General features: G+C 71.0%; 48 protein-coding genes, 1 tRNA gene, 2 pseudogenes and 1 riboswitch (2 of these 52 cut by a window edge). Of the genes and pseudogenes, 21 read left to right on the forward strand and 30 right to left on the reverse strand.

From position 1 onward, the window contains the following. On the forward strand, positions 1–2,484 hold the 3' end of the coding sequence (locus ACZ3II_RS03560; protein WP_465516030.1) for an Ig-like domain-containing protein. 2,688 nt of this gene lie to the left of the window's left edge; 2,484 of the gene's 5,172 nt are visible here — the last part of the coding sequence; its start codon lies beyond the left edge, outside the window; its stop codon occupies positions 2,482–2,484. Here the strand turns inward: ACZ3II_RS03560 and ACZ3II_RS03565 are convergent. Further along, entirely contained in the window at positions 2,432–3,325 is an 894-nt protein-coding gene (locus ACZ3II_RS03565) for a winged helix-turn-helix transcriptional regulator (RefSeq protein WP_465516031.1), read from the reverse strand. The genes ACZ3II_RS03560 and ACZ3II_RS03565 overlap by 53 nt on opposite strands. Position 3,326: 1 nt before the next feature. Between ACZ3II_RS03565 and ACZ3II_RS03570 the strand changes: the two genes are divergently transcribed. Continuing rightward, positions 3,327–4,565 (forward strand): MFS transporter, encoded by a 1,239-nt coding sequence (locus tag ACZ3II_RS03570; RefSeq protein ID WP_465516032.1) that lies wholly within the window; start codon positions 3,327–3,329, stop codon positions 4,563–4,565. 57 nt (positions 4,566–4,622) lie between these two features. On the opposite strand, the gene groL is transcribed toward ACZ3II_RS03570, so the two are convergent. Then, positions 4,623–6,245, reverse strand: a complete 1,623-nt coding sequence (gene groL / locus ACZ3II_RS03575) for a chaperonin GroEL (protein ID WP_465516033.1) — start codon at positions 6,243–6,245, stop codon at positions 4,623–4,625. A 373-nt stretch (positions 6,246–6,618) separates the two neighbouring features. Here groL and ACZ3II_RS03580 point away from each other — a divergent pair, with 373 nt between their 5' ends. Then, positions 6,619–7,122, forward strand: a complete 504-nt coding sequence (locus tag ACZ3II_RS03580) for a GNAT family N-acetyltransferase (RefSeq protein WP_465516034.1) — start codon at positions 6,619–6,621, stop codon at positions 7,120–7,122. A 44-nt stretch (positions 7,123–7,166) separates the two neighbouring features. Beyond that, the gene (locus ACZ3II_RS03585) at positions 7,167–7,601 is read left to right on the forward strand and encodes a hypothetical protein (protein ID WP_465516035.1); all 435 of its coding nucleotides are present in this window, start codon (positions 7,167–7,169) and stop codon (positions 7,599–7,601) included. A gap of 177 nt (positions 7,602–7,778) precedes the next feature. Here ACZ3II_RS03585 and thrC read toward each other — a convergent pair whose 3' ends face one another. The 3 genes from thrC to ACZ3II_RS03600 all read right to left on the reverse strand — a co-directional run bounded on the left by thrC (position 7,779) and on the right by ACZ3II_RS03600 (position 13,156). After that, on the reverse strand, positions 7,779–9,062 hold the full coding sequence (gene thrC / locus ACZ3II_RS03590) for a threonine synthase (protein ID WP_465516036.1): 1,284 nt from the start codon (positions 9,060–9,062) through the stop codon (positions 7,779–7,781). 9 nt (positions 9,063–9,071) lie between these two features. Next, positions 9,072–9,211, reverse strand: a riboswitch (SAM riboswitch). Positions 9,212–9,575: 364 nt separating this feature from the next. Beyond that, positions 9,576–10,445: an ABC transporter permease gene (locus tag ACZ3II_RS03595; protein WP_465516037.1), complete on the reverse strand. Its 870-nt coding sequence runs from the start codon at positions 10,443–10,445 to the stop codon at positions 9,576–9,578. Continuing rightward, positions 10,442–13,156, reverse strand: coding sequence for an alpha/beta fold hydrolase (locus tag ACZ3II_RS03600; RefSeq protein WP_465516038.1), 2,715 nt, complete (start codon positions 13,154–13,156; stop codon positions 10,442–10,444). The genes ACZ3II_RS03595 and ACZ3II_RS03600 overlap by 4 nt, the downstream gene beginning before the upstream one ends. Positions 13,157–13,240: 84 nt before the next feature. On the opposite strand from ACZ3II_RS03600, the gene ACZ3II_RS03605 reads away from it, so the two are divergent. Beyond that, positions 13,241–15,562: an AAA family ATPase gene (locus ACZ3II_RS03605; RefSeq protein WP_465516039.1), complete on the forward strand. Its 2,322-nt coding sequence runs from the start codon at positions 13,241–13,243 to the stop codon at positions 15,560–15,562. A 51-nt stretch (positions 15,563–15,613) separates the two neighbouring features. Here ACZ3II_RS03605 and ACZ3II_RS03610 read toward each other — a convergent pair whose 3' ends face one another. After that, positions 15,614–15,934 (reverse strand): DUF3263 domain-containing protein, encoded by a 321-nt coding sequence (locus tag ACZ3II_RS03610; RefSeq protein ID WP_465516040.1) that lies wholly within the window; start codon positions 15,932–15,934, stop codon positions 15,614–15,616. 119 nt (positions 15,935–16,053) lie between these two features. Then, the gene (locus ACZ3II_RS03615; RefSeq protein ID WP_465516041.1) at positions 16,054–16,839 is read right to left on the reverse strand and encodes a DeoR/GlpR family DNA-binding transcription regulator; all 786 of its coding nucleotides are present in this window, start codon (positions 16,837–16,839) and stop codon (positions 16,054–16,056) included. 190 nt (positions 16,840–17,029) lie between these two features. On the opposite strand from ACZ3II_RS03615, the gene ACZ3II_RS03620 reads away from it, so the two are divergent. Genes ACZ3II_RS03620 through nagA form a run of 3 tightly spaced genes read left to right on the forward strand, consistent with a single transcriptional unit; the run spans position 17,030 to position 19,970 of the window. Then, a complete protein-coding gene (locus ACZ3II_RS03620; protein ID WP_465516042.1) occupies positions 17,030–17,953 on the forward strand; it encodes an SIS domain-containing protein in 924 nt (307 codons plus the stop codon). After that, on the forward strand, positions 17,950–18,876 hold the full coding sequence (locus ACZ3II_RS03625; RefSeq protein WP_465516043.1) for an ROK family protein: 927 nt from the start codon (positions 17,950–17,952) through the stop codon (positions 18,874–18,876). The genes ACZ3II_RS03620 and ACZ3II_RS03625 overlap by 4 nt, the downstream gene beginning before the upstream one ends. Continuing rightward, on the forward strand, positions 18,873–19,970 hold the full coding sequence (nagA, locus tag ACZ3II_RS03630; protein WP_465516044.1) for an N-acetylglucosamine-6-phosphate deacetylase: 1,098 nt from the start codon (positions 18,873–18,875) through the stop codon (positions 19,968–19,970). Before ACZ3II_RS03625 ends, nagA begins: the two co-directional genes overlap by 4 nt. Positions 19,971–20,142: 172 nt before the next feature. On the opposite strand, the gene ACZ3II_RS03635 is transcribed toward nagA, so the two are convergent. Next, entirely contained in the window at positions 20,143–20,835 is a 693-nt protein-coding gene (locus ACZ3II_RS03635; protein ID WP_465516045.1) for a phosphatase PAP2 family protein, read from the reverse strand. A 10-nt stretch (positions 20,836–20,845) separates the two neighbouring features. Next, positions 20,846–22,252 carry a trypsin-like serine peptidase gene (locus ACZ3II_RS03640; protein WP_465516046.1) on the reverse strand — a complete coding sequence of 469 codons (1,407 nt, stop codon included), beginning with the start codon at positions 22,250–22,252 and terminating at the stop codon, positions 20,846–20,848. Positions 22,253–22,342: 90 nt separating this feature from the next. Between ACZ3II_RS03640 and ACZ3II_RS03645 the strand changes: the two genes are divergently transcribed. Continuing rightward, a complete protein-coding gene (locus tag ACZ3II_RS03645; protein WP_465516047.1) occupies positions 22,343–23,563 on the forward strand; it encodes a DUF4032 domain-containing protein in 1,221 nt (406 codons plus the stop codon). Here ACZ3II_RS03645 and ACZ3II_RS03650 read toward each other — a convergent pair. After that, positions 23,543–25,306 (reverse strand): NAD-binding protein, encoded by a 1,764-nt coding sequence (locus ACZ3II_RS03650; RefSeq protein WP_465516048.1) that lies wholly within the window; start codon positions 25,304–25,306, stop codon positions 23,543–23,545. The two genes, ACZ3II_RS03645 and ACZ3II_RS03650, sit on opposite strands and share 21 nt — an antisense overlap. A 123-nt stretch (positions 25,307–25,429) precedes the next feature. Between ACZ3II_RS03650 and ACZ3II_RS03655 the strand changes: the two genes are divergently transcribed. The 3 genes and pseudogenes from ACZ3II_RS03655 (at position 25,430) to ACZ3II_RS03665 (ending at position 27,568) form a co-directional block, all read left to right on the forward strand. Continuing rightward, on the forward strand, positions 25,430–26,518 hold the full coding sequence (locus ACZ3II_RS03655; protein WP_465516049.1) for a hypothetical protein: 1,089 nt from the start codon (positions 25,430–25,432) through the stop codon (positions 26,516–26,518). Positions 26,519–26,593: 75 nt separating this feature from the next. After that, positions 26,594–27,038, forward strand: a pseudogene (locus ACZ3II_RS03660) (DUF6985 domain-containing protein). Between the two features lie 44 nt (positions 27,039–27,082). Further along, positions 27,083–27,568, forward strand: coding sequence for an MSMEG_6728 family protein (locus tag ACZ3II_RS03665; RefSeq protein ID WP_465516050.1), 486 nt, complete (start codon positions 27,083–27,085; stop codon positions 27,566–27,568). Positions 27,569–27,616: 48 nt separating this feature from the next. Here the strand turns inward: ACZ3II_RS03665 and ACZ3II_RS03670 are convergent, their stop codons facing one another. Next, positions 27,617–28,027, reverse strand: a complete 411-nt coding sequence (locus tag ACZ3II_RS03670) for a GNAT family N-acetyltransferase (protein ID WP_465516051.1) — start codon at positions 28,025–28,027, stop codon at positions 27,617–27,619. 132 nt (positions 28,028–28,159) lie between these two features. On the opposite strand from ACZ3II_RS03670, the gene ACZ3II_RS03675 reads away from it, so the two are divergent. Beyond that, a complete protein-coding gene (locus tag ACZ3II_RS03675) occupies positions 28,160–29,719 on the forward strand; it encodes an outer membrane protein assembly factor BamB family protein (RefSeq protein WP_465516052.1) in 1,560 nt (519 codons plus the stop codon). A 57-nt stretch (positions 29,720–29,776) separates the two neighbouring features. Here the strand turns inward: ACZ3II_RS03675 and ACZ3II_RS03680 are convergent, their stop codons facing one another. Next, positions 29,777–30,865: an ABC transporter ATP-binding protein gene (locus tag ACZ3II_RS03680; RefSeq protein ID WP_465516053.1), complete on the reverse strand. Its 1,089-nt coding sequence runs from the start codon at positions 30,863–30,865 to the stop codon at positions 29,777–29,779. Between the two features lie 138 nt (positions 30,866–31,003). Here ACZ3II_RS03680 and ACZ3II_RS03685 point away from each other — a divergent pair. After that, a tRNA-Thr gene (locus ACZ3II_RS03685) sits at positions 31,004–31,080 on the forward strand. A gap of 477 nt (positions 31,081–31,557) precedes the next feature. Continuing rightward, on the forward strand, positions 31,558–32,673 hold the full coding sequence (locus tag ACZ3II_RS03690; protein WP_465516054.1) for a PQQ-binding-like beta-propeller repeat protein: 1,116 nt from the start codon (positions 31,558–31,560) through the stop codon (positions 32,671–32,673). A gap of 5 nt (positions 32,674–32,678) precedes the next feature. Here the strand turns inward: ACZ3II_RS03690 and rlmB are convergent, their stop codons facing one another. The 4 genes from rlmB to ACZ3II_RS03710 all read right to left on the reverse strand — a co-directional run bounded on the left by rlmB (position 32,679) and on the right by ACZ3II_RS03710 (position 38,457). Continuing rightward, positions 32,679–33,806 (reverse strand): 23S rRNA (guanosine(2251)-2'-O)-methyltransferase RlmB, encoded by a 1,128-nt coding sequence (gene rlmB, locus ACZ3II_RS03695; protein ID WP_465516055.1) that lies wholly within the window; start codon positions 33,804–33,806, stop codon positions 32,679–32,681. Further along, positions 33,806–35,221, reverse strand: a complete 1,416-nt coding sequence (gene cysS, locus ACZ3II_RS03700; protein WP_465516056.1) for a cysteine--tRNA ligase — start codon at positions 35,219–35,221, stop codon at positions 33,806–33,808. Before cysS ends, rlmB begins: the two co-directional genes overlap by 1 nt. Before the next feature lie 71 nt (positions 35,222–35,292). Then, a complete protein-coding gene (locus ACZ3II_RS03705) occupies positions 35,293–36,948 on the reverse strand; it encodes a S8 family serine peptidase (protein WP_465516057.1) in 1,656 nt (551 codons plus the stop codon). Positions 36,949–37,056: 108 nt separating this feature from the next. After that, positions 37,057–38,457, reverse strand: a complete 1,401-nt coding sequence (locus tag ACZ3II_RS03710; RefSeq protein ID WP_465516058.1) for a class II fumarate hydratase — start codon at positions 38,455–38,457, stop codon at positions 37,057–37,059. A 290-nt stretch (positions 38,458–38,747) separates the two neighbouring features. On the opposite strand from ACZ3II_RS03710, the gene ACZ3II_RS03715 reads away from it, so the two are divergent. After that, positions 38,748–39,356, forward strand: a complete 609-nt coding sequence (locus ACZ3II_RS03715) for a hypothetical protein (RefSeq protein WP_465516059.1) — start codon at positions 38,748–38,750, stop codon at positions 39,354–39,356. Here the strand turns inward: ACZ3II_RS03715 and ACZ3II_RS03720 are convergent. The 3 genes from ACZ3II_RS03720 to ACZ3II_RS03730 form a co-directional block, all read right to left on the reverse strand. Then, complete coding sequence (locus ACZ3II_RS03720; RefSeq protein WP_465516060.1) at positions 39,353–41,029, reverse strand: fumarate hydratase; 1,677 nt, start codon at positions 41,027–41,029, stop codon at positions 39,353–39,355. The two genes, ACZ3II_RS03715 and ACZ3II_RS03720, sit on opposite strands and share 4 nt — an antisense overlap. Before the next feature lie 61 nt (positions 41,030–41,090). Next, positions 41,091–42,386 carry an outer membrane protein assembly factor BamB family protein gene (locus ACZ3II_RS03725; RefSeq protein WP_465516061.1) on the reverse strand — a complete coding sequence of 432 codons (1,296 nt, stop codon included), beginning with the start codon at positions 42,384–42,386 and terminating at the stop codon, positions 41,091–41,093. A 63-nt stretch (positions 42,387–42,449) separates the two neighbouring features. Further along, entirely contained in the window at positions 42,450–42,935 is a 486-nt protein-coding gene (locus ACZ3II_RS03730) for an Lrp/AsnC family transcriptional regulator (protein ID WP_465516062.1), read from the reverse strand. A gap of 112 nt (positions 42,936–43,047) precedes the next feature. Here ACZ3II_RS03730 and ACZ3II_RS03735 point away from each other — a divergent pair, with 112 nt between their 5' ends. Both ACZ3II_RS03735 and hisC read left to right on the forward strand, forming a co-directional pair. After that, a complete protein-coding gene (locus tag ACZ3II_RS03735; protein WP_465516063.1) occupies positions 43,048–44,007 on the forward strand; it encodes an RDD family protein in 960 nt (319 codons plus the stop codon). Further along, complete coding sequence (hisC, locus tag ACZ3II_RS03740; RefSeq protein ID WP_465516064.1) at positions 44,004–45,056, forward strand: histidinol-phosphate transaminase; 1,053 nt, start codon at positions 44,004–44,006, stop codon at positions 45,054–45,056. The genes ACZ3II_RS03735 and hisC overlap by 4 nt, the downstream gene beginning before the upstream one ends. Before the next feature lie 77 nt (positions 45,057–45,133). Here the strand turns inward: hisC and ACZ3II_RS03745 are convergent, their stop codons facing one another. After that, the gene (locus ACZ3II_RS03745) at positions 45,134–46,345 is read right to left on the reverse strand and encodes an MFS transporter (RefSeq protein ID WP_465516065.1); all 1,212 of its coding nucleotides are present in this window, start codon (positions 46,343–46,345) and stop codon (positions 45,134–45,136) included. Positions 46,346–46,392: 47 nt separating this feature from the next. On the opposite strand from ACZ3II_RS03745, the gene ACZ3II_RS03750 reads away from it, so the two are divergent. Continuing rightward, on the forward strand, positions 46,393–47,703 hold the full coding sequence (locus ACZ3II_RS03750) for an ROK family transcriptional regulator (protein WP_465516066.1): 1,311 nt from the start codon (positions 46,393–46,395) through the stop codon (positions 47,701–47,703). A gap of 72 nt (positions 47,704–47,775) precedes the next feature. On the opposite strand, the gene ACZ3II_RS03755 is transcribed toward ACZ3II_RS03750, so the two are convergent. The 4 genes from ACZ3II_RS03755 to ispF form a co-directional block, all read right to left on the reverse strand. Beyond that, on the reverse strand, positions 47,776–48,618 hold the full coding sequence (locus ACZ3II_RS03755) for a hypothetical protein (RefSeq protein ID WP_465516067.1): 843 nt from the start codon (positions 48,616–48,618) through the stop codon (positions 47,776–47,778). A gap of 46 nt (positions 48,619–48,664) precedes the next feature. Continuing rightward, positions 48,665–49,756 carry a tetratricopeptide repeat protein gene (locus ACZ3II_RS03760; protein WP_465516068.1) on the reverse strand — a complete coding sequence of 364 codons (1,092 nt, stop codon included), beginning with the start codon at positions 49,754–49,756 and terminating at the stop codon, positions 48,665–48,667. Between the two features lie 19 nt (positions 49,757–49,775). After that, positions 49,776–50,162 (reverse strand): PPOX class F420-dependent oxidoreductase, encoded by a 387-nt coding sequence (locus tag ACZ3II_RS03765; protein ID WP_465516069.1) that lies wholly within the window; start codon positions 50,160–50,162, stop codon positions 49,776–49,778. A 219-nt stretch (positions 50,163–50,381) separates the two neighbouring features. Continuing rightward, positions 50,382–50,876, reverse strand: coding sequence for a 2-C-methyl-D-erythritol 2,4-cyclodiphosphate synthase (ispF, locus tag ACZ3II_RS03770; RefSeq protein ID WP_465516070.1), 495 nt, complete (start codon positions 50,874–50,876; stop codon positions 50,382–50,384). 804 nt (positions 50,877–51,680) lie between these two features. Here ispF and ACZ3II_RS03775 point away from each other — a divergent pair. After that, positions 51,681–51,818: pseudogene (locus ACZ3II_RS03775) on the forward strand (IS256 family transposase); the annotation flags it as partial. 164 nt (positions 51,819–51,982) lie between these two features. Here the strand turns inward: ACZ3II_RS03775 and ispD are convergent. Next, positions 51,983–52,672 carry a 2-C-methyl-D-erythritol 4-phosphate cytidylyltransferase gene (gene ispD, locus ACZ3II_RS03780; protein WP_465516599.1) on the reverse strand — a complete coding sequence of 230 codons (690 nt, stop codon included), beginning with the start codon at positions 52,670–52,672 and terminating at the stop codon, positions 51,983–51,985. A 287-nt stretch (positions 52,673–52,959) separates the two neighbouring features. Further along, positions 52,960–53,445: a CarD family transcriptional regulator gene (locus tag ACZ3II_RS03785; RefSeq protein WP_014447856.1), complete on the reverse strand. Its 486-nt coding sequence runs from the start codon at positions 53,443–53,445 to the stop codon at positions 52,960–52,962. A 350-nt stretch (positions 53,446–53,795) separates the two neighbouring features. On the opposite strand from ACZ3II_RS03785, the gene ACZ3II_RS03790 reads away from it, so the two are divergent. Next, on the forward strand, positions 53,796–54,572 hold the full coding sequence (locus ACZ3II_RS03790; RefSeq protein WP_465516071.1) for a hypothetical protein: 777 nt from the start codon (positions 53,796–53,798) through the stop codon (positions 54,570–54,572). A 301-nt stretch (positions 54,573–54,873) separates the two neighbouring features. Here ACZ3II_RS03790 and ACZ3II_RS03795 read toward each other — a convergent pair whose 3' ends face one another. The 4 genes in view from ACZ3II_RS03795 to ACZ3II_RS03810 are tightly spaced (at most 11 nt apart) and all read right to left on the reverse strand, a layout consistent with a single transcriptional unit that may run on beyond the window. Then, positions 54,874–55,326 carry a DUF6023 family protein gene (locus ACZ3II_RS03795; RefSeq protein WP_465516072.1) on the reverse strand — a complete coding sequence of 151 codons (453 nt, stop codon included), beginning with the start codon at positions 55,324–55,326 and terminating at the stop codon, positions 54,874–54,876. Beyond that, complete coding sequence (locus tag ACZ3II_RS03800; protein WP_465516600.1) at positions 55,323–56,381, reverse strand: type III polyketide synthase; 1,059 nt, start codon at positions 56,379–56,381, stop codon at positions 55,323–55,325. The genes ACZ3II_RS03795 and ACZ3II_RS03800 overlap by 4 nt, the downstream gene beginning before the upstream one ends. Positions 56,382–56,392: 11 nt before the next feature. Then, positions 56,393–57,547 carry an acyl-CoA dehydrogenase family protein gene (locus tag ACZ3II_RS03805; RefSeq protein WP_465516073.1) on the reverse strand — a complete coding sequence of 385 codons (1,155 nt, stop codon included), beginning with the start codon at positions 57,545–57,547 and terminating at the stop codon, positions 56,393–56,395. Then, on the reverse strand, positions 57,537–57,671 hold the 3' portion of the coding sequence (locus ACZ3II_RS03810) for a methyltransferase domain-containing protein (RefSeq protein ID WP_465516074.1). The gene runs 618 nt beyond the window's last position; the window shows 135 of its 753 coding nt (coding positions 619–753); its start codon lies beyond the right edge, outside the window; its stop codon occupies positions 57,537–57,539. Before ACZ3II_RS03810 ends, ACZ3II_RS03805 begins: the two co-directional genes overlap by 11 nt.

Genomic DNA, 57,671 nt, shown 5'->3' on the forward strand with positions numbered 1-57,671 from the left:
GGCAACGCCGCGCCGGTGGCCGGGGACGTCGCGAAGAGCACGGCGTACCGCACGCCGGTGGGGCTGAACGTTCCCGCCACCGACCCCAACGGCGACACGTTGCGGGTCAGCGGAACGACCGGGCCGGCGCACGGCGTGGTCGTCCTCAACACCGACGGGACGCTCACCTACACGCCGGACGTGGGCTGGTCCGGCGACGACACGTTCACCGTCACGATCGCCGACACCCGGGGCGGCACCGCCACCGCGACCGTCACGATCACCGTGCTGAACGCCGCGCCGACCGCCCGGGACGACGACGTGACGGTGCCGGCCGGGCCGCAGTCGCGGATCGAGGTGCTGGTCAACGACGACGACCCGAACGGCGACCCGCTCGCTGTCACGATCGACGCGGGGCCCGGGCACGGCAGCGCGACGGTCAGCGGCGGCGGGGTGGCGTACCAGCCGGCGGCCGCCTACGCCGGGACGGACACGCTGCGCTACACGATCAGCGACGGGCGGGGTGGCACGTCCGCGGCGGACGTGACGATCGAGGTGGTCAACGCCTTCCCGGTGGCCCGGGCGGACGCCGTCACCACCGACACCGGGGCGCCGGTCACCATCGACGTGACCGCGAACGACAGCGACCCGAACGGTGAGCCGCTGACCGTCGCCGGCTGGACCGCGGCGGCGCACGGGACGGTCACGGCCGGCGTGGGCGGGACGCTCATCTACGCCCCGGACCCGGGGTTCACCGGTGTCGACGGGTTCGGGTACACGATCCAGGACCCGCACCGGGCGAGTCACGCGGCCGTCGTGACGGTCACCGTGCGCAACGCTCCGCCGGTGGCGTTCGACGACGCGTACACCGTCCGGCAGCAGGGCGCCACCACGCTCGCGGTCCTCGCCAACGACACCGACGCGAACATCGGCCAGCCGCTGACCGTCGGCTCCGCCGGTCCCGCCGCCCTCGGCAGCGTCGTGGCCGGCGCGGAGAGCGTCGACTACACCCCCGGTCCGGGCGCCATCGGCACCGACACCTTCGACTACCTGGTCCGCGACGAAGTGGGCGGGAGCGACACCGGCACGGTACGGGTCACCATCGACGCCGCCCCGGCCGCCGCCGACGACAGCGCGGCGACCCCGTCGGGCACCCCGGTCGACGTACCCGCCCTCGCCAACGACACCGACCCGGAACAGCAGGCCCTCACGGTCACCGCCGCCGAGACCCCGGCGCACGGTCACGCCCTGATCGGGACCGGCGGGATCATCAGGTACGCGCCCCGCCGCGGCTTCACCGGGACGGACACGTTCGGTTACACGATCCGGGATCCGATCGGCAACACCGCCACCGCGCGCATCACGGTCCGGGTCGCCAACGCCGCGCCGGTGGCCCGCGGCGACACGGCAGCCGCACTGGCCGGGCACCCGGTCGAGATCGACGTGCTGGCCAACGACACCGACGAGAACCCCGGGCAGACCCTCGGCATCGCCACTGTCGGCACGCCCGGGCACGGGACCGCGACGCAGGCGGGGGACCTGGTCCGCTACGCGCCGCCGGCCGGCTGGGAGGGTCAGGACCTCTTCCGGTACGAGGTGAGCGACGGTCACGGCGGCACCGCGGAGGCGATCGTCGAGGTCACGGTGACACGGCGGGTCCCGTACGCGGTGGCGGACTCCCGGTTCACCCCGCACGGCCGTCAGGTGACCGTGCCGGTGCTGGCCAACGACCTCGACCCGAGCGGGACGCTGCGGGTCACCGCGGTGACCACGCCGGAGCACGGAACGGCCCGGATCGACGACGGGACCACCGTCACCTACACCCCGGAGGCGGGCTTCGCCGGGGACGCCGTGTTCGCCTACACCGCCGTGACAGCGGACGGCTCCGCGACCGGCGCGACCGTCACGGTGACCGTCGGGCCGCCGCCGTCCGCCCCGGACCGGGAGGCCGTCACCCCGCCCGGCAGTCCGGTCGGCATCTCCCTGCCGAGCACCGACGAGCAGGGCCGCCCGGCGACCGTGGGCCGGATCGGCCGGCCCGGGCACGGCACGGTGCGGCTGAACCCGGACGGGACTCTCACGTACACCCCGGATCCCGGCTTCACCGGCGTCGACCGTTTCAGCTACGAGATCATCGACGCGAACGGCAACGTCGCCTTCGGCACGATCATCGTGACCGTCCCGGCCCCCGCCGCCCCGTCGCCGTCATCGCCGTCATCGCCGGCTTCACCCGAGCCCGCCCCGCCGATCATCGTCGTCCCGATCACGCCGCCGGCCTCCCCCTCACCGGCGATCCCGCCGAGCCCGTCCGGCTCCCTCGCGCCGACGCGATCTCCCGCCCCGGGGCCGCCGGAGCACCCGGACCCGCCGGATCTGCCGGTGACCGGACCGGGCCTGATGTCGACCAGCTGCCTGATCACCCTGCTCGGGGTCCTGGTGTACGCGTTCTCCGCTATCCCGTTACCGCCGCCAGCATCGCGTCGACCGAGGCCGCCGGGTCGGTGATCGGGAACTGCACCTCCCGGATCGTGCCGGCGGGGTCGATCAGCAGGCTCAGCCGTTTCAGGCGGTCACCGCCGGCGACCCGGAAGGTGGGCAGGCGCAGCGCGGTGGCGAGGCGGCCGTCGGCGTCGGAGAGCAGGTCGTACGGCAGTCCGGCGTGCTCACGGAACGCGTCGAGCTGATCCGGCCATTGGGTGCTGATCCCACGGATCCGCGCCCCGGCCTCGGCGAACCGGCCGGCACGCGCGGCATAGGTGGTGGCCTCGAGGGTGCAGCCGACCGTGCCGGGGATCTCCGACCAGTGCGGCGGATAGCCCTTGGCGCCGGGGGCGAACGCGCCGGGGAAGCAGAACAGCACGGTCCACTCGTCCGGCCCGGCCGGCCGGATCCCGACGCCGTCGTGCCGGTGCAGGATGGTTTCCGGCAGCCGGCGTCCGCGCAGCCCGTGCACCCGGCGATGTTCGGCGGAGCCGGGCTCAGCGGTCGCGGAGAGGGTGCCGTCGCCGAGCACGAACCGGTCGCCCCAGTCCTGCAGCGCGAGCAGCACCGGAAGCAGCGCCTCACCCTTGGCGGTGAGCAAATAGTCGTGACGAGGCGGCCGGTCGGTGTATCGCCGCTGGTAGAGGACGCCCCGCTCGGTGAGCGCGGCGAGCCGTTCGGCGAGCGCGCGGCGGCTCATCCCGAGTTCCTTCTGCAGCCCGTCGAAGCGGGTCACACCGCCCGCCACGTCCCGGACGATCAGGAACGTCCACCAGTCGGTGAGCACTCCCAGCGCCTGGGTGACCCCACAGTCCACATCCGTCAGCTCGACCCGTCTCACGACCACCACTATAGTCAGTTCCATTATGAAACTGACTCCGTTCTGGCGATGGTGGACCGCGGGCGCGATCAGCAGGACCGGCTCCGCCGTGGGCACCGTCGCGCTGCCGCTGGTCGCGTTGACCGTGCTGCACGCCTCCGCCTTCGAGATGGGTCTGATCACCGCCGCGACCTACCTGGCCTACCTACTGATCAGCCTGCCCGCCGGGGTGATCGTGCACCGGCTGCCGCTGCGAGGCATCCAGGTCGGCGCCGACCTGGCCCGGGCGGCCGCGGCGCTCTCGATCCCGCTGGCCTGGTGGGCCGGCATGCTGACGATCGCGCAGGTGATCGTCGTCGCGCTGGTGATCAGCTTCGCGAGTGTGCTGTTCGACGTGTCCAACCAGACGTTCCTGACAGCGCTCGTCCCGAAGGAACAACTGCAGTCACGTAACAGCCTCACCTCCGGCACCCAGGCAGTCACCGACCTCGGCGGCCCGTCTCTCGGTGGTCTCGTGGTGCAATTGCTCGGTGCGGTCCCCACGCTGCTCGTGGACGTGGCGAGCTACCTGTTCTCCGCGACGCTGCTGCGCACCCTGCCGGAACGCCCTTCCGAGCCGGATCCACGACGGCCGCCGATGACCGTGATGATCCGCGAGGGCTGGAGTTACGTGATCCGTCATCCGATCATCAGGCCGGCCATGTGGGACGCGACCGCGACCAACCTGACCTGCGGCGCGATGCTCGCTCTCTACCCGTACTACCTGGTCCGTGAGCTGCACGCGTCGCCTGTGGAGGTCGGGCTGCTGCTCGCCACCGACGGCGTGGGCACCCTCATCGGGGCGGCGCTGACCACCCGGTTCACCGAGCGGGTCGGTACCGCACGCGCGCTGATCGCCTCGTCGATCGTCGGCGTGGCCGGGGCGCTGCTCATCCCCTTGGGCACCGGCGTCACCGCGTACCTGGCGTTCGCCGCCGGGAACATCATCTTCGCGATCTCGACGGTGATCCTCAGCGTGACCACCCGGACCTACCGGATGACGGCGAGCCCGCCCGAACTGCTCTCCCGGGTGATCGCCACGGTCAAGTTCGTGTCGTGGGGCGCCATTCCGATCGGCGGCCTGATCGCCGGGGCGCTGGCCGGCCCGCTCGGCGCCCGGACCACGCTGGTGATCTTCGGCGCGCTGACCGTGCTGTCCCCGATCATCTATCTGACGTCCCGGGTCCGTGGACTGCGCGACCTCACCGATCATGTGCCGGCCGAGCCCACCTCGCAGCCGGCCTGAAACGCCGGAAGGCGGCCCGCCGAAGCGGACCGCCTTCCGGTGTGGTGACTGATGGACTCAGAAGTCCATGTCGCCGCCGCCGGGGCCGGCGGGGGCGGCCGGGGTCTTCTCCGGCTTGTCGGCCACGACGGCCTCGGTGGTGAGGAACAGCGCGGCGATCGACGCGGCGTTCTGCAGCGCCGAGCGGGTGACCTTGGCCGGGTCGATGATGCCCGCGGCCAGGAGGTCCACGTACTCGCCGTTAGCGGCGTTCAGGCCCCAACCCGCTTCCAGGTTGCGCACCTTCTCCACCACGACGCCACCCTCGAGGCCGGCGTTGACGGCGATCTGGCGCAGCGGGGCGTCCAGAGCGACCTTCACGATGTTGGCACCGGTGGCCTCGTCGCCCGACAGGTCCAGCTTGTCGAACGCGAACTTGCCGGCCTGCACCAGCGCCACGCCACCACCGGGGACGATGCCCTCCTCGACGGCCGCCTTCGCGTTGCGAACGGCGTCCTCGATGCGGTGCTTGCGCTCCTTGAGCTCGACCTCGGTGGCCGCGCCGACCTTGATCACCGCGACGCCACCGGCCAGCTTGGCCAGGCGCTCCTGCAGCTTCTCACGGTCGTAGTCGGAGTCCGAGCGCTCGATCTCGGCGCGGATCTGGTTGACCCGGCCCTGGATCTGCTCGGCGTTGCCGGCACCGTCGACGATGGTGGTCTCGTCCTTGGTGATGACGACCTTGCGGGCCGAGCCCAGCAGGGACAGGTCGGCGGCGTCGAGCTTGAGGCCGACCTCTTCGCTGATGACGGCGCCACCGGTCAGGATGGCGATGTCCTCCAGCATGGCCTTGCGGCGGTCACCGAAGCCGGGGGCCTTGACGGCGACCGACTTGAAGGTGCCACGGACCTTGTTGACGACCAGGGTGGCCAGGGCCTCGCCCTCGACGTCCTCGGCGATGATGACGAGCGGCTTGCCGCCCTGCATGACCTTCTCGAGGACCGGGAGCAGGTCCTTGACCGCGGAGATCTTGCTGTTCGCGATGAGGATGTACGGGTCGTCGAAGACGGCCTCCATACGCTCCGCGTCGGTCATGAAGTAGGCCGAGATGAAGCCCTTGTCGAAGCGCATACCCTCGGTGAGCTCGAGCTCGAGGCCGAAGGTGTTGCTCTCCTCGACGGTGATGACGCCTTCCTTGCCGACCTTGTCCATCGCGTCGGCGACCTTCTCGCCGACGGTGGTGTCAGCGGCCGAGATGGAGGCGGTGGAGGCGATCTGCTCCTTGGTCTCCACCTCCTTGGCCAGCTTGCTGAGCTCCTCGGAGACGCTCGCGACGGCGGCCTCGATGCCCCGCTTCAGGGCCATCGGGTTGGCGCCGGCCGCGACGTTGCGCAGGCCCTCGCGGACCAGGGCCTGGGCCAGGACGGTCGCGGTCGTCGTGCCGTCACCGGCGACGTCGTCGGTCTTCTTGGCGACCTCCTTGACCAGCTCGGCGCCGATCTTCTCGAAGGTGTCCTCGAGCTCGATCTCCTTGGCGATGGATACACCATCGTTGGTGATCGTGGGGGCGCCCCACTTCTTCTCCAGGACGACGTTGCGACCCTTGGGGCCGAGCGTCACCTTGACGGCGTCAGCGAGCTGGTTCATGCCACGCTCGAGGCCCCGACGAGCCTCCTCGTCGAATGCGATGATCTTGGCCATACGGCGTTGTCCTCCCGGACATCCGCGGTGCCGGGCCTCGTCGGCCCCGCTCTCCGCACTTTGAGGAAGTCTGCGGACGCCACCACCTGGCGAAGGTGACGTCCTCAGGCCGAGCCGGATAGCCCGCGACGACCGGCTCCGTGCCCCGATGCCGATGGCAGCACCGCGACCGGAACCCCACCGTCCCGACCTGTTGGCACTCACAAGGCGCGAGTGCCAATCACTTGTTTAGCACTCTCGAATGGCGAGTGCAAGAAACCCCATCTTCCCGCGAAAGCTCTCCGACAGCCCCGGGTTTCGATAAGGATCTTGAAAGCCCAGCTCACGGCGTATCCCACTTGCCGGGAGGGGCCCGGAGCGGTAAGAGAACTGCATGGAGAACTGGACCGTACGCCGGGTCACACCGGACGACGCGGCACGGATGCGTGCCCTGCGCCTGGAGATGCTGGCGGACAGTCCCCTGGCCTTCCTGGAGACCCTGGAGCGGGCGGCGGCCCGGCCCCACGAGGGCTATCGGCAGCTGATCCGGGAGTCGTCGTCCGGGCCGGAGCGGGCCCAGTTCATCGCGGATCCGGGCGGTCCGCTGATCGGTCATGCCGGCGGGTGCGTGGTGCCCGGCGAGCCCGGCTGCACGGTGATCTTCGCGGTCTACCTGACGCCCGCGCACCGCGGCGGCAAGCTGCTGGGCCAGCTGGTCGAGGCGGTCGCCGACTGGTCCGCGGCGTGCGGGCGTGACGAGTTGATGCTCGAGGTGGTGTGCGGCAACGGGCGCGCCGTCCGGGCGTACGAGAAACTCGGTTTCGCCGACACCGGCGTGCGCCTGCGGCATCCGACCATCCCGGCCCTGGCCGAGCTCCAGATGCGCCGGAGAGTGTGATGGCCGGGCGCGGATGGCATCGGGCGCGGACCACGCTGACCGCGGTGAACGGGACCACTCTGGCCGGTCTGCTGCTGGCCAAGGCGACCGGTGCCCGGATCCGGCGGGGCCGGGACGGGGTCCTGATCGCCGAGAACTACCGGCTGCGGGTGCCGAAGGCGACGTGTTTCACGGTCGGGTCGGTGATCATCACGAAGCGGACCGCGGACTGGCTGCTGGCCGAGGAACGGACCCGGCTGTTCGCGCACGAGTCACGGCACGCCGGGCAGTACGCGGTGCTCGGGCCGTTGTTCTGGCCCGCCTACTGGCTGGCGTGCGGCTGGTCGATCGCGCTGACCAGGTCCTACGGCGTCCGGAACTGGTTCGAACGGAACGCGGGCCTGGAAGACGGGAATTACCCGTTGGAGATCCCGTTGCGGCCATGGGTGAACAAGGTTTTTGGTCGGGAGGACGGACGCACAGCGCCTCCGGGCACGTAGCCAGATGGGTCAGCGCTGGATCGTTGGGACCCTCGGAGATTGTCGCCAAGCTCAGGTGAGGGGCCTCGTACGGCGTCGCGTCCTCCCGCAGAGAGCATCCTGCCGATCCGGAGATCGGATCGCAAGTCCTCGGAGGAGGTAATTCTCGACAACCGGCTGATAACCGGTCACTGAGAGTTATCCGAGCAGGCCCGCCTCACGCGCGCCTTTCAGCGACGGCTTGATCGTGTGGGTGGGTCCAACCTGGCCGGCCACCGCGTCCAGAGTCTTCAGACCCTCGCCGGTGTTGTAGACGACGGTCTCCTTGCTCGGGTCCAGCCGGCCGCTCTCCACCAGCTTCTTCAGCACCGCGACGGTGGTCCCGCCGGCGGTCTCGGCGAAGATGCCGGTGGTTTCGGCGAGCAGCCGGATACCGGCCCGGATCTCGTCGTCGTTGGCGTAGTCCATCCAGCCACCGGTGCGGCGGACGGCCTCGATCGCGTACGGCCCGGCGGACGGGTCGCCGATGTTCAGCGACTTGGCGATGCCGGTCGGCTTCACCGGGGTGATCACGTCGGTGTCGGCGTGCAGCGCGACGGCGATCGGGTTGCAGCCCTCGGACTGGGCGCCGAAGACGGTCCAACCGCCCTCCGGGGCCTCGGCGAGACCGATCTCGACGAGTTCGCTGAACGCCTTGTCCACCTTGGTGAGCAGCTCACCGGAGGCCATCGGGATGACCACCTGAGCCGGGATGCGCCAGCCGAGCTGCTCGGCGACCTCGTACCCGAGGGTCTTGGAGCCCTCGGCGTAGAACGGCCGCACGTTCACGTTCACGAACGCGGTGTCCTCGAACTCGTCGGTCTCCACCAGCTCGCTGCACAGCCGGTTCACGTCGTCGTAGGAGCCCTCGATGGCGACCAGCTCACCGCCGTACACCGCGGTCGTGATGACCTTGCCCTGCTCCAGGTCGGCCGGGATGAACACGATGCTCGGCACGCCGGCGCGGGCCGCGTGGGCGGCGACCGAGTTGGCCAGGTTGCCGGTGGAGGCGCAGGAGAACCGGGTGAAGCCGAGCTCCTTGGCGGCGGTCAGGGCCACCGAGACGACCCGGTCCTTGAACGAGTGGGTCGGGTTCTGCGAGTCGTCCTTGACGTACAGCGGCGCCTGGATGTTCAGCGCGGCGGCCAGCGCCGGGGCGGCGACCAGCGGAGTCATGCCCGGGTCGACGGAAACGCGGGTCGCCGGGTCCTGGCCGGCGGGCAGCAGGGCCGCGTACCGCCAGATGTTCTGCGGGCCCGCCTCGATCTGGGCCCGGGTCACCCGCGCGAGCGCCGCCTCGTCGTAGGCGACCTCGAGCGGGCCGAAACATTCGTAACAGGCGTGCTGCGCGGCGAGCGGGTATTCAGCACTGCAGGCGCGACAGATCAGACCGCGGGCGGGCGACGTGGAGGTGGTGGAGGGTACGTCGACGACAGACGTCATTTGAGTTTCCTCTCATCTTTCCCCGCGGCGACCTGCCGAAACGGGGACGGAATTAGCACCTGCCACGCGCGGCCTCGTCATCGAGATGTCCTGCGCGGTGGTTGCCGGGGCTTCGTCGGGCCGTATCCCTCTGCCCCTCTGGATGAGGTATTCAGTTGTTTCCCACACCTTACGACGAGATTCCGTCAACGCCATACGGAGATCCCGAGGTGTGAGCGACTTCCTTCCAGATTCCTCCCAGAACCTCTCAAAACCCTCTTTTGGTACGCCGTAGCAGAGCACCGTGACTCGCGGCAGCCACTCCAGGCGTGACACCGGACCGTCCCCGGCCGGCGGGTCATGCATGTGGTTTGCCCGGCTGGTTGTCAGGGCTGTCTCAGCGCCGCTGAGACAGCCCTGACAACCAGCCGGGGAGCCCCACGCATGAGCGGGAGCCGGGGACGGTCCGTCAGAGCCGCCCACCGTTGCTGCCGCGAGTCACGGGACCGTGCGTGGCCCGTACCGGAAAAGGTCCTAAGAAGTGACGTCCTTGCGGGTGAAGCGGTAGAAAGCCAGCCCCCAGAAGATCGTCGCGTAGACGATCGCCGAGATCGTGCCCTGGGCCAGCTCGTCGGTCTGGATCGGGGTGGAGAGCAGGCCGCGCCAGGCGTCGTTGTAGTACGTCGGGAGGATCTTGCGCAGGTCGCCGAGCGCCTCGATCTCGTTCAGGATGTTGGACAGGATGCAGAGCATCACGGCGCCGCCGACCGCGCCCAGCGCCGCGTCCGTCAGCACCGACAGCAGGAACGCCAGACCGGCCACCACCAGCAGGGTCACCGCCAGGTAGGCGACGATGCCGAGCAGCCGCAGCAGGCCCTCGGCCGGTGGCAGCTCGGCGGCGATGGAACTGCCGAGCGGGCCCCAGCCGTAGCGCAGCGTGCCGATCAGCAGGCCGGTGCCGACCAGGGTGAGGAGGGCGAGCAGCGAGTACAGCCCGGCGACGGTCAGTTTCACGCCGAGCAGCCTGGCCCGGGGCACCGGGATCGCCAGCAGATAGCGCAGGCTGCCCCAGCTCGCCTCGCTCGCCACGGTGTCGCCGAAGAACAGCGCCACCACCACGACCAGCAGGAACCCGGCCGAGACGGCGAGGCAGAACAGCGCGAAGTTGAGCCCGCCGGAGGTGGCCAGGTCGGCGATGCTGCTGAACGCGCCACCGCCGTCGCCGTCGTCGTCACGGCCGCTGGTGTTGCCGAACTCGAACGCGCCCAGCACGATCAGCGGCAGCACCACCATGAACCCGAGCGCCAACTGGGTGCGCCGGCGGGACGCCTGCCGCTTCACCTCGGCCCAGATCGGCAGCGTGCGCGAGGGCTTGTAACCGGTTGCCGCTTCGAGACTGCTCATCGGTCTCCACTTCCTCGCGAGTTGTCGCCGACCAGGGACAGGAACGCGTCCTCCAGGCGGCGGCGCGGCACCAGCCGGTCCACCCCGATCCCGGCGCCGACCAGCGACGCGACGATCTCGGCGCGGGCCGTGCCGTTCATGTCGACGATGAGCCCGTTGGGGCCTTCCGGCTTGACCGAGCGCACGCCCAGCTCCTCGAGGATCCGCGTCGCGGCCGGCACGTCCGACACGTCGAGCTGCACCGACGGGGAGTCCCCGACGATGTCGCCGACCGGGCCGGACGCCACGATCCGGCCCTTGTTGACGACCACCGCGTGGGTGCAGGTCTGTTCCACCTCGGCGAGCAGGTGGCTGGAGACGAGCACGGCGCGGCCGTCGGTGGCGTACCGCTGCAGCACCCGGCGCATCTCGGCGATCTGCGGCGGGTCGAGGCCGTCCGTCGGCTCGTCGAGCACCAGCAGCTCGGGCAGGCCGAGCATGGCCTGGGCGATGGCGAGACGCTGCCGCATGCCGTGGCTGTACTTGCGGGTCTTGCGGTGCACCGAGTCGCCCAGACCGGCGATCTCCAGCGCCTCCTCGAACCGGGCGTCCGCCCACGGCCGGCCGGTGGCCTGCCAGTACGCCTTCAGGTTCTCGTAGCCGCTCAGGTGCGGCAGGAAGCCCGGCCCCTCGACCAGCGCGCCGACCCGGGACAGGATCGGGGCGCCCGGAACCAGCCGGTGCCCGAAGACGAAGATCTCGCCGGCGGTCGGCTGGGTCAGGCCCATCAGCACCCGCAGCGTGGTGGTCTTGCCCGCGCCGTTCGGCCCGAGCAGGCCGACGACCTGGCCGCGCTGCACCCGGAAACTGATCTCCTGGACCGCCACGAACCCGTCGCCGTACGCCTTGCGCAGCCCGTTGACCACCAGCGGCGTGTCCGCGTGCTCGGCGACCACGGTCACGTCGCGGCGGCGGTGCCGGATCCGGCGGACCAGCAGCAGGAGACCCAGCCCGAGCAGGATCACGCCGACCACCCCGGCCAGCGCCCACCACCAGAGCTGGCCCGGGTCGGCGATCGGGGTGCCGACGAGCGTCGGCAGGGTGAGCGCCGGCTCCACCGCGACGGTGTGGACGGCGGGCGTGGCCGGGCTGAGGTACGCCTGGTCGGTGGTCGCCACCGTGATGCGGATGGTGTGCCCGGCCTCGATCTGCCGGACGATGGCCGGCAGCGTCACGGTGACCGGCTGGGCCTGCGCGATGTCGGCCGGCAGCCCGGTGAGCCGGATCGGCGCGACCAGGCCGGCGCTGAGCGTCGCCGCGCCGTTCGGGTCGACGTCGTAGAGCTTGACGAAGAGCACCGCCTCGCCGGCCGGCGACGCCACCCGCAACTTCACCGCCGGCGCGCCGGCCACGTCGATCGCGCCGGTCAGCGGGGCCGACGTGAAGTTCGCGTGCTGGCCCGGCACGTCGATCGCGACCCCGCCGCTGAGCAGCGAACTCAGCCGGCTGGTGAGGCCGGGCATCGACGAGATCGCGCCCGGGTTCCCGTTCGGCGGGTTGGCGATCGGCTGGGCCGGTCCGGTGACGGCGACGTCGGTGGTCCCGGTTCCGGAGATGCCGGGGTACGTGTCCGCCGAGTACCCGTTGGTCGCCAGATCCCTGCTGGTCGCGCTGAACCCGGCCACCCGTGACCAGGTGAAGTCGTCGCTCGGCGGGTCGCCCTCGCCCTTGAGGTAATGGTTCAGCCACTGCAGCGTGAGGAACTTGACCCGGTCCGAGTCGTTGGCCGGGCCGGACCCGCCGTCGTGACCGCCGGTGAACCAGGCGACCTTCACCGGGGTGCCGGCCGCGGCGATGCCCTTGGCGTTGGCATCCGCCTCGGAGAGCGGGAAGAGGCTGTCCACGGCGCCCTGGATGAGCAGCGTCGGCGCCTTGATCTTGCCGAGCACGCTCGCCGGGCTCGACTTCGCCAGCAGAGCCTTCGTGGTGTCGTCGGGGATGCCGGTGGTGGCCATCTGCAGGTACGCCTTGCAGACGTCCTCGGCGAACCGGCCGCACGCGGGGTCGGCCTGCGGCGACGTCTCGGCGGGACGGCCGCCCAGCTGCAGCGTCGACGCGCCACTGCCGAAGAAGTAACCGGCCCAGCTCTTCTTGAAGACGCCGCCGGGGACCAGCGACTCCTCCAGGTCGTTCCAGGTGATCGACGGGACGATCGCGTCGACCCGCTGATCCTGGCCGGCGAGCAGGAGGGCGAGCGCGCCGCCGTACGACCCGCCGACCACGGCGACCCTCGGATCGCCGGCGCCGTCGGTGGTCACCTCGGCGCGGGCGGCCAGCCAGTCGAGCAGCTTCTGCGCGTCCTTGACCTCGTGGTCCGGGCTGTCCAGGTGGATCTCCCCGGTGCTGCGGCCGAAACCCCGTGCGGTGTACGCCAGGACCGCGAACCCCTGCTCGGCCAGCGACTCCGCGTCGTCCCGGACGGACTCCTTGGACCCGCCGAACCCGTGCGCCAGCAGCACCGCCGGAACCTTGCCGTCCCGGTCCTCCGGCAGATAGAACCGGGCATCCAGCTCGACCCCGCCGTCACCGGCCAGGCGCAGATCCTCGGTCGTCCAGGAGACCGGCTCGGGGCGCACGGCCCAGACGGCCGCGGCGGCCAGCACCACGACGGCGGCAACCGCGGGAATGACCCGGCGCCGGGTGAGCCGGAGACGGTCGGTCAGGGCAGACATGGCGCACACGCTAGCCGGAGCGGCCTGAGCGGTGCCTGTGAAACCTCTCAGCAGTCCCACTACCCCCGAGCGGATAGCGTGGACATGCCGTACCCCAGGACGATCGAACCGGAGGCACGCTCGGTGGCCGATGATCTCACGCTGACGGTGAACCGCGGCTTCTCCGCGCTCGACACGGGCCGCGGCATCGTCCGGCTGCACCCGGACGTGATGAAGGCGCTGGATCTGCGGCCGGGCGACGCGGTCCGGCTGACCGGCGAACGCGCCTCCACCGGTGGCGCCGTGCGCGCCGGGACGACCGCCGGCATCGTCGTGGAGGCCCGCACGGACACCCTGGGCGACCTGCACGCCGACGACATCACCCGGGGCAACCTCGAGGTGGGGTACGGCGACCGGGCCACCGTCACGCCGATCCCGAAGGTCGAGGCCGGCCGGGTGACCCTGGCCGGCCCGCCCGAGGTGGTCGCCGTCCTCGACCCGGAGATCCTGCGGGTGTCCGTGCTCGGCAAGATGGTCAGCCCTGGTGACCGCGTCTCGCTGCTCCCGCAGGACGTGCTGCCGGACAACGCGCACCGCCCGCTCATCGACGAGGCCCGGCGCAAGCTGCGCAACCTGGTCGGCAACGGGTGGACCAGCACCGTGCTGACCGTGGTGGACGTGACCGGCGGCGACGCGGCGTTCGTCACCCGGGACACGACGGTCGGCTGGCATGACGGCCCCCTCGCCACACCGGTCACCGACGTCGTCGCCCCGGCCGCGGTGGCCGCGGCCACGACTCCGGAGGCGCCGCCGATCAGCCTGGACAATCTGCCCGGCCTCCGATCCCAGGCCAAGGAGCTGGAGGAACTGCTCGACCTGGGGTTCCACCACGGCGAGGTGCTGGCCCGGCTCGGCACCCGGGTGACGCTCGGCGTGCTGATCTCCGGCCCGTCCGGGTCCGGCAAGTCCGACCTGGTCCGGGCGGTGGGCGCCGCGGTCGGCGCGACGGTCCGGCCGGTCTGGGCGCCGGAGCTGGCCGCCCTCACCAACAGCGCCGCTGCCGCGCGGCTGCGGGAGATCTCCGCGGAGGTGCGCGACACCCGCCCCGCCGTCCTGCTCATCTCCGACGTGGAGGCGCTCGCCCCGCGTGAGGAGCCCGGCCCGATCTCCACGGTGTTCCGTCAGGTACTGGCCGCGACCCTCGCCGACGGGGTCGCTGTCGTCTGCACCACCAGCAAGCCCGAGTCGGTGGACCCGGTGCTGCGCACCCCCGACCTGCTCGCCGTCCAGTTGACGGTGCCCCTGCCGGACGCGGCGATGCGCCGGGAGCAGCTGACCGTCCTCACCCGCGGGATGCCGCTGGCCGAGGACGTGCGCCTGGACGAGGTCGCCGGGCGTACCCCCGGCTTCGTCGCCGCCGACCTCGGCGCGCTGGCCAGGGAGGCCGGGGTCCGGGCCGCGCTCCGCCTGGTCGGCGCCCAGGACGACGAACCCGGCACGGATCCCGACGTCACGGACCCGGCCGTCACGGAACGGCCCGCCATCGTGACCATGGCCGATTTCGAGGCCGCCCTGGACGTGGTCCGGCCCACCTCGATGGCCGAGTCCACCCTCGAGGTGGCCGCGGTGACCCTGGACGACGTCGGTGACATGGCCGACGTCAAGCAGGTGCTCACCGAGTCGGTGCTGTGGCCGCTGACCTACCCGGACACGTTCGCCAGGCTCGGTGTCTCACCGCCGCGCGGGGTGCTGCTCTACGGGCCGCCCGGGTGCGGCAAGACGTACCTGGTGAAGGCGATCGCCGGCACCGGCAAGGCCAACGTCCTGTCGGTGAAGGGCGCCGAGCTGCTCAGCAAGTGGGTGGGTGACAGCGAGAAGTCGGTGCGGGAGCTGTTCCGCCGGGCCCGCGAGGCCGCGCCCACCCTGGTCTTCCTGGACGAGGTCGACGCGCTGGCCCCGGCCCGTGGCCAGGGCACCGACGGCGGCGTCACCGACCGGGTGGTGGCCGCCCTGCTGACCGAGCTGGACGGGGTCGAGGACCTGCGCAACGTGGTGGTGATCGGGGCGACCAACCGGCCCGACCTGATCGACCCGGCGCTGCTGCGGCCCGGCCGGCTGGAACGGCTGGTGTTCGTGCCGCCGCCGGACGCCGACGGCCGTACCGCGATCCTGCGCGCGTCGTCGAAGGCGGTCCCGCTGGACGAATCGGTCGACCTGGCGGCGCTCGGGGCGGAGCTGGAGGGTTTCTCGGCGGCCGACTGCGCCGCGCTGATCAGGGAGTCGGCGCTGGCCGCGATGCGCGACTCGCTGGAGGCGACGACGGTCACCGCGGCGAACGTGGCGACGGCCCGCTCCCGCGTCCGCGCCTCGCTGGATCCGGCCCAGGTGGCGTGGCTGGAGGCGTACGCCAAGAACCACCAGCCCTGAAACCGCGTGTTGAGTTCGGCCGTTATTCGCGCCCGAACTCCACACACTCGATCACCGGCGGCGGGTGCGGGCGCGGGCCGAACGCAACCGGCGGAGGCGGCCGATCAGGACCGGGTCCTTCGCCAGGGCGGCGGGGTTGTCGAGCAGGGCGTTGAGGAGCTGGTAGTACCGCGTCGAGGAGAGGCCGAAGGTGTCCCGGATGGCCTGCTCCTTGGCTCCGGCGTGCTTCCACCACTTGCCCTCGAAGGCGAGGATCTCGATCTCCCGCTCGGTGAGCGGCCCGGCGTCCGGCGGCTCGGCCGCGCGCGGGGCGGGGATGTGCTGCTGTTCCCCGGTCGGTTCGGCGGGCTGCATGGCGCTCCCAGACGGCATCGGTGACCACATCACGAGGGATCCTCAGCATAGGGCGCACCGAAGATCCCCGCCGACGCTACGACAGCGTGTGTACTTCGGGCGCGAATAGCGGCCGAAGTACACACGCTCGCGGTTTTTCAGGCGGTGATGACGTCGACGCCGGCCTCACGGAACGCGGCGATCGTCGAGGCGGGCGCCCCGGAGTCGGTGACCAGGGTCTCGACCTTGCTGATCGGGCAGATCCGGGCGAAGGCGTGGCCGCCCAGCTTGGACGAGTCGGCGATCACCACGACCCGTTTGGCGCGGGCCACCATCAGGCTGTTCATCGAGGCCTCGCCCTCGTGGTGCGAGGCCGCGCCCAGCTCCACGTCCAGGGCGTCCACGCCGAGCAGCACGATGTCGAGGGTGACCTCCTTGAGCAGCGCCCCGCCGAGCGGTCCGACCACCTCGAACGATTGCGGGCGGACCACGCCGCCGGCCACCACGATCTTCATCCGGGAGCGCAGCAGCAGCTCGTTGGCGATGTTCAGGGCGTTGGTGACGACGGTCAGCTGAGAGCCCTCGCCGCCGGCGTTGAGGTCCGGCCGGACCGCCAGGGCCCGCGCCACCTCGGTGATCGTGGTGCCCCCGTTGAGCCCGACGACGGTGCCAGGGGTGACTAGGCGGGCGGCGGCCTCGCCGATACGCTGCTTCTCGGCGGAGTGCTTGGCGCTCTTGTACCGCAGCGGAAGGTCGTAGGAGACGCCGTTGGCGACCGCGCCGCCCCGGGTCCGGGTGATCATCTGCTGCTGGGCGAGCTGATCGAAGTCGCGGCGGATGGTGGCCTGGGACACGTCGAGACGGTCGGAAGCCTCCTCAACGGTCACCCTGCCGCTCTCCGTCAGTAGCTCAAGCAGGGCATTCCACCGCGCGTACCGGTCCACCCACCACTCCCCGATGCACGTTCCATGATAAGTGTGTGCACATTAGTGCGCGAAAGACCTGGAAGCAAAGAGATCCGATGCGCGAAGGCCCTTTGGCGCTTGCCCCGGCGGCGGCCTCGTGAGCACAATAACGCGCGAAAGTCCCGGGAACCGAGCGCGAATGCGCAGCATCTACCGGTGAGGAACAGCCATGAGCCATGTCAAAGCGGAGATCGCCACGCAACCGGAGTGTTGGCGGCAGGCGGCGAAACTAGCCGGAGCGCCAGGACTCCCCGCCCGGGGGGAACGGGTCGCCGTCGTCGGGTGCGGGACCTCCTGGTTCATGGCCAAGGCGTACGCGGCCCTGCGCGAGCAGAGCGGCCACGGTGAGACCGACGCCTTCCAGGCCTCCGACTTCCCGTTCGGCCGCCGCTACGACCGGCTCGTCGCGATCACCCGGTCGGGCACCACCACCGAGACCGTCGACGTGATGCGCGAGGTCCGCGAGCACACCCCGGTCACCCTCTTCACCGCCGACCGCGCCCAGCCCGCCACCGACGTCGCCACCGACACCGTGGTGCTCGACTTCGCCGACGAGAAGTCGGTCGTGCAGACCCGGTTCGCCACCAGCGTGCTCGCCACCCTGCGCGCGCACCTCGGCCACGACATCGAGACCGCCGCGGCGGACGCCGAGGTCGCGGTCCGGCTGCCGCTGCCGGTGCACCCGGCGCTGACCGACCAGATCACCTTCCTCGGCCGGGGCTGGACCGTCGGCCTCGCCGAGGAGGCCGCGCTCAAGTGCCGGGAGACCGCCGGCTTCTGGACCGAGTCGTACCCCGCCATGGACTACCGGCACGGCCCCATCTCGATCGCCGGGCCGCGCCGCGTGGTGTGGGCGTTCGGTGACGTCCCGGCCGGGCTGGCCGAGGAGGTGGAGCGGACCGGCGCCGCGTTCGTGCACGCCAAACACCACGGCGGGTACGGCTCGATCGGCCGCTGGGTGGGCAAGCGCGCCCCGCTCGACCCGATGGCCGACCTGATCCTGGCCCAGCGGGTCGCCCTCGCGCTGGCCACCACCCAGGGCCTGGACCCGGACAACCCGCGGAACCTCACCCGGTCCGTAGTCCTTACGTGAGCACCTCGCTAGTCGTCGCCCTCGATGTGGGCGGCACCGGGATGAAGTGCGCCCTGGTCCACCCGGACGGCACGGTCCACCACTCCGAACGCCATCCCACGCTCGCCGACCGCGGCCCGGAGGCGGTCACCGAGACGATCCTGTCGGTCGCCGAGTCACTGGCGGAGAAGGCCCGTGCGGACGGGTTCACCCCGGTGGCGGCCGGTATCGCGGTGCCCGGTGTCGTCGACGAGGTCAACGGTGTCGCGGTGTGGTCGGCGAACGTGGGCTTCCGGGACGTACCGCTGCGTGATCTCGCCGCGAAGCGGCTGGGACTGCCCGCCGCGCTCGGGCACGACGTGCGGGTCGGCGCTCTGGCCGAGGCCCGGCTCGGCGCCGGCCGGGGACGCCGGCACGTGCTGTTCGTGGCGATCGGCACCGGCATCGCCGGCGGCCTGGTGATCGACGGAACCGGCTATCCCGGCGCGCACGGAGCGGCCGGTGAGCTGGGGCACGTCGTGGTCCGCGCGGACGGGCCGGAGTGCGGCTGCGGGCTGCGCGGCTGCCTGGAGGCGGTGGCCTCGGCCCGGGCGGTCGGCCGGCGGTACGCCGAACTCTCCGGCGACCCGCGCGCGACCGCCTTCGACGTGGCCACCCGTGCCGCCCGCGGCGACGACCTGGCCCGCCGGGTCTGGCAGGAGGCGGTCGAGGCCCTCGCCGACGGCCTGCTCACCGCGCAGGCGCTGTACGACGCCGGCGTGGTCGTGCTCGGCGGCGGACTGGCCGAGGCCGGCGACGACCTGCTGCTCCCGGTCCGTGCCGCGGTCGCCGCCCGGGTCACCTTCCACCGGACCCCCGAGATCGTCCGGGCCGAACTCGGCGACGCCGCCGGCTGCCTGGGATCCGCCCTGCTCGCCCTGGACAGTCTGAAAGGCTCCTCGTGACACGTGCCTTCTCCGGCCGGATCGTCACCCCGGACGCGATCGTTCCCGGACATCTCGACCTGGACGGCGACACCATCGCGGCGATCGTGCCGGACGACGGCGTGGGCGACGACGTGCTCGTGCCCGGTTTCGTCGACCTGCACTGCCACGGCGGCGGCGGGCACACCTTCACCACCGGTGACGTCGACGCGGCCCGGGGCGCTGCCGCCTTCCACCTGGGCCACGGGACGACGACGCTGCTCGCCAGCCTGGTCAGCTCGCCGTTCGAACTGATGCGGTCGGCGGTCGACGGGTTCCGCCCGCTGGTCGAGGCGGGCGTGATCGGCGGGATCCATTTCGAGGGGCCGTACCTCTCGCATGCCCGGTGCGGCGCGCAGAACCCGGACTTCCTGCGGGACCCGGTGATGCCGGAGATCATCGAGCTGATCAAAGTCGGCCAGGGCGCGGTACGGATGATGACCGTCGCCCCGGAGCTCCCCGGCGCCCTGGAGGCCATCGCCTACCTGAGCGGGAACGGCGTGCTGGCGGCGATCGGGCACACCGATGCGACGTACGACCAGACCCACGCCGGAGTGGCAGCCGGCGCGACCGTCGCCACCCACCTGTTCAACGGCATGCGCCCGCCGCACCACCGCGAACCCGGACCTGTCGTCGGCCTGCTCTCCTCGACCGTCACGTGCGAGCTGATCGCCGACAACATCCACCTGCACCCGGGCATGCTGGCGTTCGCCGCGGGCAGCGCCGGCCCGGACCGGTCGGTGCTGATCACCGACGCGATCGACGCCACCGGCATGGCCGACGGCAGGTACGAGCTGGGCGGCCAGGAGGTCGTGGTCGCCGACCGGGTCGCCCGGCTGGCGGTCAACGGGTCGATCGCGGGCAGCACGCTGACCATGGACGTGGCGCTGCGCAACGCGGTCGCCGCGGGCCTGCCGCTGGTCTCTGCGGCACGGATGGCCTCGACCACCCCGGCCCGGCTGCTCGGCCTGTCCGACCGGGTCGGCGCCCTGGTGCCGGGGCTACGCGCGGACGCGGTCGTACTCTCCCCCGACCTCACACTGACCCGGGTGATGCGCGCGGGCACCTGGCTCTGAACCCACGTGTGGATTTGCGGCGCGTATAACGGCCGAACTCCACACACTCGCGGTTAGCGCCCGGACGTGTGGATTTGCGGCGCGTATAACGGCCGAACTCCACACACTCGGGGTCAACGGCTGGCGTGTGGATTTAGGGCGCGTATGACGGCCGAACTCCACACGCTTGGGGTTAGCGGTCCAGGCGCTGCGCCACGCGCGGCAGCGGGATCCGGTCCCACCGGACCCGCTCCAGCAGGCGCGCCAGGATCAGGCCGAGGAACAGCGCGGCGATCGAGTCGGTGAGCCAGTGGAAACCGGTGTAGACGGTCGTCACGAAGACGATCACCACCGGGACGATCCGGAGCAGGGCGAACTCGCGGCCGGTCAGTTCCCGGCCCAGCAGAGCCGTGATCAGCAGGCCGAACACGGCGAACCACACGATCGCGTTCGCCACGTGGCCGGACGGGTAGCTCATCGACAGCGCGCCGGAGGCGTCCGGGTTGAACATCACCGTCCGGTTCTCCAGCGGAAACTTCGGCGCGGCCCGGTCGAAGAAGATCTTCGCCGGGCCGATCACGGCGGCGGTCAGCACGAACGCCGCCGCGAACGGCAGCAGCGCCCGGATCGATCGGGTCCTCCGCAGCAGCAGGGCCGTCAGCACGGCCGCCACCGGCATCAGCAGCGAGCCGCCCTGGCCCAGGTAGTTGAACACCCGCGCGGTCCAGTAGACCGGGCCTTCCGAGTGGTGCTGCTCGAGCGCCAAGGTCGCCACCCGCTGGTCCAGGTCCAGCAGGTGGCCACGGACCAGCGCGACGGTCAGGGCCACGAACGCGGCGAGCGCCACGACGTCCGGCCACCAACTTCGGGTGATCTTGTTGCTCACCCCTACAAAACTAGAGGTACGCGCGCAACCGCGTCGCCAGCAGATCGCCGCGCACCCCGGAGTTGGGGCAGCCGCCGAAGTGGTGCAGCGCCACCACCTTGTTGGTGGCCCGGGAGATGACCGGCGATCCGGACGACCCGCCCGCGGTGTCGCAGAAGTACGAGACGTCGGAGTGGGCCGCGTACCCCGTGTAGTCGGGGTTGTCGACCGCGCAGTTGCCGGCCGCCTCGCCCTGGCTGCCGGCGATCCGGGCCGGCTCCCCGGCGGGGTGCTGCGGCACGTAGAGCGCCTGGCCCCGGCGCGGGCGGGCAGCGTCCAGGGTGAGGTAGCCGAACTTCTGCACCGACTCGAAGCCGTCGACGGTGAAGAGCGTGTAGTCGTACGTCTTGTCCGTGCTCAGCACCTGGTCGCCCCACACCTTGGTGGGCTTGAAGACGTCGAACCCGCCGCACTTGGCGCACTGGTAGTTGAACCAGACCTCGGTGTCGTACGCCTCGTCCGAGGTCGTCAGGCAGTGGTTGTTGGTGATCATGCGGTTCTTGGCGCCGACCCGCCAGCCGGTGCACAGCTCGGTGCCGTTGATCAGCAGCCGGGCGATCGCCTTCGACTTGGTGTAGGCGACCGGGTCGCTCGACTCGTAGCAGACCGCGTCGGTGGAGGTGTCACTGCCGCAGACCGACTCCTCCCGGCCGGGGCCGGCCGGTTGCCGGTGCTTCGCCGATTCCTGCCGCCGCTGCAGCACCTCGCGTGAGTCACCACGGGCGACCTTGTCCACACCGATCCCGAGGCTGCCGAGGACGTCTGCGGCGCCGAGCGGGTTGACCTGGCGGTGCACTTCGACGACGGCGGTGTCACCGGTGATCGACATGGCCCAGCGGCCGTCGGCGTCGCTCTCGTAGCGGTACGACTCGGTGCCCGCCGGGTTCGACACCGTCACGTAGTCGCCGGGCAGCATGGCGAGCCGGTCGAAGTGCAGCTTCACATAGGACGCGCCGGGGTAGGCGAACTCCTGCCGCTGCGGCCCGGCCAGGTATCCGAGCAGCTTGTCGACGTCGAACAGCCGGCCGATCCGTTCCCGCCCGCTGCCGGGGGTGGTTGCCGACTCGATCGGCCGGTTAGATGCTGTTTCGCGTGGTTCGACGTCCGGTGCGGACGATGTGACCGAGGGGGACGGCGAGGCTTTCGTCAAAGACGGTACCGGTGATGCCGCCGTGGTTCGTGGGGCGGCTCGGCGCGCGGCGGGCGATGTCGCGGCGACCCCGTGCTCGGCGACCGGGGTCCGCGCGACCGGAGCCGCCGCGGGCCGGGTGCTTTCGGCCGGGCCGTCATCGGTTCCCGCCGACGCCACCACCCCGGCCATACCGGCCAGGGCCAGCGCGGCGCACGTTCCGATGACGATGCCTGTCTTGCGTCGCATGCCACTCCCGTACGTCGTGGGCCGTTTCGCACCTGTGTAACGAGCCACCTCCGGCCACGACGCGCCGAAGAACCCGGCACACTTGAGTCCGTGCGCATCACCTCCGCCCTCATCGACCCCGCGCTGCTGGACCTGCCGTGGCACATCCCGCTGGAGGACTGGCCGGCCGATCACCTGGTCGCGCTACCCCAGGGCATCTCGCGGCACATCGTCCGGTTCGTCAAGCTCAACGGCGTCGTCTACGCGATGAAGGAGACCCGCGAGCGGATCGCCGAGAGGGAGTACAACCTGCTCCGCGCCCTGGAGCGGATCGACTTCCCGGCCGTGCAGGCGGTCGCCATCGCCACCGACCGGTTCACCCCGGACGGGGAGCCGCTGGAGACCGTCCTGGTCACCCGGCACCTGCAGTTCTCCCTGCCGTACCGGGCCCTGTTCTCCCGGGTGTTGCGGCCGGACACGATGAACCGGCTGCTCGACGCGCTGGCCGCCCTGGTCGTGCGGATGCACCTGACCGGTTTCTCGTGGGGCGACTGCTCGCTGTCGAACACGCTGTTCCGGCGGGACGCGGGCGCCTTCGCCGCCTATCTGGTGGACGCCGAGACCGGCAACCTCTATCCGAAACTGTCCGAGGGGCAGCGCAGCGAGGACATCGAGATCCTGCGGCTGAACATCTTCGGGGAGTGCCTGGACCTGCAGGCCGCCGAGCTGCTGCACGAGTCGATCGACCCGGAGGTGGTGGTCGACGACATCGTGGCGCGTTACGACCGGCTCTGGCACGAGGTCACGTACGAGCAGGAGGTGTCACGGGACTCCCGGCACCACATCGAGCGGCGGATCCGGCGGCTCAACGATCTCGGCTTCGACGTCGCCGAGGTGTCCATGTCCACGTCGGACGACGGCGGTTATCTGGTACGCCCCAAGGTCGTCGACGCCGGTTACCACACCCGCCGCCTGATGCGGCTGACCGGCCTGGACGCTGAGGAGAACCAGGCCCGCCAGCTCCTCAACGACCTCGACGCGTATAGGGCGGAGAGCCACCTGAAGGACGAGCAGCAGGCCGCGCACCGCTGGCTGACCGAGGTGTTCGAGCCGGTGGTCCGCGCGGTCCCGGCGAACATGCGCCGCAAGCTGGAGCCGCAGGAGATCTTCTCGCAGATCATCCAGCACAAGTGGCTGCTGTCCGAGAAAGCCGGCCGGGACGTCGGGATGGGCCCGGCCGTGCAGAGCTATCTCACCGACGTGCTCGTCAACAAGCCGGACGAGCAGGCCGTGCTGGGCGTCGAGGCCGAGTCACTGACCGGGACCGCCTAGCGGCGGGCTGGCCAGCTCGACGAGGGCCCGCAGCCCGGCCCGGCGGGCGACGACCAGGATGCGGTCGCCCTCGGCGAGCACCCGGCGCGGATCCGGCCCCCAGTCGAGCCATTCCTCGCCGGATGCCGACATGCCGACCACCCGCGCCTCGCCGGGATGGTCGGCGTGTTCCAGCGGCGCGCCGTCCAGAGGGGACAGTGCCGCGACGGTGACCGTGGCGACCAGCACCGAGTGCCGGTCCACCGGGATGGTGGCGTGCACGTCGCGTTCCAGCAGGGCGGCGGCGAAGACCGGGGCGCAGATCCGGGACACGCTGCGTGAGGTGTTGATCTGGAAGGCTGATTCGACGCGCTGCGCGAAGTCGTCGTCGAACAGCCGCAGCACCACCCGCAGGTCCTCGTGGGTGACCCGGGACTGCAGGGCGGCCTGCAGGTTCACCCGGTCGTCGGTGGAGAGCACGACCAGCGCCCGGCACGTGTCGATCGAGGCGGCCTGGAGTGTCTGCGGGGCTGCGGCGTCTCCGACGATCACCGGCACGCCGCGTTTCTGCGCGCTCTTCACCCCGCGGGCGTCGGCCACCCGGTCGATCGCGACGACGCGTACGCCCAGGTCGGTGAGCTGCCGCAGCACCTGCGTGCCGACGTTGCCGAGCCCGACCAGCACGATGTGGTCGCGTAGCGTGCCGGCGATCCGGCCCTGGGTGAGCGCGAGCCGCGCGTTCACCATGCCGTCCACCACCGCTGCCGTGATCAGCGGGATCAGCGCCAGCCCGGCGATGGTCAGCACCAACTGTGCGGCCTGTGCGACCGGGTCGCGGCCGATCTCCACATCGGCCGAGCCGACCGCGGTCAGCAATGTCATGTAGATGGACTCCCAGAGCCCGTGCCGGTCCTTGTCGAACTTCGCCAGCACCAGGCCGGCCAGCAGCGTGGTGGCCAGCGTGATCAGCACCGCGATGCCGAGCTTGCGGCTGAGCGCGGCCCGCAGCGCCCGCCCGATCGCGTGCAGCGGCCGGCGGCGGCGCCCGGCCCGGGCGAGCAGACGCCGGGTCACGTCCTCCCCGGCGGGCCGGCCGGCGGCCTCGGCGAGCACGAGGTCGGACGGCTTCGCCTCCGACGGCTGCGGCTCGGCGGGCAGGGCGGTCACCTCACCGTCCGCGTCGGAGGTGGTCAGGGTGGCCACGACCAGTCGCTCGGGGACGTCGGAGCGGTGGGCGACATAGAGGGTACGGCCGGAGTGGCGGAAGTGGGTGGGCGCGACCTCTCCGAGCGCCGCCGCGACGAAGGCGGGAGCGGCCATCTCGGCGTCCGACAGCACCGCACAGTCCGGGAAGAGCCTGGTCACGCTCTTGCCGAGGGCGGTGTTGAACATCCGGACCACCACCCGGAGGTCCTCCTCGACCTCGCGGGCGCAGAGCGCGGCGTGCAGGTTGACCACGTCGTCCGGCATCACCAGGGCGAGCGCGGCGGCCCCGGCCAGGCCCGCGTCCCGGAAGGTCCGCTCGTCCAGCCGGTCGGCCTTGCGCCACACCACGCCCCGTTCCGCGAGCGACGCGATGTCCGGCACGTCCGGCCGGATCCGCTGCGGAGTGATCACGGTGATGCGGATCCGATGGTGGGAGTTGGCGAGTTCCTCGGCGAGGGTGAAGACCAGCGCATCGGCCCCGCACAACACCAGGTGAGGCCGGGTGTCCTCTTCGGACTCTGAACGGTTGTGGATCTTCTCTACCGGCACGGCACTCACGTTCACGAATCGTAGTCAACCGAAACCGCCTCGTGGGAACGCTCGTTGCCCCATCCGACACCTTATGTCCGACTTGGTGGGTATCGACCGAACCCATCGTCCGATGTGGCCAGGAGAAGATCAGTGCGCAAGTTGTGGTGTGCCGGAGCCATCGCCGGCGGAGTCCTGCTCCTCACCGCGGCGCCCGCTCAGGCGGACGTCGAACCCGCACCCGGAAACGCGCCGGGCGCCCTCAGCACCGCCCTCGGATACGCGTTGGAACCGACCAACGACTGGCGGATGGGAACCCCGCTCGCCGCCGACCCGCTCAGCGGCCAGCCGATGCTGCAACTGGAACCGGGCCGCGACCGGGCCCTGCTCCAGCTGGGCCAGCGCAACGACGTGGTCCGCAACGGCGCCACCGTCGAGAAGACCAGCCCCGGGAAGACGACCACGAGCGGCAAGGCGGCCGACCGTACGCTCGTGCCCGCCGCCGACGTGATCCGTACCTTCCCGCGCAGCGCCCAGGCCCCGGCCGGCGCGCTCGGCGGGGTGCCGGTCTACGGCGTGCCGATGCCGCTGGCCGGCCAGGACATGCGCGTGGTGAACCTGCCGGTGGACGGCCTCGTCGGCCGGCTCAGCGGCCTCACCCCGTCCGGGCCGTCCGCTGTCGGGTTCGTCCCGGTCGCCCCGGGCACCCGTACGCCCTCCCCGGACGAGCGCCCGATCGCCCCGCGCCTGGAGAGCAAGCAGTCCGAGTACCCGCTGCTCGGCGGCCTCGCCGGCGCCCTGCCGGTGATCGCCGACCAGATCGCCGACGTGCAGAGCGAGTACTCCGGCATGCCGATCGGCGGCGAGCCGGTGTGGGCGGTGGCCCGTTCCGCCAAGCCCACCCCGGACGACGACACGGCCCCGGCGGCTTCGGCCTCCCCGGCCCCGTCCACGCCCGCCCCGTCCACCTCGGCTTCGTCCGCCGACGCCCCCACCGCCGGCGCTCCCACCGCTGACGCCCCCACCGCCGACGCCCCGTCCTCCGAGCCGGCGACCACCGACGGCCCGGCCACGGACGCGCCGAGCACCCCGGCGACCACCGGCGGCAGCGCCACCCCGGCCACGCCGGGCCTGCCGTCCGCCCCCGGCGGCTTCGCCGGCGCCCAGAAGCCGAAGCACGCCGACGACCCGCGCCTCCACGAGGAGCCCGTCGACGGTTTCGTCCCCCGCGACAAGCAGTAGCCGTCCCTCAACGAGCGCGCGCCGCGACGTCCACGCGGCGCGCGCTCGCGCACGTCCGGGAAATAGCCTGTACCCATGCACATCCCCGGCGCCGGCGTGCTCACGCTCGACGACGAAGGCGAACACCGCAGCGAACCGGTGCCGGTGCCGCTCTTCGGCGGCGCGGAATGCTCCTTCGCCCTGAGTGACCACGCGGCGTACAGCGCCGATGCCGGCACCGTCCACCGGGCGGTCGCGGCCTTCCTCGCGCTGCGTGAGGACACACTGGCCGCCGCGGCGCCGGCTGCCTACGAGTACTACCGGGACACCGTCGCCCACTTCGACGAGGAAGGCTGGGAGTACGAGACGATCCCCGGGCCGGAGCAGGTGTGGGACCACGTCACGTTCGGCGATCGGGTGCGAATGCTCCTGGGAAATCGAGCACGGCCTGCAACTGGTCCTCCGCGACGGTCTCGCGATCACCCGGATCAGCTCCTATGACGGGTACGTGGTGAACGACGGTCCCGTCTACGACGGCTGAGCGATTACGTGGCCGGATGCCGGGAAGACGCGGACAATTCGGGGATGCAGACGTTTCTGCCGGATCCGGATTTTCTGGTCAGTGCACGGTCGCTGGACACCAAGCGGCTCGGCAAGCAGCGGGTCGAGACGATTCAGGTGCTGCGCGGGCTGACGGTCCCAGGGTACGGCTGGCGGCACCACCCCGCGGTCAAGATGTGGCACGGGTACGAGGAGGCCCTGGTCCGGTACGGGTTGGACATGTGCGCGGTCTGGGTCGACGCCGGCAACGCCGACACCTGCGCGGACACGCTGCGCGCTGATGTCCGGACGACGGCCGGCATCGCGGTGATCCGTTCGCAGCAGGCGCTCGGCGAGGCCGGTCATCTCCCGCCCTGGCTCGGCGATCCGGCCCTGCATCTGAGCCACCGGTCGGCGCTGGTGCGCAAGGATCCGGCGTTCTACCGGCCGGTGTTCGGCGATGACGTTCCCGCCGATCTGGCGTACGTCTGGCCCGCCTCGGACCGCCCGCCGACACTCGTCCCGTCCTGACCAACAGCGTGTGTATTTCGGCCGCTATGCGCGCCCGAAATACACACGCTAGAAGTCCCAGGACAGCATGGTGAAGGACATCTCCTCGGCAGCCCCGGCCCTGCGGTAGGTCGCGAGGGCCGCCTCGTTGTCCGCGTCGGTCGCCACCCACATGCCGTAACACCCCTTCCCGCGGGCCAGGTCGGCGAGCGCCTCGACCAGGGCCGCGCCGACGCCCCGCAGCCGGGCGACGGGCGCGACGCCGAGCTCGTACAGGAACATCTCGGTGCCCTTGTCGGGGTGGGTGGTCTCCACGCCGGTGACCATGCCGATCGGGCGGTCCGCGTCGTCGTAGGCGAGCAGCAGATGGTGGGTGGGATCGGAGAGGAAACGCCGGGTCGCCGCCTCGAGGGGTGGGGTGTCGAAGAGATCCGCCGCGCGATGGACGTCGGCCTCGGCGGTTACCCGTTCGATGCGCATGCCGCCACGATATCCACTGATGTATCGCGGCCCGGCACTGTTTTCCGGCAGCCGCCCGGTCGCTCGGTGGACTGATCATCGATCGGTGAGTCGGTAGCATGACGGGCCGGGACGGTGGAGAGAGGCGAGGACATGGCGGATCCAGGAGACCAGGATGCGACCGTGTCGGAGCCGCCGCCCGACGTCGATGCCGGGGACGAGCCGACGAGCAAGGTCGACCTGCAGTACGCGGCACCGGTCGATCCGTGGGCCGCCGCCGAGGCCGAGTCGATCGCCGCCGGCGGGAAGCCCAGCTACGAGGCGCCCCCGCCGAACCCGGGCGCCACCTGGACCGTGCTCGGCGCCACCGAACCCGACCCCACCACGAAGTCTCGCCCTCGTCGCCGGCTCACCGCTCTGGTGGCGGCCGGCCTGGTGGTCGCCGTCGCGGCCGTGGCGGGAACGGTGTACCTCTGGCCGCGCTACCCGGCCCTGGACTTCCACACCGTCGAGCGGATCAAGACGATCACCCCGCAGACGCCGATCACCTCGGCTTTCGTCGACGCCGAGGTGATCGGGGACCGGGCCTACTTCGCCAGCGCCGACGACACGGGCGAACTGCACGTGGTCGCCGCCGACACCGGCCGCGGCGACGAGACGTTGTGGCAGCGGAGCGCCGGGACGGCGAAGTTCTGGGAGTCGATGACGGTGACGCCGTCGGTCGTGGCGTTCTTCTCCGGGACCGACTCGCTCACCACCCCGCCGAGCAAGAAGGTGGTGGTGCTGAGCGCCGAGAACGGCGACCTGCTCTGGGAGAAGAAACTCGACCACTACGACGAGGTGCTGCTCGGCGCGGAGACCGCGGTCTGGTCGGACCGGGCGGGTGAGCGGCTCGTCGGCCTCGGCCTCACCGACGGCGCCGAGAAGTGGCAGGACACCGACCCGGACGGCACCGTGATCCGCCCGGTGCTGACGCCGAAGGATCTGACCGGGCCGGCCGGCGTCGCGGGACGGCTTTTGGCCCCCGATCTAAGCGATGACGAGCGGATCGTCCAGTTCGACAGCGACCGTACCGTCAAGATCCGCGACATCGACTCCGGCAAGGTCCTGCAGGAACGTAAGGACGTGGCCTCCACCAGCGAGAAGGCCGTCGCCTACGACGGCCGGTTGTTCGTGCTGGAGACCGGGACCACCAAACGGATCTTCGAGTACGACCTGGCGAACCTCGGCGCCAACCCGGGCACCGTGCACAGCGCCGGCTCGACCGACGACATCGACTGGCTCGTGCCGTGCGGCAAGCTGCTCTGCTTCATTCAGACACCGGGGTACGACAGGAAGGCAGCCCGGGTGTACGCCGTCGGCGGCGAGGGCGCCTGGAACGCGGACGCCCCGAACGTCGACAGCCTCGTCGCCGTCGGTGACCAGGGCCTGCTGGCCGACACCGGCGAGGACAGCACCCTGTTCCTCGACGGGAAACCCGCCTGGACCTGGCAGGGCGTCGCGGTCCGGTTGGACGCCACCAATGTGCTCCGGTTCTCCACCCGGCTGACCAGCGCGGTGGCGGACCCGGCGCTGTCCGGCGTGCACCTCGGCGACAAGCCGGTCGAGCTCAGCCTGATGCGGGACGTCCGCTCGGGCACCTGTTCCTGGAACACCTCGGTGGTGGCCTGCGCGACCGGCGAGCAATACGTCGTCTACTCGTTCGCCGGCTGACCCGACGACAGAAGCGGCCCCCCTTCCACCGGAAGGGGGGCCGCTTCTGTTTCAGCTTCAGATCCGGAAACCGCTGCCGGCGTTGAAGACGTGCAGCGCGCTGGTCTGCGGCCGGATGAAGACCGTCTCGCCCATGTGCGGCATGTAGCGGCGCTCGGTCCGGACCACGAACCGCTCCGAACCGCCCGGCAGGTTCGCGTGGCCGTAGACGTTCGCGTCCGAGCCGAGGTCCTCGACCAGGTCGACGACGATCGGGAGGGCGTCCGGCGACTCGCTGACGACCTCGGCGGCCTCCGGCCGGAAACCGATGGTGACCTTGCCGTCGCCACCCTCGCGGGCCGCGGCCACCTGCTCACGGGTGAGCGGAATGGTCAGCGAGCCGAAGTGGCCGCCGTCCTCGTTCAGCGGAACGGTCTTGATGTTCATGGCCGGGGAGCCCATGAAGCCGGCGACGAAGACGTTGCCGGGGGTGTCGTACAGCGCCCGCGGGGTGTCCACCTGCTGCAGCACGCCGTCCAGCATGACCGCGACCCGGTGACCCATGGTCATGGCCTCGACCTGGTCGTGGGTGACGTAGACGGTGGTGACGCCCAGCTTGGCCTGCAGCGAGGCGATCTGCGAACGGGTCTGCACACGGAGCTTGGCGTCGAGGTTCGACAGCGGCTCGTCCATGAGGAACACCTGCGGCTGGCGCACGATGGCGCGGCCCATGGCGACACGCTGACGCTGACCACCGGAGAGCGCCTTCGGCTTACGGCTGAGGTATTCCTCCAGCTGCAGCAGGCCGGCGGCTTCCTTGACGGCGCGGTCGATCTCCGCCTTCGGGGTCTTGCGCAGCTTCAGGGCGAACGCCATGTTCTCGTACACCGTCATGTGCGGGTAGAGAGCGTAGTTCTGGAACACCATCGCGATGTCACGGGACTTCGGCGGGAGGTGCGTGACGTCCTTGTCGTTGATGAGGATGCGGCCGCGGTCCACGTCCTCCAGGCCGGCGAGCATGCGCAGGCTGGTGGACTTGCCACAACCGGAGGGGCCGACCAGGACCAGGAACTCTCCGTCGCCGATCTCGAGCTGGAGCTCGTTGACCGCGGGGCGCTCGGAGCCCGGGTAGATCCGGGATGCCTTGTCGTAAGTGACGGTAGCCATGGTGAAACGACTTCCTTTCCACCGGCAGGAACGTGCCGGACGATCCGAGTAGAAGGAACTGCCCGGCAACCGTATTTGTTTTCGGTCGCCCTGCCAAGATGGCGATCGCATAACGGGACGTTATGCTGGGGGCCGTTCGCCCCTGTAGCTCAGCTGGCCAGAGCACCCGTCTTGTAAACGGGAGGTCGTCGGTTCGATCCCGACCGGGGGCTCCACAGGCCCCTCGTCCTGCGCGGGCTCGCATCCGGAGCCACGGGCAGGATGAGCCCGAAGCTCGCACCAGCACCCTTCTACAGCGCCCATGCATGGCGCGAGAGCCCCGTGCCCGTGCACCGAGTGCGCCCAGACGCGGAACAAGGCGCCTACAAGATACGGAAGACAGGCGAGCTGGTGGGATGCACCGGTTGCCGTCGGGCGTTTCCGTACCGCTGCGGCCGAGGAGGTCGATCTGGTATCGGAACGCGACGATGGAACGGTCATCGCGGTTGAGGTCAAGGCGGGGACGAGGGTCGATCCGATGCGATCCGGCCGGCATTCGAGCGCTGCGCGCCCGCATCGGTGCGCGACTGTCGTCTTCTACACGGGCCCTCTCGCCTACAACCACGAGGACGGCACTTCGGTGTTGCCCGTTGATTCGCTCTGGATCGGCTGACGGCTCGAGGCCGAACAGGGGCTCCACTCGTTGATCTTGCGTGAACTCCTTCCTGATAACCGCGTTGACGGTGGTCCTCGGGCTGCCCACTCCGCCCGCTCCCGTTCCGGCCTCGCAGTGGACCCAGACCGGGTACGGGCCCGGCCTGACCTTCTACAACCCCTACGAGAACCGCCTGACCGCGGCCTCGGTCGGCAAGATCAGCCGTCGATGGGAGATCGCCACGCATGGCGCCCCGGAGTGTGAGGTCGGCCGGGAGCCGCTGGTCGGGTACGGCTACGTCTACACCAGCGACCCTGGGGGCGTCGGCGCGTACGATCCGGCGACCGGCGCCCGCCGCTGGCACGCCGCGCTGAATCGCCGCGGCGTCACCCGGATGGCGGTGGCCGGCGGCGTACTGGTCACTCTCTCCTACGCCTGCGACGGCCAGCACAGCTTCCTGACCGCGTTCAACGCCACCACCGGCGCCCGGATCTGGGAGGTGCCGCTGACCGTGCCGTCCCAGGACATGATCGTGGACCGCGGTGTGGTGGTGGTGGACAGCCGCCCCGATTTCGAGGCGTCCACCGTCGCGCACCGGCTGACCACCGGCGCCCGGATGTGGAAGCTGTTCGGCACCCGTGGCGACGGACTGCTCTCGGCACAGGGCCGGATCCTGCTGCGGACCGAGGGTGAGGGCTCCCGGGCGGTCGACATCAAGACCGGCGGCACGCTCTGGAGCACCCGGGAGGATTGGTACGCGGTCGGCAGCAACCCGGCCGGCTCACGGTTCTACGTCGGCGGGCGCCACGGTGGGCTGACCGCCATCGACTCGGCGAACGGCAACATCGCCTGGATGTCGCCCTGGCCGTCGCCGTCGGTCACCGCCGACGACGAGCACGTCTACTACCCGCGCCAGCGCACCGTCGTGTGCCTTGACGCGAAGACCGGCAAGCGGCTGTGGTCGGTGCACCTGCCGGACACCGCAGGGCAGCCGGTCCGGGCGGGCGGGCTGTTGTACAGCCCGTCCGGCCTGGACCATCCGCTGTCGATCGTCGACGCCGCGACCGGCCGGGCGGTCGCGGACGGGATGCCGAGCAGCGAGAACTATCCGCCCACGGTCGCCGACGGCCGGCTGTTCCTCACCGACGGCAACCGTTTACGGGCGTATTACTGAACAGGTCAGCCGTGCAGGCGGCGGCGGCTCACCTCGGCCAGGGTGACCGCGGCCGCCACGCTCGCGTTCAGCGACTCCACGTCGGAGGCCATCGGGATGCCGACCCGCAGGTCACACGTCTCGCCGACGAGCCGGGACAGCCCACGGCCCTCCGAGCCGACCACCACGATCAGCGGCCCGATCGCGGCCTCCAGCTGGTAGAGGTCGGTCTCGCCGTCGGCGTCCAGGCCGATCGCGGTGAAGCCGGCCTTCTGCGCCTGCTTGATCGCCCGGGTCAGGTTGACCACCTGGGAGACCGGCACCCGGGCGGCCGCGCCGGCGCTGGTGCGCCACGCGGTCGCGGTGATGCCGGCGGCCCGGCGCTCGGTCATGAAGACGCCGTGCCCACCGAAGGCGGCCACCGACCGGATCACCGCGCCCACGTTGCGCGGGTCGGTGATGCCGTCGAGGGCGACCAGCAACGGCGCGGTCTGCTCGAGCGCGGCGCTGAGAAGGTCGTCGAAATCCTCGTACGCGAACGGCGGGACCTGCAGGCCGACACCCTGGTGCAGCACACCGCCGGTCATCCGGTCCAGCTCGTTGCGGCTGATCTCCAGGATCGGGATGCCCCGGTCGCCGGAGGTCCGGACGATCTCGGTGATCCGCTCGTCGATGTCGATGCCCTGCGCCACGTAGAGCGCCGTGGCCGGGACCAGGGCACGCAGCGCCTCGACCACCGGGTTGCGGCCGAGCAGCAGCTCGGGGCCTTCCTTGGTGGGGTTGGAGCGGCGCCCGGGCGCGACCCGGGGACCACGCGGGCCACCACCGCGGACACCGCCACGAGAGGACTGGGTCCGGGTCAGCCCGGGGGCCCGGCCACCGCCACGACCCCAGGTGGTGTCCTTGGTGCCAGGCTGGCCGACCTTGGGCGCGCGGCCCTCGGCGGCTGCGGCCCGGCGCTCCTTGTCCTGCTTACGGGCGGTCTTCTCGGGCAGTTTCTCGGTGCCCGAGTAACCCTTGTGCCAGGGGCGCTCGTCGGCGGGCAGGGTCTTGCCGCGACCCTTGAGCCCGGCCTTGTTCTTGCCGCCGGAACCGGCCGCGGCGCCCTTCTTGGAGGTCGTACGCTTGCTCGCGTTGAAGGAATTGCCCGGCATCAGTGCTGTTCTCCTACCGTCCATCGCGGCCCGGCCGGAGTGTCCTCCACCTGAATACCCGCGTTCTTGAGCTGGTCGCGCACCGAGTCGGCGGCCGCCCAGTCCTTACGTGCGCGGGCCTGGGCCCGCTGTTCCAGTGCCAGGGCGACGAGCGAGTCGACCACCGGCTTCAGGTCGTTGCCACCCTCGCCGCCGTCCCATTTCGCGTCGAACGGGTCGATGCCGAGCACCCCGAGCATGGCCCGGACCGCGGTCAGCGCGCCCCGGATGGCCGGCTCGTCCCCGGCGGCCAGGGCGGTGTTGCCCTCCCGCACGGTGTCGTGCACGATCGCCAGCGCGGCCGAGGTGTTCAGGTCGTCGTTCATCGCCTCGGCGAAGGCGGGCGGCACCTGCTTGGGCCGGCCGGGGCCGACCACCTCGGCGGCCCGCTGCACGAAGCCCTCGATCCGCCGGTAGGCCACGGCGGCCTCGCGCAGCGCCTCGTCGGAGTAGTCGATCCGGGAGCGGTAGTGCGGGCTGCCCAGGTAGTAGCGCAGCTCCACCGGCCGGATCCCGGCCTCGACCAGGGTGGTCAGGTCGATGACGTTGCCCAGCGACTTGCTCATCTTGGAGTCGCCCAGGTTGAGCAGGGCGTGGTGCACCCAGAACCGGGCGAAGCCGAGACCGGCCGCCTTCGACTGGGCCACCTCGTTCTCGTGGTGCGGGAAGGTGAGGTCGAGCCCGCCGCCGTGGATGTCGAACTCGTCGCCCAGGTAGCGCCGGGCCATCGCGGAGCACTCGATGTGCCAGCCGGGCCGGCCACGGCCCCACGGCGACGGCCAGTAGGCGTCCTGCGGCTCGTCCGCTTTCACGCCCTTCCACAGCGCGAAGTCGCGGTGGTCGCGCTTGTCGCGGACCGGGGCGTCGCCGGCGTCGCGCATGTCGTCCGGCTTCTGACCGGAGAGAGCGCCGTATTCCTTGTACGACAGGACGTCGAAGTACACATCGGCGCAGTCGCCGCCACCGGGGTAGGCGTGTCCGCGTTCGATCAGGTCCTGGATCAGGTCGTGCATCTCGGTGATGTGCCCGGTCGCCAGCGGCTCGTAGGTGGGCGGCAGCACGTTGAGCGCGGCGTAGTCCCGCTCCAGCAGGAGCCGGTTCTCGTAGGCGATGGCCCACCACGGCTTCTTCTGGTCCAGCGACTTCTGCAGGATCTTGTCGTCCACGTCCGTCACGTTGCGGACGAACGTCACCTCCAGCCCGGTGTGCAGCAGCCAGCGGCGCAGCACGTCGTAGTTCACGGCGGAGCGGAGGTGACCGATATGGGGTGCGGACTGCACGGTGACACCACACAGGTAGATCCCCGCCAGACCGGGCGTCATCGGGACGAAGTCCCGGACCGATCGGGTCGCGGTGTCATACAAGCGCAGAGTCACCGTACAAGGGTACCGACTGCGGCGACGGGACGGCCGCCCCGCCCGTGGGACACGGACGGGGCGGCCGGGGATCAGCGGCCGCCGACCGCCGCGTAGGCGTCGACGATGCCGTGACCGTAGAAGCCGTTGAACTTCTTCGTGCCCTCACAGAGCGCGGTCCACTCCGGGGTACGGCCCTCGTCGGTGTAGGTCACCAGCGGCGGCGTCGGGCAGGACTGCTCGGCGGCGGTCCGGTAGAGCTGCCTCTCGACCAGGTCGGGCAGCAGCGTCTTGCCACCCCGGCGCAGGTCGGGGTAGCCGTACCGGCTGACGATCAGCGCGGCGACACCGGAGGCGTGCGGCGCCGCCATCGAGGTGCCCTGCAGGTACGTGTAGTACCCGCACTTGCCGGCCGCGGTGCAGTCCTTGAACACCAGGCCCTCACCGGCCGGCAGGATGTTGCCGGCCTCGTCCACCAGGCCCTCCTCACGCAGCACCTTCACCGGGTAGGTGGAGAGGATCCGGTTGGCCGGGCTGTTGAATTCGGGCGTGCCGAAGTAGTCCCGGGCGTACCCGCCCGGCGCGGCGACCGAGATCTGCTCGAGACCGTAGTTCGAGAAGTCGGACTTCTTCTTCGACGGCCCGACCGACGAGACGCCGATGACGTGCGGGCCCTCGGCCGGCAGGTCCAGGCAGGTGTTGTTGTCGATCGGACGCGGGTACGGGGTGCCGCCGTAGTCCGGGCTGGAGACGTCGGTCCGCGGCTTGCCCAGGTCCTCGTGGTTGTTGCCGAGCGCGCCGACCAGGGTGACGCCCTTGCGGTGGGCGTACACCAGGGCACGCTTCATGCCGGCGATGATGGCCCGCTGCTCCGCCTGGTCCTCGGGGCTGTCGGCCGGGTTCGCGGTGCAGTTGTAGAGCCACGGGTCGACGTAGAACGACATGTTGACGACGTCGATGCCGGCGTCGGCCGCGTAGGTGAGCGCGTTGACCACCGGGTCGAGGAAGAAGTAGCCGTAGTCCTGGCCGCCCTTGAGCTCGACCAGCGTGACGTCCGGCGCGACGCCGGAGACGCCGACCCCGTTGACCGCGGCGCCGATCGTGCCGGCGACGTGGGTGCCGTGCCCGTTGTCGTCGGTGCCGACCGGGTCGACACAGCCGGCCACCTCACAGGGGCCGTCGACGTCGGTCATGTCCGGCGCGAAGTTGCGCGACAGCCGGGCGCTGAAGTGCGGCGCGAGGTCCGGGTTCGAGGCGTCCAGGCCGGTGTCCAGGATGCCGACGGTGACCCCGCGGTCGCCGGACTCGATCTTCCGCGCCTTGTCGGCCCGGATCTGCGTGAGGCCCCACAGCTTGGAGTCCAGCGGGTCCATCTTCGCCGGGCCGCCGTGACCGCCCTTGCCGCCGCGCGCCCCGGACAGGTCGATCTTCTCGATGCCTTTGGGCGCACGGCCGACGGCCTTGCGCTCGGTGGCCCCGATCAGGTCGGCGGAGGCGGTCGCCTTCGCCTGGAACCGGCTGTCGGCCGAGCTGACCCGGTAGACGCCGACAGCGTCGTTACGGCTCACGATGGTGCCGCCGGCGGCCTCGATGGCGGCTGCCGCCTTCGCGCCGGAGACCCCCTCCTCGGCCACCACCGTGTAGTCGACCGCGCTGCCCGGCTCCGCATTGGCGGAACCGGGTGGCGTGGCAAAGAACGCCAGACCTGTCGCGGTGGCGACGGCGCCGGCAATGAGGCGTCTTCTCATGGAACGCGCTCCTCCCAAAGGTGACTAGGAGGCATCCCATCGAGAAACGTCGCTCATGACAAGGTCAATGACGATCTATTTACATCCCGAGGTAATCATCTGAAACGTCTATGGCCGGGTCATTCGGAGCACATCGAGCGCCGTGTCCAGCTGCTCCTCGGTGAGTTTGCCGCCGGCGACGTGGCCGCGATCGATCACCACCTCGCGGATCGAGCGGCCGGAGGCGAGGGCCTGCTTCGCGATCGCGGCGGCCTCGTCGTACCCCAGGTAGCGGTTGAGCGGGGTGACGATCGACGGGGAGCCCTCGGCGTACCCCCGGGTGATCTCCTCGTCCGCCTCCAGACCCGCCACGCACCGGTCGGCGAACAGCCGGGACACCGCGGCCAGCAGCCGGATCGACTCCAGCACGTTGCGGGCCATCACGGGCAGCATCACGTTCAGCTCGAAGTCGCCCTGGGTGCCGGCGAACGCCACCGTCGCGTCGTTGCCGATGACCTGGGCGGCGACCTGACGGACCGCCTCGGGCACCACCGGGTTCACCTTGCCCGGCATGATCGACGAGCCGGGCTGCAGATCCGGCAGGCGCAGCTCGCGCAGGCCGGCCCGGGGCCCGGAGCCCATCCAGCGGATGTCGTTGGCGATCTTGTAGAGGCCCGCTGCCACCACCCGCAGCTGCCCGGAGACCTCGACCAGCGCGTCCCGGGCGCCCTGCGCCTCGAAGTGGTCGCGGGCCTCGGTCAGCGGCAGGCCGGTCTCCTCCGCCAGCAGCCGGATCACCGCCGGGGCGAACCCGGGCGGCGTGTTGACCCCGGTGCCGACCGCGGTGCCGCCGAGCGGCAGCTCACCGAGCCGGGGCAGGGTCGCCTGGAGGCGCTCGACGCCGGTGGTGACCTGACGGGCGTACCCCGAGAACTCCTGGCCCAGGGTGACCGGAGTGGCGTCCATCAGATGGGTCCGCCCGCTCTTGACGATCTCGGCGAAGTCGGCGGACTTCGCGCTCAGCACGGTCGCGAGATGCGCGAGGGCCGGGATCAGGTCCTTGGTGACCGCCTCGGTGGCGGCCAGGTGGATCGAGGACGGGAAGACGTCGTTGGACGACTGCGAAGCGTTGACGTGGTCGTTCGGATGCACCGGGCGGCCCAGGTCGCGGCCGGCCAGGGTGGCGATGACCTCGTTGGCGTTCATGTTCGACGAAGTGCCGGAGCCGGTCTGGAAGACGTCGACCGGGAACTGGTCGTCGTAGCCGCCGCCGGCCACGTGCGCGGCGGCGGTCGCGATCGACTCGGCCAGATCCTTCTCCAGGACGCCGAGGCTCGCGTTGACCCGGGCGGCCGCCCCCTTGATCCGGGCCAGCGCCCGGATGTGGGACGGCTCCAGGCCGCGGCCGGAGATCGGGAAGTTCTCCACCGCCCGCTGCGTCTGGGCACGCCAGAGTGCCGCAGCCGGCACCCGTACCTCGCCCATGGTGTCGCGTTCGATCCGGAAGCCGTTCTCATCAGTCGTCGTCACCCGACCATCCTCTCTCGACCCACCGAGGGATGCAGGCAAGAGCGGAACGACAGAGAATCGAGAGCGACGTACGGCAATGTCTTCGCCAGCCGCCTCGTCACCAATGCTTCCCAAGAGCGCCCCCAGTCGGTCGGCGAGGCGGCCAGGCTCTCAACGGGGGAGGTACAGCCCGCTCGCTCTCACCCGCGAGCGGGCTGTTCGTTTTCCAGCGCTCACACAGGGTTGGACGCGGCTGGATTCGTTACGTACCGTCGTCGGGGTTCCGAGCCCCCGATGAAGAGGACCCTGTGATGCGACGCGTGATTCTGGCCGTGTTCGCGGGCGGCACGCTGCTGACCGCCGGCGCCTGCGGAGACGACCCGAAACCGGCCCAGTTCGCCGCTCCGGCCGCCACCGCCGCCTCCGCCCCGGCCGAGTCGGTCGTCCCGTCGGCCTCGGTCGCGCCGTCCTTCGACTACACGGCCGACAACAACAAGGTCTGCAAGCGCCTGGACAGCACGATCAGCTTCGGCGACTTCGGCGCCGCCCTGGGCAAGATGATCGCCAACAAGGAGGCGAAGCAGACCGCCGACGCGGAGAAGGCCGAGACCACCGCCGCGACAGCGCTCAAGAACGTCGCCACCAAGATCCGCAAAGAGGTCGCCGCCGCGAAGGACCCGCAGCTCAAGCAGGCCGCGGTGGCCACCGCCGCGAAGATCGAGGCGAGCGCGAAGAACCGCGACTACATCGAGTCGGTCAAGACCGCGGCGGACCTGAACAGCCCGCTGAAGGAGCAGATCAACGCCTGGCTCGCTCCCGTCTCGGGTTACTGCGGCACGGTGCCGGCCCTACCGGACGAGACGACTCCGGCCCCGTCCGGTTCCGCGAGCGTCGCCCCGTCCGCCAGTGTGGCGTCCTAGGGCTTCGCGCCGATCTGGAAGACGCTCTTGGGCTTGATCACCTCGGCGAAGAAGTCGTTGCCCTTGTCGTCGACCACGATGAAGGCCGGGAAGTCCTCGACCTCGATCTTCCAGACCGCCTCCATGCCGAGCTCGGGGAACTCGAGCACCTCGACGTGGCGGATGCAGTCCTGGGCGAGCCGGGCCGCCGGGCCGCCGATCGAACCGAGGTAGAAGCCGCCGTAGGTCTGGCAGGCGTCGGTGACCTGCTTCGACCGGTTGCCCTTGGCCAGCATCACCATCGACCCGCCGGCCGCCTGGAACTTCTCGACGTACGAGTCCATCCGGCCGGCGGTGGTCGGGCCGAAGGAGCCGGACGCGTACCCCTCGGGGGTCTTGGCCGGGCCGGCGTAGTAGACCGCGTGGTCGCGCATGTACTCCGGCATCGGCTGCCCGGCGTCGATCCGCTCGGCGATCTTGGCGTGCGCGATGTCCCGGGCCACCACGAGCGGCCCGGTCAGCGACAGCCGGGTCTTCACCGGGTACTTCGACAGCTCCGCGCGGATCTCGGCCATCGGCCGGTTGAGATCGACCCGGACGACCTGCTCGGATTCCAGATGATCGTCGGTCACATCCGGCAGGTAACGGGCCGGGTCGGTCTCCAGCCGTTCCAGCCAGACGCCGGACGGGGTGATCTTGGCGACCGCCTGGCGGTCCGCCGAGCAGGAGACCGCGATCGCGACCGGGCAGGACGCGCCGTGCCGGGGCAGCCGGACCACCCGCACGTCGTGGCAGAAGTACCGCCCGCCGAACTGGGCGCCGATGCCGAAGTCCCGGGTCAGCTCCAGGACCGCGGCCTCCAGCTCCAGGTCGCGGAAGCCGTGGGCCAGCATGCTGCCCGAGGTGGGCAGGTTGTCCAGGTACTTCGCGGAGGCGAGCTTCGCGGTCTTCAGCGCGTGCTCGGCGCTGGTGCCGCCGATCACCACGGCCAGGTGGTACGGCGGGCAGGCGGACGTGCCGATCAGGCGCAGTTTCTCGTCCAGGAACTGCATCATCCGCTGCGGGTTCAGCAGCGCCTTCGTCTCCTGGTAGAGGTACGACTTGTTGGCCGAGCCGCCACCCTTGGCCATGAAGAGGAACTTGTACGCGTCCGGGTGACCGCCCGGGTCCTCGGCGTACAGCTCGATCTGGGCCGGCAGGTTGGTGCCGGTGTTCTTCTCGTCCCACATGGTGATCGGGGCGAGCTGCGAATAGCGCAGGTTGAGCCGGGTGTACGCCTGGTAGACGCCGAGCGCGATCGCGGCCTCGTCGGTCCCGTCGGTCAGCACGTGCCGCCCGCGCTTGCCCATCACGATCGCGGTGCCGGTGTCCTGGCACATCGGCAGCACGCCGCCGGCCGCGATGTTGGCGTTGCGCAGCAGGTCCAGCGCGACGAACCGGTCGTTCGGCGACGCCTTCGGGTCGTCGATGATCGAGCGCAGCTGCGCCAGGTGGGCGGGCCGCAGGTAATGCGCGATGTCGTGCATCGCCTCCGCGGTGAGCTGCGTGAGCGCGGCCGGCTCGACGGTCAGGAACCGTCGTCCCCCGGGGCCCTCGACGACATCGACACCCTCGTCCGTGACCAGGCGGTACTCGGTCAGGTCGTCGCCGGTCGGCAGGAGCGGCGAGTACCTGAAATCGGCGCTGGAGCTCATGAGCGGAAAGCCTAGGCCAGCCGGGCGGCGGGATGCGAACCCCTCCCCGGTGCCGCGCCCTTCAGGCGAACGGCAGGTAGGCCATCTCCCGGCCGGAGACCAGGATCAGGCCGTCCGGGCCCACGGCGAAGACCTTCGCTTCGGTACGCACATCGGCACGGACCGCCCCGGACGAGGGCGCCAGCGCGGTGACCCGGCCCTTGGAGGCCACGATCGCGGCGTACGGGGTGAGCGCCGCACCCGCGTCCGCCCGGCCCTCCTGCCGCCACACCACCTTGTCCTTGGTGAACGAGTACCCGCGCACCGAATCACCCTTAAGGATCACGGCGTACGTGTCGTTGACCGTCAGCACCGACGACTCCTTGTCGCCGTACCAGAGGTTGCGCCCGTCGTACCCGTTGATCAGGACCTCCCGGCCGTACGGGTCGACGCCGAGCACCACGTTGTACCCGCCGGCCGGATCGTGCTCCTGCTCGCAGTTCGACCCGTTGTCGGCGGTCCGCAGGTTGAGCCCGTCGCGTTGCCACACCACCCGGCCGCCCGCCGGATCGCCGCCGGCCACGCCGTAGTAGCAGGTCCCGTCCTTGGCGGTGCCGGTGACCGTGAGGACCCGCCCGCCGACCACCACGACCCGCTGGTCCCGTTCCGGCCGGACGGTCTGCACCAGCCGCCCGCTCGCCGTGTCGATCACCCGGATCTCGCCGTCGTGCGGCAGCCCGAGCAGGCCGGGCAGCGCCGGCGGCCCGGCCACGTCGTCGTCCACGTCCCCGGAGATCAGCCGGCGGGTGTCCGGCAGGTCGGGGTTGGCCGCGTCCAGGACGAAGCCGAGACTGCCCGCGCTGACGTTCCACAGCTGCTTGCCGGAGCGCGGGTCCCAGGCGGTGAGCCGGCACTCGTCGCCGCCGGAGCAGGTCAGGTCGACGATCGCGTCCTGGTAGGTCCAGACCGCCGAGGCGCTGGTGTCGGCCCGCCGGACCGCGCCGGTGGCCGGGTCGAGGACCTGGTAGCCCTTGGTCAGCAGCCGGCCGGTGACCACGACGGCGTTCGCGCCCTTGCCGGCGACGGCGGCCCAGTCGGCGTCCGACGACCACAGTTTCACGGCGGCGGTCAGGCCGTACGCCTCGACCGAGGTCCGGTATTCGACGATCACCGCGTCCCCGGCGACGGCGACGCTCTGCGGTGATCCGCCGAGGGACTGCTGCCACCGGGTGTTCGGCGCGATCGGCCCGCTCTCGTTGATCCACGACCAGAGCTGGGGAAACGGGTTCCACACGTTGGTCGTGGCCAGCACGGTGATCACGACCGCGGTGGCGGCGACCAGCGTGAATCCTTTCCAGGAACCGCCTCCGGAGGCCATGCGGGCAGGGTAATGACCTTCGATGGTGAAAAGTGTCGAGCGTGAATAGTCCGTGTCGGGAGGTTATGGGCGACTTGCCGCCTTGACCAGGGGCACCGTGCGGTACGCGATGAGCTCCGCCAGCGCGATGATCGTGTGTGCCCGGCCGATCCCCTCGTAGCCGACGATCTGGTCGATCACCCGCTGCAGGTCGGCGTTGGACCGGGCGACGATCCGGCACATGATGTCCCCGCCGCCGGTGATCGTGTGCGCCTCCAGGACCTCGGGAATCTCCGCGAGATGCTCGGCGACGGCGTCGTGCCCGGACCGTTGGATGATCTCCAGAGTCACGAAGCTGGTGACCCCGAAGCCGATCGCGTCCGGCGCCACCTCGGGGCCGAAACCCTTGATCGCGCCGCGCGCGATCAGCTTGTCCAGCCGCGCCTGAACCGTGCCGCGGGCCACCGCCAGCCGCCGGGAGAGCTCGAGCACACCGATCCGCGGCTCGGCCGCGAGCATCGAGATCAACCGCGCGTCGAGCGGATCCAGCTGGACAGTCTGCTCACCCATGGGCCCTCTGTATCACACCGATTGCGCAGGGTGCCCGGCCGATGACCCGGCTATTGCCACCTGTGACACTGTGATCAGGGAAGTGTCAGGCTGTCGTGGTAAAGGTTTGCGCATGAGTTCCGTTTCCGCGGGTTGGTACAAGGACCCGGCCGACACCAGCACCCAGCGTTACTGGGACGGTGAGGGCTGGGTGGGCAAGGCCATCCCGGCGGATGCCGTGCCACCGGACGGCCCTCCCCCGGCCGAGCCGGAACCGCCCGTCGCCGAGGCGCCGCCGGCCGCTCCGGTTCCCGTACCGCAACCGCAGCAACCCCAGCCGCAGCCCGGCCCGCCGCCCGGGTGGGCGCCGCAACCCCCGCCTCCCCCCGGCTGGCAGCCGCCGCCCGGCATGCCACCGCCCCCCGGCTGGCAGCCCCCGCCGCCCGGCGCCCAGCCCATGCACGCCTACCCCTATCCGTACCCGATGCCGATGCCGCAGGCCCGGCCGCACGGCATGGCGCTGGCCGGGCTGGGCCGCCGGCTCACCGCCCGGCTCATCGACATCGCCGCCGTCCTCCTGCTCAACGTGGTCGTCAACGGCTACTTCGTGTACCTCTACATGCAGGACTTCTGGCCGATCTTCAGCGCGGCCTGGGAGCAGGCGATGGCCGGCAGCACCCAGCCGGTGATGGCGGAGGGCACCCCACGGATGTCGACGCTGTCGGTCGCGATCGTCATGATCGCCACCCTGCTCTGGCTGGTCTACGAGGCGCCGTCGATCGGCAGCAGCGGCCAGACCCTCGGCAAACGGGTCATGGGCATCAAGGTCGTCGCGGTCGAGCGGACCGGTGAGATCGGGTTCGCCCGGGCATTCACCCGCTGGGCCCGGCTCGGCATGTGGACCCTCTTCTGGTGGTGCTGCGTGGGCCTGATCGTCCAGTTCCTGTATTCGCTGTCGCCCCTGTTCGACACCCGCCTGCGACAGGCCTGGCACGACAAGGCGGCCGGCACCGTCGTGGTCGCCGTGCCGCCCGGCACGAAACCGACAGTCGAGGCCGCCACCCGCGGCGACAACGCGAGAGGACCCCAATGACCCGGCTGACCCGCGCCGACCTGGACGCGCTGCCCGATTACGTGCCCGGCCGCAACGTCGCCGGGGCGATCAAACTCGCGAGCAACGAGGTGCCGTACGGTCCTCTTCCCGGCGTCGTCGAGGCGGTCACCGCGGCCGTTCAGGCCGTCCACCGCTATCCCGACATGGGCGTCGCCGAGCTGCGCGACCGGATCGGCGCCTGGCTCGGCGTCGACCCGGCCCGGGTGGTGACCGGCTGCGGGTCGGTGGCGCTCGCCGAGATCCTGGTCAAGGCGACCTGCCTGCCCGGTGACGAGGTGGTCTACTCGTGGCGTTCCTTCGAGGCGTACCCGATCATCGCCGCCGGAGCCGGCGCCACCAGCGTCCGCGTGCCGAACACCGCCGCCCACGGGCACGACCTGGCCGCCATCCTCGAGGCGATCACCGACCGGACCCGGCTGGTCTTCGTCTGCAACCCGAACAACCCGACCGGCACGTTCCTGCGCAAGGCCGAGCTGGACCGGTTCCTCGCCGAGGTGCCGTCGGACGTGCTGGTGGTGCTCGACGAGGCGTACCGGGAATTCGTCACCGACGACACCGTCCCGGACGGGCTGGACGTCTACGGCGACCGGCCCAACGTGGTCGTGCTGCGCACCATGAGCAAGGCGTGGGGCCTGGCCGGCCTGCGGATGGGCTACCTGGTCGCTCAGCCCGAGGTCGCCGCCACCGTCCGCAAGGTCGTCACCCCGTTCTCCACCAGCCTGGTCGCGCAGGCCGCGGCGCTCGCCGCCCTGGACGCCGAGGAGGAGGTCCGCCGTCGCTGCGCCCTGGTCGTCGCCGAACGGGACCGGGTCACCGAGGCGCTGCGCAAGCTCGCCCTCGACGTGCCGGGCAGCCAGGCCAACTTCGTGTGGCTGCCGCTCGGCGAGAAGACCGCCGGGTTCGCCTCGGCCTGCGAGAGCCGTGGTCTGATCGTCCGCGCCTTCCACCCCGAGGGCGTCCGCGTCACCATCGGCACCCCGGAGGAGAACGATCTGTTCCTCCAGGCCGCCGAAGCAGCCCTGGCCTGAGTTCGTGGTCGGTTCCGGCTGGTTCTGGTGGCTGTCTCCGCGTCGCTGAGACAGCCACCAGAACCAGCCGGAACTTTTCAGGCGGCCGCCGCCTCGAGCCGATCGTGGTCCTCGGCGCTGATCCGGTGCGGGAAGACCGCCGGCGACAGCGCGATGATCACGGTCGCAACCAGCGCCATGCCCCCGGCCAGCAACGGCAGCGCGCCCAGATGCCCCGCGCTGACCAGCCGCTCGCCGAGGAAGGCGCCACCACCGATGCCGATCTGGAACGCCACCACGTAGACGGCCGAGGCGGCGTCCCGTGCGGCCGGCGCGACCCGCAGCGCCGCGGTCGACAGGAACACCGGAATCGCCGTGAACGCGCCACCCCACAGCAGGGTGAACACGATCGTCGGGATCGGGCCGAGCACCGGCGCCAGCATCACCACGGAGAGTGTCACGGTCGCGGCCAGCCCGATCACCAGCGGGCCGGGCCGGTGGTCCACGAAGCGCCGCACCACGAAGTTCGCGGCCAGGCCGACCGCGCCGTACCCGAGAAGCAGCGCGCTCAGCGCTGCCCCGTCGAGGCCGGCATCGCGGCGGACCAGCGGGGCGATGTACGTGTACGCCGCGAAGTGCCCCACCACCAGCACCATCGTGACCAGGCAGAGCCGGGCCACCGGCCCGTTGCGCAGGATCTTGACCGCGTTGCGCATCTGCTGCCCGGTCCGGGTCGCCAGGTCTCGGGGCAGCGCTTCCAGGCGCGGGAGCACGGCCAGCAGCAACGCCACGCAGACCGCCCCGGCGACGGCGAAGAACCCGACCGCGACCCGCCAGCCGAGCCACTGGCCGAGCGCGGTGCCGGCCGGCACGCCGAGCACGATGGCCAGCGAGTTCCCCACGAAGACCATCGCGGTGGCGCGGCCGCCCTGCCCGGGTGGCGCGAGCCGGAGGATGATCGGCGCGATCACCGACCAGAACACCCCGTGCGCGAGGGCGCAGATGAGCCGGGACAGCATCAGGATGAGGAACGTGGGCGCGACGGCGGCGGCCGCCTGCGAGACGGCGAACACCGCTACCGTGACGGCGATCAGGATGTGCCGGGGCACCCGCATGGTCAGCGCGGTGAGCGGGATGGTGCTCAGCGCGGCGACCACCGCGTAGCTGGTCAGCAGCAGGCCGACCTGCGCCTCGGTGACGTCGAGGTCGGCGGCGATCTCCGGCAGGAGACCGACGGGCAGCGTTTCGGCGGCGACGTAGCAGAAGGTGGAGGTGCCGAGGACGACGAGCGCCGGGCGGTTGAGCTTCACTCTGACATAATAAACTCTGCGATAGAGCATAAGAAGAAGGAATCCTTGTGACGACGCGCTCGACCGAACTGCTCCGGGTGGTGCACCGGCACCCCGGCGTCACCCGCGCCGACGCCGCCCGCCTGCTCGGCATCGGCACCGGCGCGGCCACCGAACTCGTCACCAAACTCAGCCGGGCCGCCCTGCTCACCCAGGCGCCCGCCGCGCCCAGCGGCGCCCGCGGCCGGCCCACCACCGTCCTGCTGCCGCATCCCGGCGGGCCGCTCGTGCTCGCGCTGGCGATCACCCACGAGGCCTGGCGGCTCGACGTCGTCGAACTCGGCGGCGCCACCCTCGCCTCCCGCTCCGACCGGCACAACCACGCGCGGTGGGCCGAGGTCCGCGAGACAGTCGCGGCCACGATCAAGGACCTTCTTGCCCGGTACGGGGACCGGCTGCGCGCCATCGGCATCTCCGTACCCGGACCGGTCTCCCGCGGTCTGCGCCTGGAAGCCTTCAAGTCCGACTGGCACGACATCGACCTGACCGAACTGTGGCCGGAAGCCGGCCTGCTCGTGGCCGGCAACGACGCCACCCTCGCCGCCACCGCCGAGCACCGCCGGGGCGCCGCGGCCGGGGCCACCGTCGCCCTGCACCTGCGGATCGAAGCCGGCCTGGGTGGAGCCGTCGTCGAGAACGGCAGGCCGGTGATCGGTGCCCGCAACGCCGCCGGCGAATTCGGGCACATGCCGTTCGGCGACCCCACGATCGCCTGCGCCTGCGGCGCCCACGGCTGCTGGGGTACGGCGGTCGACGGCGTCGCCCTGGCCCGTCTCCTCGGCGACTCCCCACCCCGCGACCCGGTCACCTACGCCCGCCGCGTGATCGCCGCCGCCGTGTCGAGTTCGGCCGCCATCCGCACCGACCGCGTGTGGACTTCCGCCGCCTCCGGCGCCGCAAACCCACACACCCCCGACCACGTGCCGACTTCCGCCACCCCTGGCGCGGCAGAACCACACGCCTTCGGTGCCGGCGTTCCGAATGAGGTCGTCAGCCCGTACAGCTCGGGTGAAGCCGGCCCGGACATCGACCCGGACGCCGCCGTCGAAGCCGTTCGCACCGTCGGCGCAGCGCTCGGCCGGGGCATCGCCGGCCTGGTCAACGCGCTCGACGCCGACCTGGTCACGCTCGGCGGCATCGGGCCCGATCTGCTCGCCGCGGTCCCGGACGCGATCAACGACGCCTACCTGGCCGGGCTCATGCTGATCCACCGGCCGTCCCCACCGCCGGTGCTGGCGGCGGCGCTGCCCGACGACGAGGGCCCGATCGCCGGCGCCGCCGAGGAGGCCTGGTCCGCCCTGCTCCCCCGGCTCGCCTGAGCAAACCCCAGCTGGTTCTCAGGGCTGTCTCGACGCCCGCGAGACAGCCCTGAGAACCAGCCGGAAAGCGACCTACTCGTAGCCGCCGTTGATCAAGCCGAGGCGGACGAGTTCGGTGAGCGGCTCGACGACGTTGGCGGCACCGAACCCGAGGAACAGCGGGCGCGGCCCGTCCCGGTGCGCCCGGGCCGGTTCCACCAGCGGCACCGGATGGGTCGCGGCCAGCGATTCGGCCACCTCCGCCACTTCACCGCCCTGTGCCGCGACCACCGTGGCGACCAGTACGTTCAGGAAGCCGTGGTGGGTGAACCCGGTCTCCGGATCGGTGTGCCGGGTGGCGTGCCGCAACCCGGCGGCCAGCTTGAACGGCAGCCCCCGGTCCCGGCAGGCACAGATCACCGCGGCCAGTTCGACCGGTGTGGGGAAGAGTTCCGCCGCGAGCCCGCCGACCCGGAACTTCGGCGCGATCGCCAGCCCGGCGTTCCGCGCCTCGGCGACCGTGTCGAGTGCGCCGAGCAGCCCCCAGCTCAACGGGATCTCCGCGTACAGCGGCAGGCCCGCCTGGGTCTCGGCCAGAGTCCGGAGCGCGGCCAGGCCCGGCTGCGGATCCTCGCCCCGGCGCGCCACCGCCGCCTCGACGTGCAGCACCTGAACCCCGGCGGCACGCAGCTTGTCCACCGTGACGGGCAGGACAGCGGCCGGCACGTCACCGATCAGGCCGGCCGTCAGCCGCGGCATCGGCCCGGTCCCGACGACCGAGGCCGGCACGAGCAGGGAACCGAGCAGCTCCCGGTACCACGAGGCGGCATGCTCGTGGTGTTTCGCCACCGCGTCGGCCAAGCCGATCGGGCTCGGCGGCAGCAGGGAGGCGTCATCGATCAGCCCGGCATACAGCGGAGGCACCATCGTCGCCACGATTCCGAACCTAATGGACGCCGCGGGAAACGGACAGCCACGAATGTCAGTGGGAACGGCGGTCCAACACCACCAGCACCTCGGCCACCGTCGCGACCACCATCCCGGCCACGAGCGGGGCCGGGCCGCCGACCAGCGCGTACGCCAGCAGGAACAGGGGCGCGGCGAACGTCAGGTAGACCGCGACGGCGAGCCGCCGGGCCCCGGACCGCAGCCGCCGCAACACGACACCGGCCGGCTCCGGCAGGCGTCCCCGGAACCAGAACACCACCGCACAGAAGATCAGCACCGCGATCAGGCCGGACCACGCGCGGGAGATGCCCGGGCTGATCGCCGTCATCGCGGCCGCCAGCACCGCCGCGACGAGCGTGCCGCCCGCGCTGTAGCTGGTGGTCTCCCGAACCGCGTGCACCGACTCCTCGGAGATGTCCAGAACCGGTTTGACCGGGCGGCTCACCGGCATCGGCTCCGGCACCGGTTCCACGTCCGCGGCCTCCGGCGGCACCCCCAGCGACGCCTCCTCCGCCAGATCCTCGATCGCCCGCGCCCACCGGCGGCGCTCGAACCGGACCACACCGGTCGACCGGCCCGCCTCCCCGATCGCCGGGTCGAGTTCGAGCGCCTCCGCGTACGCCCGCTGCGCCAGATCGAACAACCGCAACCGGGCCGCCACCACGGCGAGCACCAGGTGCGCCTCCGCTTCGCGGGGCGCGACCTTCACACCGTTCCAGGCGGCGTTCAGCGCCTCCTGGCCATTGCGCGACTCGCTGAGCAGGGCGGCGCCGGTGCGTTGCGCGTACGGGTCCTCCGGCCAGTCCCGCAGGATCCCGGCGGCCACCCCCGCCGCGTCGGAGTAACGCCGGCTGTCGACGAGCGCCATCGCCCGCACCACCAGGACCGGCAGCGCCTGCGGATCGGCCGTGGCGGCCCGCTCCGCTGCCGCCAGGGCCTCGGCCGGCTGCTCTGCCGCGAGATGGATGCGGGCCAGCGTGGCGAGCAGGCCGACCTCCCGAGGGTCAGCGATCAGACCGGCCGCGATCTCGTCGGCGGCCTCGTCGTAACGGCCGAGGTCGGCGAGCAGAAGGGCACGCTGGCGGTGCTCCTCCGGTGTGGTGTCGGGCTCCAAGGGGGCGGGCACGCTGCCGAGCGTAGGCGGTCTACCTGGTGATCACGTGAGTAGGGGTGAGCCGGCACACCACCCGCACGGTGCCCGGCGCGTCGTGCGTCCACGGCTCGTTCGCGTACTTGAAGCTGAGCTCACTGATCAGATCATCCGGGTCGTCACGCAGCGTGACGGTTCCCTCGACGGTGAAATAGGAGTACGGCTGCGCCGGGTCGTACCCGCAGATCGACACCCGCGGCTCCCGCTCCATATTCCGCGTCTTGACCCGCCCACGTGTCGTCGAGAACAGCACGTCGTCGCCATCCCGCTTGACCCAGATCACCGTCGACTGCGGGCTGCCGTCCTCATTGATCGTGGTCAGCACCGCATAGGTGGGGTTGTCGATCAGCTTCCGGGCCACATCGGGCAGCGCGACGCTCATGCAAGCGATCATGCCCGATGGAGCAGCCCTTCCCCCTCGTGACGATCAACACCCACATCCCAACCCTTCGCGGTACGCCGTAACCCCCACCGCCGATCCCCGACAACCTCGTCGTCGCTCACCAACACGCCCGCCCGCCGATCACCGGCAGCCTCCCCAGCACGGTCGGCGGCCGATTGCCAGTGGCTCATCGTCGCTCATCGGCAAGATGGACTTCGTTCAGCTGGCCAGGCGGTCGCCACTCACCGGGTAGACCAATGCCACCGCGGTTCCGGCCAGGCCTTCGCCACGGCCGGTCAGCCCCAGCCCGTCAGTAGTGGTACCAGCCACGGTGACCGGCGCCCCGACCGCCTCCGACAGCACCTTCTCGGCCTCGCCACGCCGCTTGCCGATCTTCGGCCGGTTCCCGATCACCTGGATGGAGACGTTGCCGATCTCGAAGCCTGCCGCCCGTACCCGCCGCGCCGTCTCGCCCAGCAACGTCACCCCCGACGCGCCGGCCCACTCCGGTCGGCTCGTCCCGTAATTGCTGCCCAGATCCCCCAGCCCCGCCGCGGACAGCAACGCGTCACAGGCGGCATGGGCGGCAACGTCAGCGTCGGAGTGCCCGGCCAGTCCCGGCTCACCCGGCCAGTGCAGACCCGCGACCCAGCAGTCCCGCCCTTCGGCAAAGGCGTGCACATCCGTCCCGACCCCAACCCGCGGAATGATCACTCCCCCACCCTAGTTCCACCGCAGCCCCGACCCGGTCCGCACCTTCCCCACCGACGCCCCCTGCCAACATCCGCCGCGCCCCTACCGCGATCTTGCACGAAACCACAATCGCCAAGGGCTGCCCGACCAGGTCGTCGTCCAAGCACTGCGCCCAAGACCGCAACGGATCACGTCCCGGATTTCTGAAACAGGCCGCGCTCCGGTATCGGTAATTCCGCGGTTGCCACTGGCCTCACCCGCCGCCCGCTCCGACCCCGTCGATCTTGGGCTCCAGGCACCGGCGCGCGCCAAGCGCACAAGATCGAGATCCTGTTCATCTTTGTGCGCTCGGCTCCGGAAAAGAGTCTTCTTCTCGGGTGCAGAATGGCGAGTAGTCAAGCCCTCACCCGCGGACTGCCGTCACGACTACGGCCGGGACTTCCCGGGCCAGTTCCCGATCTTGTGGACCCAACGCCGGAGCCGAGCGACCAAGATCGAATTTCTGCTCCTTCTTGTGCGCTGAGCTGCGGAAATCCAGCACTTCCCGCCCAAGATCGCGAACCTGATAGATCTTGGGCGGGAGGTGCCGGTCCGAGTCGCACAAGAACGCTGGCCGCAGGTCGATCTTGAGGGTCAAGGGTGCGTACGGGCTCACCCGCTCGAGGCCTGGCGGATACGGACCTGAGTAACCGAGAAGAAGACTCATAACCGGTGGTCCGCAGGTCACGCCCACCGAAGTGATGTATGAACTGGACTTACCAGGACGAAAGAGGCGGCCACCGCAGATCCTTCGGATGGTCTGACGATCAGAAGGAGAGACCTGCGATGGCCGCACCACAGAGTTTGGACCTTGCCGGTTTGCTGGGCGCGCATTTGGAATCGGCAAGCCCTGATGTGCTGAAGATGCTGGTCAAGACGTTCGCGGACACCTTGATGTCCGCCGAGGCCGACGCCCTGTGCGGCCACGCGGCGAGACGGCCGGCGAGCGCCTTGTAACAAGCCGACGCGAACCGGCACGCAGCGCCACGCGGCGAGACGCCCCCGGAGCGCCCTGTGACAAAGCAGCGCAAGCGGCTACACGACAAGGCGACGCGGGATGCCGCAGGCCGCCGCCCAGCGACGCGACGTCAGGAAAGGGTCAGGAGGTGGGTGGCGAGGGCCAGATCCAACGGCCTCGTGATCTTCAGCGCGAAGTCGGACCCCGGCACGCACACCACCGTACGCCCGAGTTTCTCGACCGCGCCGGCGTCGTCGGTGTGCAGGTCGGCGGCTGCGGCGTGGGCGGCCCGGAGGATCGGCAGGCGGAACCCTTGCGGGGTCTGTACGGCCCGCAGCACCGACCGGTCGACCGTACCGAGGACTGTCCCGTCCGCCGCGACCTCCTTGATCGTGTCGACCACCGGGAGTGCCGGGATGACCGCGGCGGCGCCGTCCCGGACGGCGGCGGCGACGCTCTCGAACAGGTCGGCGGGGGCCAGGCACCGGGCCGCATCGTGCACCAGCACGATTCCGACGTCGTCCGGAACCGTGGCGAGTGCCGCAGCGACCGAATCCTGCCGTTCCGCCCCGCCGGGCACCACGGTCACCGGGGCCACCGGGGCGAGAAGTTCCTGCACGGCGGCGACCTCGGCTGCCGGCGCCGCCACCACGATCACCCGGACCGACGGTGCCGCAGCCGCACGCCGAACCGCGTGTACGAGCAGCGGCTCCCCGTCGAGCAGGCGCAACGCCTTGGGCGCGCCGGGCCCGAGCCGCACCCCGGCGCCGGCCGCCGGAACCACGACAGCAACATCGCCACGCGGATTCAGCAACGCCAGCGCCCCCTCAGGCTGATCAAGCCGCCAGCAGCGGCAGAAGAGTTGGTGACGGCGAAAGAATCGCCAGCGCCTGGAGGCACCGCAGCGACCGAAGGAACCCCAGCGCCTGAAGAGACGGGGGCGCCCGAAGGAGCGGCTGCGACGGAGGGAACGGCAGCGGCCGGAACGACGACGGCGACGTCACCGCGAGCATTGAGCTGCGCGGTCACGTCGCCGTCGTCGGACACACGATTCGCATCAAACACAGCGTGAGTCAGACACAGTGAAGAGGGATGGCGTCGATCGGATCAGGCCTCGGTGAGGACCTTGTCGAGCAGGACCTCGGCCTCATCCTTGGTGCTCTTCTCAGCGAGGGCGACCTCGCCGACCAGAATGTCACGAGCCTTGGCGAGCATCCGCTTCTCACCCGCCGACAGGCCACGCTCACGCTCACGACGCCAAAGGTCACGAACAACTTCCGCGACCTTGAGCGGGTTACCGGAAGCGAGCTTCTCCAGGTTGGCCTTGTAGCGCCGCGACCAGTTGGTCGGCTCCTCGGTGTGCGGTGCGCGGAGGACGTCGAAGACCTTGCCGAGGCCTTCCTCGCCGACCACTTCGCGCACGCCGACTTCCTCGGCGTTCTCAGCGGGCACCCGAACAGTCAGATCGCCCTGGGCGACACGCAGAACGAGATACTGCCTTTCAACGCCCTTGATGACCCTAGTCTCGATTGCCTCGATGAGTGCGGCCCCGTGGTGGGGGTAAACAACGGTCTCGCCGACACTGAAAACCATAGGTTCGAAACCCCTTTCGCTGTGTCTAGGGTAACACGCTCAGGCGGCGGTGTCTCGCCCTGACGGTCACTGTTAGTGCAGCTCAGAGGGCCTGTGACGGGGCTTTCTACCGCTTGACAGCCAAGCTAGAAGCTGCCTAAGTAACGCAAAGTGACAGGATCGTCACAGCTCACACCGTGATGACCGCTCCCACCAAGTCGGGAATTCCGGACCTGATGGCTTTGTGAGATCAAGCTTATCGCTAAGGTCCGCATCAGTGCACCACTGGCGATGCGGCCCCCCGTGCGGGAGGCTGGACGGGAGTTCCCCGACCGAAGCAGGATCTGGTCGGCCAGGGGGGAGGTTGATGCATGGCTGGCGCAAGCGACAACGGCGGCAGGCCGCCCGGGGGCGAGTCCCCCGACGACCTCCCGGACCTCCCTGAGGAGTGGGGGGTCATCGTCATCCCCGACGACCTCTCCGAGCTCGCCGACGAGGTCGAGGCCGTGCGCGCGGAGCTGCACACCGGGCCGCCCCTCGGCCGCTGGCAGCGCCTCGCCCGCCGGCCCGCGGCTCGCCGGCTGCGCCGGTTCGGCACTCTCGTGGTGCGCACCCCCGCCCTGATCATCGCGGTGGCCGTGATGGTCACCGTGGCCAGCCTCTTCGCCTCGGCGTGGCCGGGGCCGGCCCGGCAGCCGGCCACCCAGCGCACCTCCGGCACCACCGACACCAGCATCGACTCGCTGCCCGCGCTCGACCTGGTCGGCACCGACGGTCACATGGTGGCCATCCGCGGCAACCTGCCCGCCGTGCTGCTGCTCACCGAGGGTTGTGACTGCGCCGCCCTGCTGGCCGACACGGTCGCCGCCGTCGACCCGGGCGTGCAGGTTCTGGCCGTGACCACCGCGCGGGCCTCGGCGGACCCGTCGTCGGCCACGATCCTGCCGACCTCCCGCACTCCGCGCGCCGACGGCAAGTCCGTCATGCTGCTGCAGGATCCGACCGACACGCTGCGCACCCACCTGCGCCTGAGCAGGCCCGACGGCACCGCCGCGGTCGTCCTGGTCAACCGCCTCGGCGACATCGTCCGGATCCATCCCCGCACCGCCTCCATCGAGACGATCCGCCCCGACCTGGCCCGCCTATAACGACCAAACCCCTTTTCTTGTACGGACCACGCAGTCCCGCCCAATCTCCCCCGCTCCCGTGAAGCGAACGCGAGGTCTCCGCACGCTCGGACCGAAACGCGACGCACGGGCGTAGCGGCCCCGGAAGAACAAAAAACCACGACCGCCGGAAACGCGGCGCGGAGACGAAAAGCGTGAAATCCGGCCGTGTAGAACGACCGGGAAAAGCGGTACCGAAAATGCCGCACGATGCGACAGGATTCCGGGCGGAGTGACGCCGCGGGCGGTAGTAGTCAGTGAAGGCGAAGCCGTACCCCCGGAGTCAGCCGATCGCACGCTGCAGGGTGTAGCGGAAGATGACGGGGCCCGGCGTCTCCACCCGCAGCAGCATGTGCAGCTCGTCCACGAGTCCGACGCTGAAGACCTGCGGGGTACGGAAGCCGGAGCACCGCACGCCACGGCCCGATTCACCCGATCCGAGGCTGACCCGGACCCGGCTGTCGTCCGCCCCGGCGCACACCACCGAGATCAGGAAGTCGCCCGGCTCGACGCCGATGACCTCCTCGTGACCGGGGCCGGGTTCGAGTGCCAGGGTGTTCGACAGCTCCTGGTCGCCGGCCTCGGGCAGCAGCTGTTCGGCGGTGCGCCGCCAGCCGAGCATCCGTTCGTCGACGGCCTGGCTGGGCGCGGCACGCCACCACCACACCACGCCACTCGCCATGATCAATGCGGCCAGTGCGTGCAGCACCAAGCCGCGTCCCCGTTCGCCGCTCACGCTGCGAGAGTAGAGCCCTCCAGAAGAGTGACATAGAGGGTGAGCCCCGGACCGAAGGCGAGCATGATGATCGATTGAGGTGGGGACGGGCGGCGGCGGAGTTCGTCGAGGACGAGCAGGACCGTCGGGGACGAGCAGTTGCCGTACGCGGCGAGCACTCCCCGGGACGCCGCGAGCGCGCTGTCGTCCAGGCCGAGCTGCTCCTGCACCACGTCGAGGATCTTGGGCCCGCCGGGGTGCACGGCCCACCCGTCGACGTCGGCGACGGTTCGCCCGTGGCGGGCCAGCACATCGTCGACCAGACCGCGGACGTGCCGGGCGAGCACAGCCGGGACCTGCGGGGACAGGCCCATCCGGAAACCCAGGTCGGTCACCTCCCAGGTCATGTGGTCGGCGGTGGAGGTGTCGGTGATCGCGGCGACCTCGCGTACGGCGTACCCCGCACCTGAATTCGGGGTGACCACGACGGCAGCCGCAGCGTCCGAGAAGAGCGCGTGGGAGACGATCTGCTGGATGTCCGTCCGCGCCGCGGGCGGCTGCAGGTGCAGGCTGGTGAGTTCGGCGCAGAGCAGCAGCCCCGGCCGTCCCCGGGCGGCCACGAAGTCGCTCACGGTGCCGAGTCCCGGTAACGCCGCGTAACAGCCCATGTGCCCGACGAAGAGCCGTTGCACTGTCGGTGACATGCCGAGATCACGGGCGAGCAGGATGTCCAGACCGGGCGTGGCGTACCCGGTGCACGAGCACACCGCGAAGAGCCCGAGGTCGCCGGCGGTGAGACCGGCGTCGTCCAGCGCCCGGGTGACCGCGGCCTTGCCGAGCGGCGCCGCCTCGGCCTGGTACCGGCGCATCCGGCGTTCGGTGGACCAGCCGGAGACGTCCTCCAGCAGCGGGCTGACCACCGCCTGCCGGGTCCGCACGCCGGAGTTGGCGAAGATCCGCCGGGCCAGGCCGTTGCGCGGGCCCGCGTAGTGCCTGTCGAAGTAGCCGTCCCACAGGTCGTCCTGGGTGGCCGAGGGCGGCAGCGCGACCCCCAGGCCGGTGATCACCGGGTTCATCAGCGGGCCGGTCACCAGCGCGGCGCCGTACCGTCGGCGTCCGGGTCGCCGCCGAGCGCGTCCACACCGAGCCAGTCGGCGCAGACGTCGCTGGTGGCCGGCTGCAACGAGCCGGCCCGGGCGTCCCGGTAGAGGCGTTCCAGCGGATGGCCGCGCCGCATCGCGGACGTGCCGGCCGCCTCCAGCATCGACGCGGCGACGTCGGCGACGGTCGTGCCGGCGAGCAGTTTGGCCCGCCAGACCCAGCGGTTGGTCTCGGCGTCGCCGGGCGCCTCGTCGACCCGGCGGGCCGCCTCCCGGACGGTCAGGTGGGCGGCGGCGACCGCGGCGTCGGCCCGGCCGATCCGGGCCCGCACCGCCGGCAGACCCTCCAGCCCGCGGGCCTTGACGTGTTCGACGGCGGCGTCCACGGCGGCCCGGGCCACGCCCACGTAGACGGCGGCGTAACTGGCCACCATCCAGTGCGGCGCCAGCTGGGCCACCGCCAGGGCCAGCCCCTCCACCCCGCCGAGCAGCGCGGACGCCGGGACCGTGACGTCGATGTGCAGGTCGTGGGATGCGGTCGCGCGCATGCCGAGCGCGTCCCAGGCCGGCTCGGCCTTCAAGCCGTCACCGGCCGGGACGAGGAACTGGGAGACCTGCGTGGGGTCGGTTTCGCTGCGGGCGGCGATCAGGTACGCGTCGGCGTGCCCGGCGCCCGAGCAGAACGTCTTCTCGCCCACGATCCGGTAGCCGCCGTCCACACGGTGGTAGCTGGTGGTCATCCGGGACAGCCGGGAACCGGCGCCACGTTCGCTCATCGCCACCGCGTACCAGCTGCCGCCCGCGGCCGCCTTCAGGTGCTCGTCCCGGGCCGCGAGAGCCTCCGCCGGCAGCCCCAGGGCCTCGGCGAGCTCGTCGCTGACCCCGCTCAGCGCCCCGGTCACCGAGGCGTGCATGTTGAAGATCAGGGCGGTCGCGCCGTTGCCGCGGGCCAGCTCGTAGGCGACCTCGGCGTACTCCGCGAAGCCCGCCCCGGCGCCGCCCAGCCGCGCCGGAACCATCAGACCGAAGAAGCCCGCCTCCCGCAGGTCGGCGAAGTCGGCCGCGGGAAAGACACCCTCCCGGTCGTGGTCCGCCGCCCGCGCCGCCAGCCGGGGCGCCAGCCGCCGTGCCTCATCCCGCATGTCGCTCCCTCGTGTCCCGGTCACGCCCTTCGATACCCAGGGATTTCGATCCGATGCCTTGGTAGAGAACCGCTGTCGACGGCGCCGGGACGATCGGCCGGCCGTGCACCGCCCGGCGCAGCGC

The sequence above is a fragment of the Actinoplanes sp. NPDC019969 genome, assembly GCF_055562375.1.

Coding starts and splice junctions, on each gene's coding strand:
- ACZ3II_RS03565 (WP_465516031.1), bottom strand. CDS start 3,325: ATGGAACTGACTATAGTGGTGGTCGTGAGACGGGTCGAGCTGACGGAT.
- ACZ3II_RS03570 (WP_465516032.1), top strand. CDS start 3,327: ATGAAACTGACTCCGTTCTGGCGATGGTGGACCGCGGGCGCGATCAGC.
- groL (WP_465516033.1), bottom strand. CDS start 6,245: ATGGCCAAGATCATCGCATTCGACGAGGAGGCTCGTCGGGGCCTCGAG.
- ACZ3II_RS03580 (WP_465516034.1), top strand. CDS start 6,619: ATGGAGAACTGGACCGTACGCCGGGTCACACCGGACGACGCGGCACGG.
- thrC (WP_465516036.1), bottom strand. CDS start 9,062: ATGACGTCTGTCGTCGACGTACCCTCCACCACCTCCACGTCGCCCGCC.
- ACZ3II_RS03595 (WP_465516037.1), bottom strand. CDS start 10,445: ATGAGCAGTCTCGAAGCGGCAACCGGTTACAAGCCCTCGCGCACGCTG.
- ACZ3II_RS03600 (WP_465516038.1), bottom strand. CDS start 13,156: ATGTCTGCCCTGACCGACCGTCTCCGGCTCACCCGGCGCCGGGTCATT.
- ACZ3II_RS03605 (WP_465516039.1), top strand. CDS start 13,241: ATGCCGTACCCCAGGACGATCGAACCGGAGGCACGCTCGGTGGCCGAT.
- ACZ3II_RS03610 (WP_465516040.1), bottom strand. CDS start 15,934: ATGCCGTCTGGGAGCGCCATGCAGCCCGCCGAACCGACCGGGGAACAG.
- ACZ3II_RS03620 (WP_465516042.1), top strand. CDS start 17,030: ATGAGCCATGTCAAAGCGGAGATCGCCACGCAACCGGAGTGTTGGCGG.
- ACZ3II_RS03640 (WP_465516046.1), bottom strand. CDS start 22,252: ATGCGACGCAAGACAGGCATCGTCATCGGAACGTGCGCCGCGCTGGCC.
- ACZ3II_RS03665 (WP_465516050.1), top strand. CDS start 27,083: ATGCAGACGTTTCTGCCGGATCCGGATTTTCTGGTCAGTGCACGGTCG.
- ACZ3II_RS03670 (WP_465516051.1), bottom strand. CDS start 28,027: ATGCGCATCGAACGGGTAACCGCCGAGGCCGACGTCCATCGCGCGGCG.
- ACZ3II_RS03675 (WP_465516052.1), top strand. CDS start 28,160: ATGGCGGATCCAGGAGACCAGGATGCGACCGTGTCGGAGCCGCCGCCC.
- ACZ3II_RS03680 (WP_465516053.1), bottom strand. CDS start 30,865: ATGGCTACCGTCACTTACGACAAGGCATCCCGGATCTACCCGGGCTCC.
- rlmB (WP_465516055.1), bottom strand. CDS start 33,806: ATGCCGGGCAATTCCTTCAACGCGAGCAAGCGTACGACCTCCAAGAAG.
- ACZ3II_RS03705 (WP_465516057.1), bottom strand. CDS start 36,948: ATGAGAAGACGCCTCATTGCCGGCGCCGTCGCCACCGCGACAGGTCTG.
- ACZ3II_RS03715 (WP_465516059.1), top strand. CDS start 38,748: ATGCGACGCGTGATTCTGGCCGTGTTCGCGGGCGGCACGCTGCTGACC.
- ACZ3II_RS03720 (WP_465516060.1), bottom strand. CDS start 41,029: ATGAGCTCCAGCGCCGATTTCAGGTACTCGCCGCTCCTGCCGACCGGC.
- ACZ3II_RS03725 (WP_465516061.1), bottom strand. CDS start 42,386: ATGGCCTCCGGAGGCGGTTCCTGGAAAGGATTCACGCTGGTCGCCGCC.
- ACZ3II_RS03730 (WP_465516062.1), bottom strand. CDS start 42,935: ATGGGTGAGCAGACTGTCCAGCTGGATCCGCTCGACGCGCGGTTGATC.
- ACZ3II_RS03735 (WP_465516063.1), top strand. CDS start 43,048: ATGAGTTCCGTTTCCGCGGGTTGGTACAAGGACCCGGCCGACACCAGC.
- hisC (WP_465516064.1), top strand. CDS start 44,004: ATGACCCGGCTGACCCGCGCCGACCTGGACGCGCTGCCCGATTACGTG.
- ACZ3II_RS03765 (WP_465516069.1), bottom strand. CDS start 50,162: ATGAGCGTCGCGCTGCCCGATGTGGCCCGGAAGCTGATCGACAACCCC.
- ACZ3II_RS03785 (WP_014447856.1), bottom strand. CDS start 53,445: ATGGTTTTCAGTGTCGGCGAGACCGTTGTTTACCCCCACCACGGGGCC.
- ACZ3II_RS03790 (WP_465516071.1), top strand. CDS start 53,796: ATGGCTGGCGCAAGCGACAACGGCGGCAGGCCGCCCGGGGGCGAGTCC.
- ACZ3II_RS03800 (WP_465516600.1), bottom strand. CDS start 56,381: ATGAACCCGGTGATCACCGGCCTGGGGGTCGCGCTGCCGCCCTCGGCC.
- ACZ3II_RS03805 (WP_465516073.1), bottom strand. CDS start 57,547: ATGCGGGATGAGGCACGGCGGCTGGCGCCCCGGCTGGCGGCGCGGGCG.